The sequence below is a fragment of the Flavobacterium salmonis genome, assembly GCF_903819435.1.
GTDB classification, from domain to species: domain Bacteria; phylum Bacteroidota; class Bacteroidia; order Flavobacteriales; family Flavobacteriaceae; genus Flavobacterium; species Flavobacterium chungangense.
Genome location: NZ_CAIJDP010000079.1, coordinates 1 through 57,671, shown reverse-complemented (window position 1 = coordinate 57,671; position 57,671 = coordinate 1). Strand labels below are relative to the sequence as shown.

The following is a 57,671-nucleotide window of genomic DNA, read 5'->3' as shown; positions in this document are numbered from 1 at the left end:
GCGAAGTATTACTGCAAACCAATAGACTATCACAATTATACGACCAACTTTTGCAACTGGCCCAACTCGAATCAACAACATTGGTAACTAAAAAAGAACATTTTTTTCTGGAACCTGCAATCAAAAAAATTATCAAAAATCATGAGGCTCTTATCAAAAGTAATGCTATCCAAATACAAAAAAGCGTTCCGTCAGATACGTCAGTTTGGGCAGACCCGCTATTATTAGAAATGATTTTAGACAATTTAATTTCCAACTCTATAAAATATAATAAAATGGGCGGCGGGATTTTCCTTAGTTGGGATGCTGCAACCGGTATACTGAGTATAAAAGACGAAGGAGTTGGAATTGATGCTGATCAACTACCACTATTATTCAACCGCTTTTTTAGGGCCGATGAATCAAGAAGCTCTCAGATTCCCGGAAATGGGTTAGGCCTATCTATTGCCAAACGCCTATGCGATGCGCTAAATATTATCCTCACAGTAAGCAGCGTGAAAGGCAAAGGAACCACTTTTCAGTTACAGTTTCCTGCCTAAATACTTTAGCTGATTTTAAGATTGAACTTAGAAAAGGAAAAGACGCCCTGTCTGACCTTTACACTATTATAAATCTTTAATCAGTTATCTTATGAAAACGCAAATCATCACCTTCGGATTACTTTTAGCAACTCTTAGTGTTGCTTCTTGCAAAAACAACGAAACCCCACCAGAACCAGTTCCTGTAACTACAGCAGCTCCTGCTCAGCCCGAGGCTACTACACATGCAGCGCCGGCTGTAGCAAAAGATTCGGTAAAGCCCGAAGAAAAAGGAGAGAATGAAGCCGACGAAAAAAATGAAAAAGAGTAATCAATCCATAAACAAAAAAGAAATCATGAAAAAAAATGTAACCGTATTGGGGGGGATTGTAGCTATCCTATTTTCTTTAAGTTCTTGCAAAGAGGCTGACGAAAATAAATCAGAAATGAAAAATCCAACAGAAGCTATGGCAACCAATAAAAAGACTGTTGCTATGGGTTCAATTACAATGGCAGAAGCAAAAGAAAAAACCATCACCAACTTACAAGAGGCATTTAATGGTGAATCCAACGCAACAGCACGATATGATGCTTTTTCCAAAAAAGCTGCCGAAGAAGGGTATAGAGAAATTGCCTTATTGTTCAAAGCTGCATCCTATGCAGAAAAAATACATGCCGGTAATCACAAAGCAGTGCTGGAAGAAATGGGTGTTACTGTAAAACCAGCAACTATTGATGTTAAAGTACTTTCTACTAAAGAAAATCTTGAGTTTGCCATCAAAGGGGAAACCTATGAAGCAACAACCATGTATCCCAACTTTCTTAAAGATGCAAATACAGCAGCAAATCAATTAGCCTTGATTAGTTTAAACTATGCGTACAAAACAGAGAAAAAGCACAAAGAATTCTACGAACAAGCATTGGCCGCTTTAATAAGTAACAAGGCAAACACTTTACCCTCAACTTATTTTGTGTGTCCGACCTGTGGCAACACTTATGAAACTACAGCTCCTAAACGTTGTGGTATTTCAATGACAAGCGGCGAAAAGTTTGTTAAAATTAATTCACTTTAAACAATAGAAATCATGGACCAGACCCATATACATTTGTTAATTACACACCTACCTATTTTTGGTTCACTTTTGGGAACTTTAGTCCTGGGGTACGGCATGTGGAAAAAAAGTGATACCACTCAATTGGCATCATACTATTTGCTGGTAATTTCAGCTATAGGTGCAGCAATAGCCTATTTAACCGGCGAAGCTGCCGAAGAAACAGTGGAAAACATCCAGGGGATTTCTGAGAGTATAATCGAGCAACATACTGATTTTGCCAGTTATGCATTGGTGGCTTTGATTATAGTAGGTGCCACGGCTTTAATAGGAATCTACCTCAATATTACAAAAAGCACTTTTGCAAGACCGGTGGCAATAGCTGCTCTCGTTTTAGCACTAATCAGCTTTGGATTGGTCGCTCGTACAGGTTACTTGGGCGGACAAATCAGGCATACCGAAATTGCATCAGGCACATCGCAAACCCAAGGAGAACAAGGAGGCGAACAAGAAGGCGATGACGATTAAAGAGTATTGCCTTAACAAAATCACAACTCTATAAAAGCGATTCCCTACCGAATCGCTTTTTTTAAACCAACAATAGTGTTAAATTTAAATTCAAAAACTAAAAATGATAACAATCGATAACTATTTAGACAGCCATTACATCCACAGAAGTAATTGGTTAAGAGCTGCAGTACTCGGCGCAAATGATGGGATTATATCTATTTCCAGTCTGGCTATTGGCGTTGCGGCGGCTAGTTCAACACGAGAGCCCATAATTTTAGCCACCGTTGCTGGCCTGGTGGCAGGAGCCTTATCTATGGCGGCAGGAGAATATGTCTCGGTAAGTTCTCAAACCGACACGGAGAAAGCCGATATCGAACGAGAAATTGAAGAACTGCGGGAAATGCCTGAAGAAGAGTTGCAAATATTGGCGCAGATCTATGAGAAGAGAGGCCTCAAGAAAGAAACCGCTATACAGGTAGCCATCGAATTGACCGAGAAAGATGCATTGGCAGCGCATATCAGGGATGAATTAGGAATAAACGAAATTAGCCAGGCTAATCCAATTCAGGCAGCTGGCGCATCAGGGGCGGCGTTTACCGTGGGAGGTGTTTTACCACTGCTGGTAATTCTTTTTGCACCGATAAAAAATATGGAATACTGGATGTATGCTTTTACCATAGTTTTTCTAATTATTTTAGGTACAATTGCAGCAAAAACAGGAGGTTCAAGCATTAAAAAAGCAATCTTACGTATTACTATTTGGGGTACAATCGCTATGGGGCTCTCTGCAACGGTAGGTTATCTTTTCGGAATTAAAGTATAGTTGCCGCCTCTTTTATAAATTAGGTACTGATACTCTATTAAATAATCATGCAATGTTAGATCGTCGAAGTTAGTTATAAACCGCGAATAAAATTGATATAGAACATTTTGAAATGATAAAAACTGAAAAACAAAGGCTCGTTCAATTGTCGAAAATTGCAATGCCTTTCATTATTATTACAACGATATACACCGTTATTGTACTTGGTCTGGAAGAATACCTTGGTGATCACATTTATAAGATATCAGGTCAAATAGGTTCTGTATTTGGTCTTGCAGTGGCATTCTTCCTTGGGTTTAGAATGAATTCTGCTTATGATAGATGGTGGGAAGCAAGAAAGATTTTTGGCGAATTAACCAATAATACCAGAAGCTTTGTCACAAAGATATATGCGTATTATGGTAATGAAAGTCATTTTAAAGAAACAGAACAAACTGATTTAAGACTCAAAGCAAAAAAAACAATCGATTTAAGCATTTTGTTTATTAGACAATTAAAATATTTGCATATCACATCATCCAAAGACACATTTTCTATTCTTACCCAATTTCCTAAGTAACTGTCTTGGAAAAAGATAATCAAGTAAGATTTTTATCAATTTTGCATAAAATTGCAATTTCCTTTAAAATACTCATTCATTTTTTGATTGGATAACCGAGGAAGGTCCAGACGCAGTAAACTTAGTGTTAGTAATTATACGATAACACTTCCAAAAATAAAATTCTAATTTACAAATAATTTTGTTATAAGCTGCCGTAATTCTAGATGATTTTAGTTGCAAAATAAGTACAATATATGTTGACTTTTTAGAGCTTGTGCAATTGTTTTAAGTAGTTAATTAGATTTTCTGCATCACTGCTTATTTTTTTTTTAACATCAATTTTTAAGAAATCATTTTGTATAATTATGATTATTTTGTGCTGATTTAATTTTAAATTGAAACTGATCAGAGTAAGCACTAATGCAATTAAAACTATAATTAGGGATTGTTCTGATGGCTGAAGAATAGTGAAAAATAGTGCTGCTGTTAGTAAAATAACATAATATAAAGTGAATGTTTTTCTTTTGATAAATCGAATTTTTTTGATATTTTTTATGGAGAAAGTTTTTTTTTGACTATTTACCATAAGGATAATCCGATCAGTGTATATTTCTCCAAAACTATTTTGATAAATATGATGCATGAAATACTTTTAATTTATTTTTTTGAACAGCTTACATGAATTGGGGGAATATTTTACTAAAGATTCCTGTACTTAAACAAATCAGATAAAAGAATGTTGACTTTAAATTCTATATTAATTTGTTTTTATATAATTCAATTACCGGCAAACAGCCAGTAATTGAATTTTTATAGATCTATACAGCTGACTTTGGTAAAATACCCAAGCTTTTAGATATTGATTATATTTAAATCAAGAGAGCTAAATATAATAGTAAACTTCCCCCAAAAAGTTTATCAATATCTTATATAGAATGTTTTGCAACAACTGCAAATTTGATTGTTTTTTTTGGTTATTATTGTTCCGTAAAGAAGTAATATATTCTTAATTATTAAATTATTTCCTTTTGAAGGTTTTTATTAGTGTCGGTTTTTTTTAAAGTGCGCTCTGCTTTGAAATATTTATATTTATCGTGTCCTTATATACTAGTGGTGTCGACTAGTTAAGTGGAGAAATGTAAAAAAATAACAATGAGAAGAGATTTTGTAACTGACTTTCATAATCGGAGTTATTTATTTTTTTGCATCATCATATGTTTTCATTATATAAGTAAAAGTTTTAGCTGCTCTTTGTTTTAATAAGTATTTTTTTTATAATATTAAAATGTTCGTATTATCTTTTAAATAAATCTTCTAATTACTAACTTAAAAAGTAAAAGATTTGGGCTTTTGTTCTAGAGGAGCGTGAAGGATGTAATTCCAACCTTTCTCTTATTGAGACTGCTTCTAATGATGAAAAATATTGTTATATATGATTTTCTATAAGTTCTTTTAGATCACTAAAAACAAACGGCTTTTTTAAAAACTCTTTTACTCCTAAATCGCTACCCATTTTTTTATCTTTAGCTTCTATTTTAGTTGAAAGAAATATAACTGGAATAAACGCATATTCAGATATGATATGCTGTTCCATAAAGCCATAACCATCAAGTTTTGGCATCATAATATCACAAAGAATAATATCAGGTTTAAATTCTTTGACCTTCTCTAATCCCTCTACACCATCTTGTGCTTCAAAGACTTTGTAGCCCACAAAAGAGAGTAACTCGCAAATTGTACTTCTTAATGCTTCTTCATCATCAATAATTAATATTTTAGCCATATTCCTTTTATTTTTCTTTTGTATTTCAATACTATGCAAACTTGAATTAAATACGAGGAACGACATTTTCGGATGTTTATGGAATAAAAAAAACTCCTTTAAATTACGAACACATATTTTTCTCTAGTGTATTAATAAATTTAAATATAGCTTATAAAGCATTGAAGTACAAGGGGAATAGTAACTAAACTGCATTAAACAACAAATTAATGCCTTAAATTAAATATTAAATTTAGTCTTAATTGCTACGTAAACTTAGATTAATAATTTAAAACATAAAAGAAAAAAGTTAAAATATTATTTTTAAATGTAATAATTATATCACATTTTTTGTATTACTGCATTCTAAAATTTTAAAATTCTATTGGGTGTAGTGTTTGAAATTGATCAGATTAGATACGTTTTAGTTCTTTGGAGGTCAAGATTTCTAAGGGATTAAAAATAAAAAATGATAATTTATGATAATAAATATTTTATATAGAATTAAAGAGTTATAAATTTAAGATTAGATCTTATTTAACACCAAATTATTTTTATTATGGTAATTCATATTTTCATAATTAATTCAAGTTGCTAGTTAATTGATTTGTTTAATTGTAGTGCGAATACAAAGAGTGTAAGCTTTATAATAAACCCTTGCAGTGTCACCGCGTGTATTGTTCTTGGGAAAAGTTTTTTGATATCGCTAATTGTTGTTTCTACTCTTTTTCTCATTTTTAATTTTTCCCTTTTTTGTTCTAAAGTATCATTTCTTTTAGAATTCGACTTTCTTTGAATTTTCAATAAAATTGCTTTTCGTTCCAAAGCTTTATCTTCTAAACTATAATCTAAATAAGCACTATCGCCATATATTGAAGCTTCGGCAGGTAATTTATCAATCATTCTTCCTAATGATTTTGCATCAGCTGTTTTTCCTGGTGTAAAATGAAATGCTATTGGAATACCTGATTTTGTTGTTACTAATTGTACTTTGACACCGTAAAAGTAATTGCGCATACTTGCCGTGTAACCTCTCCACTTTTTATCTTTAAGAATTTTGCATTTTGAAATTCTCATATTATGGCATACCACTACTGGAAAAGAATCAATTATATAATGCATTTCGCAACAAAAGTCTTTAAAATAAGAACTTATAATTTCAAATAATTCATAAAGAAGATTGCCTACTTTATGAAGCCGTCTATTGAATCTGCTTTTCTCAAGCATATTAGGGATATACCCATATTGCTTCATAAATTGAATTGCAGAACAATGATTACCATAAAAACTTGTCGAGGAAACTATGGCTGTTATTATTATTTCACTGTCACTTACTTGTCTTCTAATATCGTCTTTGTGCTCAATTCCTTGTAAAATATCATCGATTAAACAAAAAATTGAAATAATTTTGTCTTTTGTAAGCATCATATCTGTGAGTCTTTAGTTGTCGTAAACCAAATTTCTCACTTTTGATGCTTACTTTTTATATTTTATAACTAGCAACTTGAATTAATTATTTAACAATCTTCATTCAGAATAATAAATTGTCAGTATGTTAATTTGAAAAACTTCTTTTGGAATGTAATAAAAAAACACCGTCACAGTTTATGATTTGAGACGGTTGCTTTTAATGTTTTAATCGAAAATGATAAGGTTAATTATTTTCTCTTTCAATAGATTTTATAAAATCACGAGGGGTCATATTAAGATATAATTTAAAACTAGTTGAAAAATACGAGAATGAACCGAATCCAGTTTCGTCAACTATATATTTGATATTTCTTTCCCCGCAATTAATTAATTTAACCGCATAATCTAGTCTAAATTCTCTTATATACTGACTGGCATTTTTGTTGGTTAATTTTCTTATTTTTTTGTCCAGTGTGGATTTACTAACGGCAAGATCTCTTGAGAGTTCATTCATATCAATGTTGGATTTTATTTTTTGTATTAAAATTTCATTTAATGAAGTGATAAAATCTTTTTCTGATAACTTAATAGTAATTTTAGAAAATGGATCCGGGCTAAATTTTTTTTCAATATTATTTTTAAGAGAGATCAGGTTATTAATTTTATAAATTAATTCTTGTACTTTAAATGGCTTTACAATAAAATCATTGACACCATTTTTGAGCTGTTTAAATTTTAAATCGTCATCCACATTGGCAGTGATCATAATAAAAGGAATTGTATTGAAATTATTATTTCTGCGAGTTTTAAAGAACAATTCTTCTCCATTAAGATTGGGCATAACCATATCGCAAATGATTATATCAGGTATGTTTTTGTTTAAATAAATTAGTCCTTCAGTACTGTCCTTGAAATATATTACTTCAAAATTATTTAATTTTAATAATTCAGATATAGTGTTACCAAGTGCTATATCGTCTTCAATTAGTGTGATTTTAGTTGTTTGTTTTATCATTTCATCATTTATTTTAAATCATTACGGTTATTTTTTAGAGCATCAGTATTATTTTGAAAAAAAAGCATAAAATGTAATACTTTTAGTGTCTTATTTGAAAAATTGATAAAAAAGATGAAAAAACTACTGTCGTATGTTTCTAAAATCAATAATCATCTATTGGAATGCTCATCAATAGATCATGCTTTAAATTTGTGTATTACTGATATTGCTTTAGAGCATGATATAGATAGATGTTACATTCTAAAAAATAAAAATAATAACAATCTGTTAAGTTTTGATTACTCTTACGCTTACGAATGGTGTAATGATGATATAATTTCTTTTATCGACCATTTTGATGTAAACAGGAGTCTTAATAATGCTTTTTTATCTATTGATACTGTTTTATCAAGAGATAAATTAAGGTTTGGGGCATGTAAAGATATTGATAATAAATTACTAAAAGAGATATTCAATATTCGTGCAGTCAAATCTTATTTTTTTGCACCAATTTTTTCTGACAATGTATTTTACGGTTGGATGGGACTTGAAGACTGCAAAAAGGAGCGGATTTGGGATGATGAGGAAATTCTTGTATTACAGCATATTATAAAAAGTATAGGGCTGCGACTTAGCCAGACTACTACTATATCAAAACTAGAGAGAACTATTGAAAAGTTCAATTTTTTTATGTCTAGTTCCAATCAGGCAATGTGGGAATTTGATATTGAAACTGGAAAAACAGATTTCAGTTTGAATTGGTTTGGAATATTGGGTTATACGAATGAAGAAATTAACAATACCCCCGATTTTTGGACAAAGATTTTTTCTACTGTTGATGGTAAAAAAATTTTAATTGATTTTAATGATTTTATAACTGGAAAATTAAAGCGTTTTGAAGGTAATACAAGAATTATTCATAAGAAAGGACATTCTATTACTGCAAAATATTCAGGGTTGTTAAAACGAAATAAAAATGGAATACCTACGAAAGTTATTGGGACATACATGGATATTAGTGAACTGGTGGAAAAAGAAAAACAATTAGTGTTGTCTGAAGCAAAATTTAGATTTATTGCTGAAAATACAACTGACTTAATTTGTCAGCATTCAAAAGAAGGGAATTTATTATATGTTTCCAGTTTATCAAATGATATAATAGGGTATAATTTTGAAGAGTTGATTCATAAATGTCCTTGGGATTTTATTCATAAAAGAGACTTAAGTAATATTAAAAAATATTATAATTCTATTTTGAAAAACAAACAAATTGAAACTATTGCATTTCGGCTTAAAAAAAGTGACGGCACCTATATCTGGCTGGAAACATCAACAAAAGTTATGCGTGATTCAGAAAAAAATATTATAGGATTTCAGACTTCGAGCAGGGACATAACTAAACGTATTAGAGCTGATAAAGAAATGGAAGCTGCACTTTTAAAAGAAAGGAAATTTAATGAATTAAAATCTAACTTTGTTTCTATTGCTTCGCATCAATTTAGAACCCCCTTAACGGTTATTTATTCTAATGCTGAACTTTTAGAGATGAAGCTAAATCATCAGGAAAAAGGACTGTGTGATGAATGTAAGGTTGTTATTTCAAGAATAAAAAATGAGGTAGAGAGAATGACTGAACTCATGAATAATATTTTAGTTTTTGGAAAGCAGGAAGCCAAAAAAATCGAGAAAGTAATTCAGCCTATAGATTTTAATGAATTTATTGAGACATTAACCAAGACCTATTTTAATAATGATGACAGAAGTAATATTAGAGTAACCAAGAGAGGAGTAAAAAGAATATTTTTTACTGATGAGTCACTGATCGTCCACATACTTACAAATGTCATTAATAATGCATTTAAATATTCTGTCGGTAAACCTGATCCTGAACTAATTATAACCTATTTAGAAAATAGCATCGAAATACAGGTCATTGATTATGGAATGGGAATACCCAAGAAGGATATCCCAAATTTATTTACTTCATTTTTCCGTGCTTCCAATACCAATTCAATTATAGGTTCTGGATTGGGCTTAGTTATTGTTAAACAATTCACGGAATTTTTAAACGGTACTGTAGAATTAAAAACAAAAGAAAATTTTGGAACAACAATTAAATTGACATTTCCTTATGGACACCAATAAAATTCTATTTGTTGACGATGAACCCAATATAAGAGATACCATAAAGGAACTTCTGGTATTTAAAAATTATGATGTGAGAACTGTAGCTAATGGGCAGGAGGCGTTGGATGTTTTAGATTTTTGGATGCCTGATTTAATTATATGTGACATTGTTATGCCTGTTATGAATGGTGCTGAATTTTATGAAAACGTAAAAAAAAACAAATTGTTAAGTCAGATTCCTTTTATTTTTTTATCAGCAAAAAACGAAATTGATTTGATACGTAAATGTCTGCTGGATGGAGTAGATGATTTTTTAACTAAACCGTTTAAAATAAATGAGTTAATGCTGGTGGTTACGGTCAAGCTTGAACGGTTTGAAAAATATAAAAATATACAAAATAGTTTACATAATGATATAAAAAAAAATACTTTCACAATTAAACCACACCTACTACTTTAATATCAGACAGAATGAAATTTAGTTGTAGACAATTTTGAGTACTGTTAATCAATTAAATATATTATGAAGAATTACATAAAAAAAATATTTTAGCTGACCAGATAATTAAAAAGATAAATTTTAAAGTGATGATTAAAATAGTAGCATTTTTTTCTTAATTTCTTTGTAAAAAAATCATAGATAAAATTCTTGTCTATTATTAATATGTTGCCTGCAGAACCAGTAGTAATGCTATTTTAATTCTATGCTATTTTTTTTTAAACAGTACGTATAATTTTAGGTTTTAAAATCTTGATTTTATTTATTTGTTCCTAAGAATAAATTGTTAAAATTATATTATTATCAAATACATTTAATCAAATTATGAATAAAATTGTTTCTCAAAATATCAGAACCATAAGGGAAATGAAAAATCTAACCAGAGATTTTGTTGCTGGTGAATTGGAAATGACTTACAGCGGGTATGGTAAAATTGAAAGAGGTGAAATTGATATAACTATTTCTAAAATATCCAGACTGGCAGATATTTTTGAAGTTTCGATTTCTGATTTATTATTTTTTGACGTATCGTATTTTTTCAATACCTATGCAGATAAAAAAAATGAAGAACAATCCAGCAGTCACAGTAATTTTTATGTAAATACGATGAAAACACATGACCACAGACTTTTAGATTTTCAGCAGAAAAAATTGAAAAAAAATATTTAATTATTAAGTTAGAAATTCAAAAGGCTAGTCGAAAGAAAGACGTTTTGTTATTTGTATAAATTTTGACAAGCGTATTGGTTTTATTAGAAGGAGAAAGAAATATTTCTATTCTCTAATCTTTTCTTAAGCTATGCTTCAAAGTTCTCAATAAGTATGTGTTTTTGTAGAAATACATAAGGCTTTTGTAGATGTTTAAGCTTTATTGGCGGTAGAAATTATCTATAAAGAAAAAAGAGACTGCAATATTATTAGTTCATTGCAGTCTCTTTTTTAAATGTTTTATGCCGTCATGAAATAAAATCATGGTTTCTTGATTTCATTTTCATATGCACAGTATAATTTCTGTACTGTTTTGATTTTGTAATTTATTATCAATTCTTTTTATTAGGAACCAATACCTTGGTAAACAAACCCGATCTTTTGCAGCTCTATTTTGTTTAGTATATTTCTTCCATCAAAAACAAAAGCAGGTTTCTGCATTGAATCATAGATTTTTTTCCAGTCATAGTCAATAAATTCGTCCCACTCTGTTAGAACTGCTATTGCGTGAGCTCCATGGCAGGCTTCATAAGGATTTTCAAATGATCTGATACTGTTTGTGTTTTCTTTCAATGATCTGGTTTCTAGGCAATTCAAATCAGCTAAGATCTTTTTTTGATTTACTTTAGGGTCGTAAATGCAGATAACCGCTTGTTCATTTATTAAATCATCTGCGGCGTAAATAGCTGCAGATTCTCTAGTATCATTAGTGTCTTTTTTGAAGGCCCAGCCTAAAAATGTGATTTTTTTTCCGGCTACTGTGTTGTACAGTGTTTTTACAATCCTGTCAGCAAATCTTTTTTTCTGATGGTCGTTCATTATGATTACTTGTTCCCAATAATCGGCTGTTTCATTCAGTCCGTATGTTTTAGCAATATAAACTAAGTTTAAAATATCTTTTTTAAAACAGGAACCACCGAAGCCTACAGAAGCTTTAAGAAATTTTGATCCAATTCTGCTGTCCATTCCTATAGCAAGAGCCACTTCACTAATGTCGGCTCCTGTTTTTTCACAGAGTTCCGATAAGGCATTGATAGATGATATCCGCTGTGCTAAAAAAGCATTGGCAGTCAATTTAGACAATTCTGACGACCACACATTTGTAGTTATTATTTTATCATGAGGCACCCAGTTTGCATATATATCGACTAAGGACTGTATGGCTTTTTGTCCTTCAGGTGTCTGATCGCCACCGATTAATATTCGATCTGGATTCAGTAAATCAGAAACGGCAGTTCCTTCAGCTAAGAATTCTGGATTAGATAAAATTTGGAATTGTACTCCATTGCCCGTATTATCAAGTATGCTTTTGATGGCTTCGGCAGTTCGCACAGGAAGGGTTGATTTTTCCACTATAATTTTATTGTCCTTTGAAACTTTTGCGATTTGTCTGGCGCATAGTTCAATATACTTTAAATCTGCTGCCATTCCTTTTCCTTTACCATAGGTTTTGGTTGGTGTGTTTACGGAAATGAAAATGATATCAGCTTCTTCAATTGCCTTTTCGACCTGGTTCGAAAAAAATAAATTTTTACCTCTTGTTTCTGCTATAACCGCGCTCAAACCAGGTTCAAAAATTGGGATATTGTCTGTGTTTTCATCATTCCAGGCATCAATTCGTTCTTGATTTAAATCAACCACCGTGATTGTAAGGTGTGGGCATTTTTGTGCTATAACTGCCATGGTAGGTCCGCCGACATATCCAGCGCCAATACAGCATATTTTTGTGATTTTCATTGTTATTTACTTTATAGTTTTTTCTATCATGATAAAAAGAGGTTCGAAAATATTTAGCTTTTAATATTAGGTAATGGGAGCGGCGAATCTTTAATCAGTTGTTTTATCGAAGAGTTAATTGTTTTGTACTTGTATTTGAACATGTATAATTGTCCATTAGTTTAAAGCTGATAAAATTAATTTTTAGGATATTTTTTTTCATCCTTTAAAGAGTTATATGTTCCAAAATAGGGTTTTATTATCTTTTACAGTTTCGATATTAACCTTTCGTTTATAATAATTTTGCTTGTGTAATTTTAATTTTTGATTCTTTATAGAAATTGAAACGATATGATGAGTATCATGATTTTCTAAGAGCTTTCCGCAAGAGTTAATAGTTATACTTTATTATTTATAATATTTTGGGATAGTTAAAATGTGACTATCCATGGTTAACCCTTTTTCAACTTTGAAATTTTTAATTTTTTCTGCACATTTTATCGATGTTAATACAACAAAAGCTTTTTTATATTTTAATCTAAATCAATTATGAAAACAGGAATTACATTTAGTGCTTTTGACCTGCTGCATGCAGGGCATATTAAAATGCTGGAAGAAGCAAAATTAAATTGTGACTATCTAATAGTTGGACTTCAGACCGATCCAACACTTGACCGTCCTGATAAGAATAAACCAAGTCAATCGGTTGTGGAACGTTACATCCAGCTGAAGGGGTGTAAATTTGTAGATGAAATAGTTCCCTATGCGACAGAACAGGATTTGCAGGACATTTTGCAGTCTTTTCAAATTGATATGCGTTTTTTAGGAGATGAATATAAAGAGAGAGACTTTACAGGAAGAGCTTATTGTGAAGAAAAAGGAATAGAGCTCTACTTTAACACACGAGATCATCGTTTTTCCAGTAGCGGTCTGCGAAGAGAAGTTTTTCAAATGGAACTTTTAAACGAAAATAAATGATTGGCAACAGTAATATTGTTCATGTCGTATTAACCGGCGGTGTTGGGAGCAGATTATGGCCTCTTTCTCGAAAAGCGAAGCCTAAACAATATCTTGACTTCTTTGACGGAATTTCATTGCTTGAAATGACCATTAGCAGAAATAAAAGCATGGCTGACAGATTAGTGATTGTAGGTAACGTTGAAAATTATGCAATGAGCTGTAAAGTAATGGAAAAATTTTCTGTTGCTCACTCACATATTGTTGAGGCGGCACCAAGAAATACTGCTGCAGCTATTGCTTTTGCAGCTTTTCAGTCTAAAGAAGATGATATCTTAATAGTGACACCTTCAGATCATATTATCAGCGGAGAGGAAGAATATCTTTCATCATTAAAACGAGCTTTTGTTATTGCTGAGAATGATTCTCTAGTCACTTTTGGCATTAAGCCTTCTAAACCTGAAACGGGTTATGGATATATTGAGTTCGAAGGAGAAAATGTGCTGGCTTTTCATGAAAAACCAGTCTTGAATAAGGCAGAGGAATTTTTAGAAAAGGGTAATTTTTATTGGAACAGTGGCCTTTTTTGCTTTAAGGCAGGAGTATTTCTGCAGGAACTTCAAAAACTGGAACCAGAAGTTTATAATAACGCAAAATTAGCATGGGACTCTAATGATTCCGGTTTCTTAGATTATGATCTGTCTATGCAGATTCCTTCGATTAGTATTGATTATGCTGTGATGGAACGCAGTTCTAGTATAAAGGTTGTGGCTTCACAATTTGACTGGTCAGATCTGGGATCATTCGAGTCCGTTTATGATTATTTAGTCAAGAAAGGCCATAAGGCTGATGCTAACGGAAATATTTTAATTGGATCAAACGTCCACACTTCTTTTATTGGCGTGGAAAACTGCCTTTTAGTTCATACTCCTGATGCTTTTTTGGTAGTAAAAAAAGAAAAGTCTCAAGAAGTAAAACGAGTTTATCAGGAATTAGAAACGGTTAATTCTCCGTTACTGTAAAGGCAGTATAAAGCACAGTTAAAAACAAAATTATTACAACATCAGAAATATTATGACTAACACACCAAAAACAGCTTTAATAACCGGAGTTACAGGACAGGACGGCGCTTACTTAAGTGAATTTTTACTTAAAAAGGGCTATATAGTACACGGACTTAAAAGACGCTCTTCTTTATTTAATACAGATCGTATCGATCATTTATATCAGGATCCGCACGTAGATAACCAGCGCTTTATACTCCATTACGGCGAGATGACCGACAGTACAAATTTAATTCGTCTCATTCAGGAAATACAGCCCGATGAGATTTACAATCTTGCAGCGATGAGCCATGTTCAGGTGTCTTTTGAAGTACCAGAGTACACAGGTAATGCTGACGGATTGGGGACTTTAAGAATTTTAGATGCAGTTCGTTTATTAGGATTGGAAAAAAAGACGCGCATTTATCAGGCTTCTACATCTGAACTATATGGAAAAGTGCAGGAAGTTCCACAGACAGAAAAAACACCCTTTTACCCGCGTTCCCCTTATGCAGTTGCTAAAATGTATGCCTACTGGATCACAGTAAATTACAGAGAAGCTTATGGCATTTATGCCTGCAACGGAATTCTATTTAACCATGAATCGCCAATCCGCGGGGAAACTTTTGTAACCAGAAAAATTACCCGTGCAGTATCCCGTATTGCTTTAGGATTACAGGAAAAATTTTATTTAGGAAACCTGGATGCTCAGAGAGACTGGGGACATGCCAAGGATTATGTCCGTATGATGTGGATGATTCTTCAGACCGACGAGCCCGAAGACTGGGTAATAGCTACAGGAACAACTACTACAGTTCGTGATTTTGTCAAGATGAGTTTTGCTTATGTAGGGGTAGAAATTGAATTTAAAGGAAACGGAGTTGAAGAAAAGGCTTACATAGCAGCATGTAATAATCCTGATTTTCAAATAGAAATAGGAAAAGAAATCTTAGCGGTAAATCCTCGTTATTTCCGTCCAACAGAAGTGGAATTATTAATTGGAGACGCAACAAAAGCGAATACTAAATTAGGATGGATGCCTGAATATGACTTACAGGATTTAGTAAATGATATGATGCAGTCTGATATTAAGATAATGCAGAAAGATCATCATTTAGAAGAAGCAGGATACCAAACAATGAACTATTACGAGTAAAATGAATATAGATAAAACTTCCAAAATATACATTGCAGGTCATCGCGGTATGGTTGGGTCTGCAGTATGGAGAGCATTGGAGAATGCAGGTTATCAAAATCTAATCGGACAGTCAAGCAGCGAGATGGACCTGCGTGACCAGCAGTCTGTTCAGGCATTTTTTGAAAAGGAGAAACCGACGGCGGTTGTAGATGCGGCAGCAAAAGTAGGAGGGATTCTGGCAAACAATAATTATCCCTATCAGTTTATTATGGAGAATATGCAGATTCAGAATAATTTAATTGATACCGCTTTAAAGTCAGGAATAGAGAAGTTTATTTTCTTAGGAAGTTCCTGTATTTATCCCAAAATGGCACCGCAGCCCATTCAGGAAGATTATTTATTAACAGCTGCATTGGAGCCAACCAATGAATGGTATGCCCTGGCAAAAATTTCAGGAATAAAAGCTTGTCAGGCCGTCCGTAAAGAATTTTCAAAAGACTATGTAAGCCTGATGCCTACTAATTTGTATGGGATTCATGATAATTTTGATTTAAAAAGTTCACATGTTTTACCTGCTATGATCAGAAAGTTTCATCAGGCTAAGCAAAATAATCATGCAACAGTAATACTTTGGGGGACAGGAAAACCCATGCGAGAATTCCTTCATGCAGACGATATGGCGCAGGCCGTTATTTTTGCTTTAGAAAACAGACTGCCGGATTATTTATACAATGTGGGATCAGGTGAAGATTTAAGCATCAAAGAATTGGCATTAATGATTCAAAGCATCGTAGGACATCAGGGTAAAATTATCTGGGATACTTCTATGCCTGACGGAACACCCCGAAAATGGATGGATAGTTCAAAAATGCAGCAATTAGGCTGGAAACAAAAGGTTAGCCTTAAAGACGGGATTGCAAAAACATATGAATGGTTTTTAGCCAATGTTGAAAATATAAAAGAAGTTTCATTCGGCTTGTAATTGAATTACATATTCCGTTAAACTTTTCTATAGACTTTTCGAATATCTTTTTTTTCAATGTTGTCGGTTAGAATACAGATCAAAAATAAAAGTAAAAATCAATTGTTTTTGTTTTCTTATTCGGAAAATGATTTGATAGATCTTTTAAGAATTAATTCATATGGAATTCCAGTTTTGTTCTGGAATCATTGTCCGCAGTTTCTCAATAAATTTAAAAACATACAAAACAGTGAAGTTTTAGAATGTCTGCATATAAATAGGGATTCAGAAATGATATTCGAGTCCATTTTGATAAAAGACCTGCGTTTCATCCAGACCAGACGATTCGAAACAATCTAAAAAAATCAAAAGCCGATTATCCAGAATTTCAAATCACTAAAATTCCACTTAAAAAAAACGTGATGGAAGCCGCCGAGTTTTTTTCTAATGAAATAAAAACTTTAGGAATTCATTTTTAAGTAAATATTGAAAGAGCAGAAAGCCTTTTTGTCAGATAAATTTAGGTTAAATGCGGTATGGGAAATTTGATGGGAAATGTCATAAAATATTATAAAAAAGAATTTACTGACAAAGTGATAGTCATAGAAGGTTATTCAGGCGGCAATGCACTTTGAATTTCTGTCTCAGATAACGGAATTGGAATTGCTGAGATGAGTCAGGACAAAGTATTTGATGAGTTTTTCAGAAAATCTAATAACTCAGTAGTATACGACATTGAACTGCATATCGTAAAACAAACCGTTGAAGTTTTGGAGGGATCTGTTAAAGTTAAGTCTGCTTGGGGAAGAGGCAGTTGTTTTGTTTAGAATTAAAAAACTTTAAGAATCAAAATTAATACTTTAAAAGAAAATGAAACAGTTACTATATATAGCGCCAGTCATAATTGATTTTGAAAAATTAAATGGGGTGTCTAAAAAAATACTAAATCAATATAAAGTTTTTATTAAATCATATAATGTCACGCTTATATCTTATGGTCCAGACTGTCTTTATTATCTGAATAATAATTTTTTTGAAACGATTCCTTTGGGAAATGCCAATCGAAGACTCAAGATGTATTCCTTTATTGATAAAACACTTTCGGTAAACAGCTATAATTTTATTTACACCAGGTATCATCTGTGTGATTTTTTGTTTCTCAATTCTCTGAGAATATTAAGTAAAAAAAAGAGTAAAATTGTTATTGAAATCCCAACGTTTCCTTACAAGCACGAACTGCTTAAGTGGAAGGGAGGAGCAATGCGGTATTTCATGGATGCTTCTTCTAATTTTTTGCTGAGACTTTATGTTGGGCGAATTGTTACTTATTCAAATGATCATAAGATTTTCGGTATAAAGACCATAAATACTATTAACGGTATCATTTATGAAAATGTTACGCCGGTACAAAAGAAACCTTACAATGCCAATGAAATACATTTGATTTCGGTATCTCTTACGATGAGTTGCCATGGCTATGACAGGTTAATAGAAGGACTGAAGGAGTATTATCAGCTTGGAGGCGATATTAATATAATCTACCACTTAGTCGGTGAAGGAGATGAAATCAAAAGGTATAAAGAATTAGTGATAAAATACGGCATTGAAAAACACGTAATATTTTACGGTTTCAAAACGGGCAGTGAATTAGATGCTCTTTATGAGAAAGCAGAACTTGCTGTTAATTCAATTGCAATACACCGAATAGGATTACAGACAGAGAGTACAATAAAATCTAAGGAATATGCCGCAAAAGGACTGCCTATGATATCTTCTTACGCTGTAGATGCCTTTTCAAGCCAGGACAATGAAAAATATGTACATCAGATAAGTCCAGATGAAACTCCTGTTGACATTGACGGACTTATAGAATTTTATAAAAAAATGTACCAGAATTCAGATCGTAATATTTCGGAAGAGATTAGGTCAGCATCTCAGAAAAGATGTGACATGTCTGTTACGCTTCGGGGTGTTGTAGAGTATTTTAACGCAGCTGTTTAAGTTTGAAGAATCATAATTATATTACAATTGGATTAGCGCTGCTGGGCATAATGGAGAGTTATTATATACATAACCAGCCAATTGCCAGAAAGGGTCTGGAATTACTGTTTTTAATTCCTTTATTTTTCACAGTATGCATATCTATTTATGGTAGTACAATAATTCGTTATCATAAGCAGGGAATAGGACTTAAAATTTATTACAGTATTGTTGTTGTTCGATACATTATTCAGCCCTTTCTTATTACGCTTTCGGAAGGAAAATTGAATTTCAGGATGCCTGGAGCCAAAGCTGATTCGTATGATATTGCAGTCCTTATTTATGGAATTGAACTATTTATTGCCTGTGCAGTTATAAAAAAATGGTTTCCTTTTTATATTAAAAAATATCGGAAGAAAGATATTTCGCAAAGACAGCTTCCTCTAAATTCCTACGGAAAACGAGTGCTGATTATTTATTTTTTATTCCTTTTAGTCCGTTTTAATTCCTGGATGCCTGGACTGAATATATTAGCATTAAAAGAATCAGTATCTAAAGTCGCAGTTGTATTTGATGCCACAATTTTTAACAGTATAAAAATCTTCATTTTCATACTATTGCTTGCTGAGGCAAAAAAATATGCGAGAAACAAAGCTGGTTTTCAGTTGTATTTCAGCTTAGGTGTCATTGCCGCCATTTTTAATTTTATATCTTATTTTGGAACTAATCGTTCCCTAATATACGAAACGGCGATTGCTACAATTACCATTTTGATTGTAAGTTATCCGCAGTTAAAAACAAAAATTCTGGCATTTTTACTTCCGTTCGCCATTATAATTATGGTTTTGTCCTATGTAAATAAACAATTTGCAGAAGATAATGCAAAGACTTTGGAAAGCGGCGATTCCAGTGTGGTAGTTTCCAATTTTATAGAAGAGTATGCAAATGGTCTCTGGACTGTTGCACGTTCTTATCAGGCCTCGATCGGTATAAGCGCTGCTAAATCAAATGAGGCTTTGATTAAAGATTTTTCAGATGGACTTTCAGGTTTGTCTGATCTGCCGGGTTTTAAGACCGTATCCAATAGTCTGGAAGATTTGCGTTCTTCCTCTGATGTTTTTAAAGATTCATTAAAACAAAGAGATGACAGGGGACAGATGCTGTCGCTTTCAGGAGGTTTTTTAATTATAGGTGGTAATATGCTGGGCTGGCCGGTTCTGATTTTAGGGAATTATATTATGATTATGCTTTTAGTAAGAATGGAAGCAGCTTCTAAAGTTATTCAGGATTTGTACTATAAATACATGTACATCTGGATGTCCATTCTTATGGGATTAGTCCATTGTTATTGTCTGCAGACGATTATTTTCTGCTGGAGTAAATACATACTTTTTTATTGGTTTGTCTTATGGGTAAACCGTATGGGAGTTTTAAAACAAAACAAATATAGGAGAGCTGAGGCTCGTGTAAAGAATCTAAATTATAGATGGACAGCTGGGTCTATTGTCTAAAAAAATGAAAAATAGTAAAAAAAGAGTACTCATCGTAGTCAATACGCAGTTTCCTTATGGAAAATCGGAAGATTTTTTATCCAATGAATTAGAATACGCCTCTGGTTTTGACGAAATAGTATGTTTTCCGATTTTAGTTTATGGCGCCCTGACGTTTGAGGATATTATTTATAAGAAACCAAAACAGTTGATAACATTTTACAACAGTGCTCTTTCTTATAAAAGTAAATCAAGAATAATAAAACTCCTTTTTTTGACTTGCACTAATTCAAAGTTTTATAAAGAATTATGGCTTTTGATACAGACAAAACGACTGACATTAAGAAATGTTAAACAGCTGTTTGTCTTTTTATTTATTGCACACAACGCGTTAGATGATTTAAAAAATATTATCAAGGAGAAGTATAAGAACTGTGATATCGTATTGTATTCTTACTGGATGCATATTAGTGCTTTTGTAATTATTTCATTAAAAAGGAAACTTAAAAAAGTAATCCGTTTTGAAAAAGAAATAACCCGCTGTCATCGATTTGATCTCTACGAGTATGCTGATGCAGGCCGCTATCTGCCTATGAGAGAATACATCTTATCTGAGATGAATGAAATTCATTCGATTTCAAAAGATGGTGTAGCATATTTGAATAAAAAGTATCCGCAGCACAGCGATAAATTAGAATTGTCAAGACTTGGTTCTTTGGACAAAGGAGTAAAGATTTTTCCTAAAAGCGAAACACTGCATCTTGTTTCCTGTTCCTGGATGCGTCCTGTTAAAAGAGTATCTGCTATTCTTGAAGCAGTTTCAAAGCTTTCGGTAAAGATAGAGTGGGTGCATTATGGTGATGGAGAAGAATTTGAGAAGATAAAAAAAATGGCCGCACAGATCGATAATCCTCAGGTATCGGTAAAATTGATGGGAGCTTACAGCAATGAAAAAGTACTTCAGGAATATGCCAATAAAACCTATGATGTTTTTATCAATGTAAGCGAAAACGAAGGAGTTCCTGTTTCTATTATGGAAGCCATGTCTTTTGGGAAAATTATAATCGCTACAAATGTTGGGGGAACGGCAGAGATTGTAGAAAATGGAGTCAATGGTTTTTTACTGGATAAAGATTTTACTAACGAAGAACTGCTTAATATACTGACCAAAACAGCTTTATTAGAGGCCGAAGAATTCAACGACATGTGCAGACAGTCTAGAAGAATCTGGGAAGAAAGATGTAATGCGGAGGCCAATTACAAAAAATTTTATCAGCAGCTTAAAGTAAATTCTGTACAATGAAAAGAAATACTATAAATATAAATCTACAGCCTGTAAACAATCAAGGTTCCGGTATTGCTCTCTTTGCCAATAAATTAATAGCCGAATTAGAAAAAAGTAAATTATATAAAATTTTCGGCAGTTTTAATTTTGTAAGAGGTGTCAAAAAGAAAGAATTAGGGAGATTTTCCTTTCCTGTAAAATATTCAGCTATTCCGGTTAAAGTTGTTTATTCCAGATTAATAAAAAAAGCACTGCCTTTTTATTATCACAATATGATGGAAGGTGAGTCAGATATTAATTTGTTTCTGACTTATAAAATTCCAAGAGTAAATTATAGTGGTATTGTAATAAGTACGATTCATGATTTAATTCCTTTAAGAGTTGCCACAGAAAACAGCAGCATAAAAACAGATTACAGAAATGATATAGATTATGCGATCAGGTATTCTGATTATCTGATTACCATTTCAGAGGCTTCTAAAAAAGACATTCTGGAAGAGTTTTTATACAACAAAAATAAAATTTTTGTCATTCCTAATGGCGTTGATTTTGAGTTGTATAGCAACGAAATTGAACAAGAACACTTAACAAAAGTCAAAGAAAAATATCAGCTGCCCAATAAGTTTGTGGTGTATCTGGGAGGAATACGCAAACATAAAAATGTAGATAATTTGATTCGGGCTTATGCTTTGCTTTCCGGAGATATAAGAGAAGAAATCAGTCTGGTAATTACCCAGGGAAATGAAGAATTAAAAAAACTGGCAGTAAATCTTAAGATAGAAAAACAGGTTTTCTTTACTTCTTACATTGATGAAGAAGACAAACCAGCGGTTTACAAATTGGCTTTAGCGATGGCATTTATATCGTCTTACGAAGGTTTTGGGCTGCCCATTATAGAAGCCATGGCGGCAGGAACTCCTGTTATTACTTCTAATGTTTCTTCTATGCCAGAGGTAGCCGGCGATGCAGCAGTATTAGTAGATCCATTTAAAATTGAGCAGACAACAGATGCTTTAGAGCGTATTATACTTGATGCTGAATTTCGAAAAAAGCTGATTGAGTCAGGTTATGAAAATGCCAAAAAATACAGTTGGACGCATTCAGGCGAAGAATTAATAAAATTATGTAATACGATATTAAATAAGCACTCATGATTAATTTGTTAAAAAAAATAATACGGTTAAGTCTGAGTCTCCCTAAAACGATCTATTTTAATTTCTGTCTGTTTGAACCTAAAACAGCTTTTAAGCTTCCGATCTTGGTAGATTACAGAACTAAGTTCTGCTCGCTGCACAGGAATACTGTTGTACTAAATGCAGAAGCAGTATTTGGAATGATTAAAATCGGCTGGGGAGAAGGTGCTTTGGGAAATGAATGCAACCGCTTTAGTTATTGGACAATAAAAAAAAACTGTAAAGTTATTTTTGACGGAAGTGCACATTTTGCAAGAGGAGTTTCTTTACGGACAGACAACGAGGGACAGATCATTTTTGGAAAAAACTTTACTGCAAACCAGAATTTCTTCTGCGCCAGTAATACTATTGTAACTTTTGGAGACAATATACTGGCAGGCTGGAATATTCATATCCGTGATGGAGATGGTCATCCTATTTATGATCAGGATAATAGGATTATCAATGCAAACAGACCAATAAAAATTGGCAGTCAGGTCTGGATAGCAAGCTATGCAGCTATTCTCAAAGGAGTAACAATTTCAGATAACAGCATAGTAGCTTTAGGTTCCATTGTAACAAAATCTTTTTCAGAGCCCAACATAATCATTGGCGGTGTACCGGCAGTAATGGTTAAGAAAAATGTTTATTGGGAGAAATAATACTTTAAATAATAATTTTAATGACAACAAACAGGACCCGGAGTTCTATAAAAAATTCTGCAGCAGCTTTAATAGGGCAGCTGATAACGATTATTTTAAATTTTGCAGTACGTACGATATTTATAAAAACTTTAGGAGCAGCTTATTTAGGAATTAATGGGTTATTTACCAATATACTTTCGGTATTGTCCTTTGCTGAAATAGGTTTTGGAACAGCAATTATTTATGCCATGTATGCACCGCTGGCAGTAAAAGACGAAATCAGGGTTTCAAAGCTTATGAATTATTATGCCCGGGTTTATGAAACCATCGGGACATTTATTTTCCTTGCTGGGCTGGTGCTGATTCCATTTTTAGATTTTTTTATTAATGATTTATCTGAACTCCCGGCAGCGCTTCCTCCATTATGTATTATTTATCTGCTTTATCTTTTAAATACCTCGGTGAGTTATTTCTTTAACTATAAAAGATCATTAATCATTGCTAGCCAGAATGGACATATTGATTCATTAAACCAGCTTTATTTTAATATCATAAAAGGCAGTCTGCAGATCGGTGTGTTGTTTGTATTTCACGATTTCCTAAGCTTTCTGATTATTCAAATTGCCTGTACTTTTTTAGGAAATTATTTTATTTCAAAAAAGGCAGATAAACTCTTCCCTTATCTAAGAGCAAATAAGGATGAGAAAATTGATAAAATAGACAAAGATGCTTTGAAAAGAAATGTGTTTGCCATGTCATTCAGCAAGCTTGGTTCTGTGGTTATTACAGGAGTAGACGATTTACTGATTTCAAAGTTTGTGGGAATTATAGTGATGGGAATATATTCTAATTATTTATTGCTTACCAATACAATTAGAATTGTTTTTATGCAGATTATGCTGCCTGTTACCGCAAGTGTCGGCAATTATGTAGCACAAAAATCAAATGATGAATCGCATAATTTTTTTAATAAGCTGTTCTTTATCAATGCTTATTTCGCAATATGCTGTTTTATAGCCTTGAGTACATTGGTAAATCCGTTTATCAATTTAATCTGGGGGAAAGAATATGTCTTTTCTGTATTGATTACTTTTCTAATCACATTTAATTTCTATTTGGACAGAATGAGAATTACCTCTCAGATTTTTATAGATGCCAAAGGCCTTTTCTGGCCCATTAAATGGAAATCTTTATTTGAAGCAGTCATTAATTTATTCTTTTCCTTTTATTTTCTGCTGGTTTTGAAATGGGGTGTGGAATCAGTAATTATCGCAACAATAATCAGCAACCTGACAACCAATATATGGTGGGAGCCGTACGTGGTTTTCAAATATGGTTTTCAAAAAAAGGTGCTGCCTTATTACATAACAATTCTTAAATACACAGGTATCCTGTTTATTTCTTACATAACAGTATGCTCTCTGCAGTCGTTTTTTTCGGATAGTTTCTCCGGTTTTGCCGCAAAGAGTGCAGTTGCTTTATTAGTTCCCAATATCATTATTGTCCTGCTTTATTTCAAAACAAATGAACTGCGCTATTTTGCAGGTTTAGCAAAAAACATAATACATAAAAAATTATGATTAAGAGACTGTTTTTAAAATTAACATTTCATATTCTTAAGACTTTTTTAAAACCGCTTGACGGCAGAATGCCCAGATTTTATATGATGGGTTACAATTTTATTTTGAAAATGGTCGGAGTTAAAATGAATGGCCTTCCAAGGTATATTTCAACGCAGGTAAGGTTTGATGATTTTAATAAAATTTACTTATCAGAGCGTGTAGTCATCTCCGAAAAAGTCATCCTGCTCACGCATGATTATTCCTTAACTACCGGTCTTATTGCGTTGAATAAAAAGCCCGACACAGATCTTGCTTTCAAAAAAGAAATTCATATCGGCAGAAATGTATTTATAGGTATGGGAGCTATTATCATGCCCGGAACTATTATTCATGATAATGTCGTTATCGGAGCTGGAAGCGTTGTGAGAGGAACTATTGATTCTGATGCTGTTGTTATTGGAAATCCGGCGCAGATAATTGGAAAACTAACCGAAAAGGCCCTCCGGTGGGAACAACATATGGAGAGTTCATTAATAAAGAAAGATAGAATATAAAAATATGAAGATACTTATTATCGGTCCGTTTCCCCAGCCTATCAACGGCTGTTCGTTAGCTAATGAAATTCTTTTAAAGCAGTTAAAACTGAAAAAGGAGATTTCCGTGGATGTAATTAATACAAATTCAAAAAATATTTCTTCAGAAAATGTCGGGCATTTCTCCTTTAGTAAAGTCTTTTCATTTTTAAAGGTTTATAAAAAAATAACGGCTGTTTCTAAATCAGATATCGTTTATACAACGCCAGGACAGACCTTTTTTGGGATAGTAAAATACATGCCTTTTTATTTCTATTGTCTCGCAGCTGGAAGACCTTACATTATACATATTCATGGAAATCATCTGGGGAATGAGTATAAATCTTTAAAAGGGTTTAAAAAGAGATGCTTTGCATTCTGCATCCGTAAAGCTGCGGCAGGAATTGTCCTTTCTAATTCTTTAAGGAGCAATTTTGATGGACTGCTTAATCCCAAAAAGGTCTTTATAGTGGAGAATTTTGCTCAGGATGATTTAGTTCAGAATAAAGAAATATCTAAACCAAAAGATAAACTCAGGCTTCTTTATTTGAGTAATCTAATGGAAGAAAAAGGAATCCTTGACTTTTTGGACAGCTTAATTCTGTTGAAAAACGAGGGAATTGTTTTTGAGGCAGACATAGCCGGTAAAATTGAAGATGAATCTGAGATTGTTATAAATCATAAATTCAGGGAACTGCAGGGCTTTATTAAGTACCACGGTGTTGTCTCGGGCCAGAGCAAAATTGACCTGCTGGAGAAATCTAATGTTTTTGTTCTGCCTACCTACTACCGTATGGAAGGACAGCCGATTTCATTGATAGAAGCTATGGCGACTGGGAATATAATTGTTACAACAAAATTTTCTGGAATACCAGATATTATCAGTGCAGAAAATGGCCGTTTTGTTTCCTCGAAAAGCCCGGAATCCATATTTAATACGCTGCTGGAAATCAATGAAAAATTAGAAGAATGTATCGATAAATACAGCAGGATTAATGCAGTGTATGTTCAATCGTATTTTACAGAAGAACAATTTGCAGCTAAAGTTTTTAAAGTCATCAAACATATTTAATTTGAATTATTATGAAAAAAGTTCGTTTAGATTTATTTAATTCCCGTTTAGGTCTCGACAGAGGTGCATCGAAGGCAAAAGAAATGCTGTGGTATGCAGTAAAGGTTGTTTTTTTTCTATCTGCTATTCCTTACCCTTCTAAATTTAAGGTGTTTTTATTGAAAGCCTTTGGGGCCAAAGTTGGTAAAGGATTAGTAATTAAACCCAGAGTGAACATCCATTTTCCATGGAAGCTGGTTGTCGGAGATAATGTTTGGATTGGTGAAGAGGTGTTTCTTTTGAATTTTGAATTACTTACAATAGGTAATAATGTATGTATCAGTCAGAAAGTTTTTGTCTGCGGAGGCAATCATGATTATAAAGATCCTACAATGCCTTATAGAAATGGGGTGATAGTACTGGAAGATGGAAGCTGGGTAGGTGCAGCCTCATTTGTTGGTCCCAACGTTAAGATAGGGATTAATACTATCGTTTCTGCTGGTTCAGTAGTAACAAAATCATTACCTGAAAACGGGGTGTTTAGTGGCAATCCACTTAAAATGGTAAAAGAACGCTGGTAATTTTTTTAGAATCCGGCCGCGGTATTTTAAATTACCATATCCTTTTTTTGATAATCAAAAAAGCTATAATGGACGTTCTCTGTATTCAATTATTATATACAGTTAGCGTAATCTGATCTGTTTTTGATGTTAAAAAAATGCTCTGCTGTCTGTTCCTGTGTTTTTTTACCAGTTGTGCCTGCTTCAATATTAAATTAACTAAAAAAATAATTATGAAAGTTTCTATCATTACGATCTGTTACAATAGAAAAGAAACCATTACAAATTGTATAGAGAGTGTTTTATCCCAGAATTACCCCGATATTGAATATATTGTTATAGACGGAAATTCAACTGACGGCACAAAGGAAATTATTCAATCTTATGGACAAAGAATCAGCACATATCTGTCTGAACCGGATAATGGGATGTATGATGCTATTAATAAAGGCCTGAAAATAGCAGGGGGAGATATTATCGGACTGATGCATTCTGATGATGTGTTTTACGATAATGAGGTTGTCTCAAAAATTGTTACCATGTTTAAAATGTTTCCTTCCCGTGATGGAGTTTATGGTGATGGAATTTATGTAACTAATGACGCGGAAGAAAAAATTGTGCGAGACAGAATAGGAGGAGCTTACAATTACAAAAAAATAAAATCCGGCTGGCTGCCTCTTCATCCTACAGTATATTTAAGAAAAAGTATTATTGAAAAACTAGGCTATTATAATCTTGATTTTAAAATAGCTTCAGATACCGAGTTTTTACTACGCTATTTATTTAAAAGCAGAGTAAAGCTGGCTTACCTTAACACTTATCTAGTAAAAATGAAAATGGGCGGTTTGAGTACGTCCCGTAGCAGAGTATTTGAAGTTCTTTATGAGGATTACCGAATCTACAGATATCATGGTCTTCCAGCCTTCAGTGCAGTATTGAGAAAAAAGCTCAGGGCATTAAAACAGTATTTGAATTTAGAACCTGTGGCTTAGAATTTCGCTGTAATGGATAATAGTAATCACAAAAGCTGCAGCAGAGTCCTGACTGGAGTATTATTTTTAATCTGCACAGCAGCTGTTTTTTATTATTCATGGCTGCCTTCCTCAAATTTAAAAACAGAAACCTATCTGCCCCGGATTATAATAGAATGGACTAGTGAATACCTTAATCTGCGTACAGCAGTTCCTTTTCTGCTGTTAGGATTTTTGTGTGATTTTTGTTGGGAATCAGATACTTATGATAAGGAAAGAAATTCCGTTTTTGCAGGAAGCAGGACCGTTATAATCTGCACAGTAATAGTCTGTCTGGCGGAAGCAGGACAGTTTTTTATATCAGACCGGCATCCAGATTTTATGGATATTTTTTTTGGAATTGCAGGAGGCATCTGCGGCGGGACGGCTGCTTTATCACTCAAAAAGTTAAATCATTATTTTTTTAATAAAAATGCGTAACAGACATAAATTTACTTTTATTTTTTGCAGTATCTTATCTGATATTTTTGCTGTAGTTATTAGCATATCCTTATTTCTTTACTTTGCTGAGGAAACAAGTGTACAGTGGACTTCGTCTTTTGTCAAGAATACTCATTGGATCGCCTTGGGAGAATGGCTGCTGGCTACTTTATATTTTAATTTATACCGTCTGGACACAGTTTTCAGCCTTCCTGTTTTTTACCGTAACAGCTGGCGTGTTTTCTTATTCCAGTTTCTCTTTTGGGAAAGTTATATTGTTTTTTTTGAGGGATTAAAAAGATACCAGTTAAGCATCGGAGCTGGGATTTTACAGTTTTCTTTTCTGCTTTTTTATCTGCTCCTTTCCAGGGTCATTTTCACTTTTGTTTTAAACAATATAAAAAAATGGGTCAGAAAGCCTTTTGTTGTTGCGATATGGGGATTTAATCCAACGAGTATCCAGTTGGCATCTAAATTAGAAAGCAGCTCTCATTTTTTTGATTTCCTGGGGATTATAAACGACGTTGAAGAGTATAATTTAAGAGATAAAAAGTCTTTTAACCGCGAGCTTATAAATGCCATTCACAAAGCATCGGAAAAAGGAATCCAGGAATTATATATTGTAGTGAAAACCGAGTTTATAGATGATTTAAACACCTACTTTGAGCTGGCCGACAGATACTGCATCAGATTAAAATTTGTTCCGGATTTATCTGATATTTCTAAATTTTCTTTCAGCAGCACCAGCTACGAAAACTTTCAGATTATTCGTCCAAGGAATGAACCGCTGCAAAATGCTTACAACAGACTGGTAAAACGCGTTTTTGATATCGTTTTCAGCCTGCTGGTCCTCATTTTTATTTTATCATGGCTGTATCCTGTACTCGCATTGATTATAAAAAAACAAAGTAAGGGGCCTGTTTTATTCAAACAACTGCGTACAGGCAAAAAAAATCAGTCCTTCTATTGCTACAAATTTAGAAGCATGGCTGTAAATACAGAAAGCGACAGCCTGCAGGCTAAAAAAGGGGATATGCGTGTTACTCCTATTGGAAAGTTTATAAGAAGAACCAGCCTTGATGAACTTCCCCAGTTTTTCAATGTTTTAATGGGTGATATGAGTGTAGTAGGACCGCGTCCTCATATGCTCAAACACACAGAAGATTATAATAACCAGATTAATGATTTTATGGTGCGTCATTTTGTAAAACCGGGAATTACCGGTTTAGCACAAATATCGGGACACAGAGGCGAAACTAAAAAAGTTTCTGATATGAAACGGAGGGTTAAAGCGGATATAGATTATCTGCAAAACTGGAGTCTTATAAAAGACTTGAAAATCTGCCTGCTGACAGTTGTATTAACCCTCAAGGGGGATGAAAATGCTTTTTAACGTAAAAACTAAATAATTATGAATGTTACCTATTATGTTGCCGGATTTCTTTCAGGCATTTCTATTGCCGGTTTTTTTATTGGTAAAGAATTGTATCGATTTTATATTAAAGATAAAGTTCAGAAAAAACAGTTACACCGATTGTCTAAATTAAATGATAAAATAAAAGCAAAGAAAACAGCCCAGTACGAATCAGGTGAATTGTCCAATTCGATGTAACTGCTGTTATATCTGACGGCTGTTTTTACAGACAGCACAATCCTAATGCCTTAAATTTTAAAATTTATTCCCAATTATAATGAATCGATTAGTATATATACTTTTTATTAGTATTTTATTTTCATCCTGTTCTTCTAGAAAAGATATTATTTATTTTCAGGATGCAGGTAATTATGCATCAGCCGCAGCAAATTTAAAACCTGTTTCTATTGAACCAAATGATATTCTAAGTATTAGAATCGGGGCCTTAGTGCCTGAAACTGCTCTGCCATACAACATTCAGGGCGCGAACACAGCTGGTGTAAGCAGTACAATAGATATTTTGAAAGTTCAGGGTTATCTGGTCTCTCCCGATAAAACAATTGTACTGCCAGTTTTAGGAGAAATAAACACTTCGGGCCTGTCTGTAAAAGACCTGGAAACAAAGATTAAATCTGAACTTGAAAAAGGAGGACATTTAGTTAATCCTTCCGTATCAGTGCGTATTTTGAATGCAAAAGTAACGGTTTTAGGAGAAGTAAAATCGCCGGGAACTTATTCCTTTTTAGAACAGTCGATTTCGATACCTCAAGCTCTCGGCTATGCTGGAGATTTAACAATAAACGGAAAACGTAATGACATGCTGCTGATTAGAGAATCTGAAGGAAAAAGAACCATCACGCATGTAGATTTAACAACAGCCGGCTGGATGAATGAGGAGCAATATCAGGTTCATCAGAATGATATACTGGTCGTTAATCCAAATGATGCTAAAGTAAAAACTGCAGGTTATATAGGAAATGCAAGTACAATACTAACCATAGCATCCTTACTTCTAAGCTCTATAATATTAATTGCAAGATAAATCAACTCATGAATAGTGATAAAAATGAATATTTCGATTTTATTGAAGAAAATAATTCAGCAGATTTAAAACAAATTATCAATAAATATTTAAAGTACTGGTCGGCCTTTTTATTGTCGATAATTATTTCTTTATTCAGCGCTTTTGTTTATTTAAGATATGCGAATGTGGTATACAAATCGGAGGCTAAAGTTAAACTGTTGAATGATAAGGAAAACTCAAATTTTACTTTAGATGTTTCTAAATTATTTAATAAATCTACCATAAACTTAGAGAATGAGATCGCACTGCTCAAATCAGTCCACTTGTCCGAACAGGTGGTTAAAAATTTGAAGTTAAATGTAGAATATTATTATAATTCCAGAGTGACATCCAAACAGATTTATAACCCGCCTTTTATTGTGGGTTATCGTGATGGCGCATCCAATCTGAAAAGCGCATTGAACTATACCATAACAGTAACGGCATCAGGATATACTATTTTAGATATTATATCTGGAGAAAGTTTTGAGGTAAAAGGATATGTATTAGACAAAAACATTCCCAATTTACCCATAACTATAAAGCCGGCTTTTGGGGCAGTAATGACGAAAAACACTAATAAGAGTTTCAATGTGGTTTTAAAAACGCTTCATAAAACTGCTTTGGAACTAAGTGATGCCTTTGAAGTGGATGCTGAGGGGAAAGACAGCGACATATTATCAATTTCATTAAAAGGTACAAACGGACCTCAGTCAGAAGCCGTTATCAATAATTTGATTGATGTTTATGAAGCCGACGGAATTACGGATAAAAAAGAAGTCTCCAGAAGAACCATTAATTTTGTTGATGACCGGTTTGTATACTTGAGAAGAGAACTTGATTCTATAGAAAGTTCCAAAAAGAATTATAAAAAGAATAATAAACTCAGCTTTATTCAAGAAGATGCAGGTTCAAGTATTCTTCAGAGAGCAGCTAAAGAGCAGTCTTCATTTGATATAGAATCACAATTATTACTGGCAGATCTGCTTAAGAACAGTATCGAATCTCAAAAAGCATTCGAACTTCTGCCGGCGGATATTGGGATACAAAATTTAGTAATCAATCAATTAGTTGCCGATTACAATACAGCGGTTTTATCCTATCAAAAATTTCAAACCAGTGCAGGAAGCGGCAACCCCTCCGTACAGCTGTTAGTGAGCACACTCACGAATTTAAGAAATAATATCATAAATTCTGTAAAAGGCTATAAACAGCAGCTCAGAACAACTCTTGTTAAGAGTGAATCTGCCCAGAAAGAGGCTGAAGGAAGTTTTGCTTCTCTTCCTGAAAAAGAAAAAGTGCTGAGAAGTATAGAACGCCAGCAGAATTTGAAAGAAAGTTTGTATTTACTGCTGCTTCAAAAAAGGGAAGAAGCTTCGATAAATCTGGCCGTAACAATACCTAATACTAAAATTATAGATTATGCGATAACAGATATTCATCCAGTATCTCCTCAAAAAAATAAGATTATATTGATAGCGTTTCTTATCGGTTTTTGTATTCCGTTTAGTATTTTATTTATACTTTTTAAATTAGATAATAAAATATATACAGCTGCTGATGTGGAAAATACAAACACAGTAATTCCTATCTTAGCAGAACTACCTTCATTAAAGGATGATAAAGACTCCAAGATGCAAAATTTGGAAGCTTTTAGAACTTTGGCCAATAATACCAATTTTATTACTCCTTTTACTGAAGATGAACTGGGGAAAGTAATATTTGTCACGTCATCTATAAAAGGAGAAGGAAAGACTTTTGTTTCCTATAATTTAGCGGCTGCTTATGCACATCTGGATAAAAAAGTAATCATAATAGGATCTGATTTTAGAAATCCGCAATTGCATAAACATTTAAACAATACCACAAAAGAAACCCGCGGATTCAGCAATTATCTGCATGATGGAACTATTCAATGGGAAAATTTATTATGCAGTAGTGGAGACGAAGATTTTCCATTTGATATTTTACTCTCTGGAATTATGCCGCCTAATCCAACATTATTACTGTCTAATCCCCGTTTTGAATGCTTAGTAAATGAAGTAAAAAAAGTATATGATATCATTATTTTTGATACGCCTCCAACCTTATTGGTAAGTGATACTCTTATGATTTCTAAGTATGCAGATACAACTTTGTTTTTGTTCCGTTCGGGAGTAGCGCAAAAGAATTTAATATCTTATTCAAATAAGCTGTATAAGGATCAAAAACTTATAAATATGGGTTACGTAGTCAATGATATTGATTTTAGTTCAAGTTACGGTTATAGTTATAACTATGGATATGGATATGGATATGGAAAAGAAATTGAAAAAGAAACAAGACTTGAGAAACTAAAGAAAAAACTTTTCAAAATTTAGCAGTTATAAAATAAAATCGCAAATACACAATGCAATCAATGGATGCAACAATGAATATTTTAAAAGAAGCGGAAGAGTGGTTAAATCCACCTTTTGATAAAGAAACGCAGGATAAAGTATATGAAATGATTGCTTCGTTTCCTGACCAATTAAAAGAAAGTTTTTATAAAAATTTGGAATTTGGTACAGGAGGAATGAGAGGAGTAATGGGAATAGGCAGCAATCGTATTAACAAATATACCTTAGGAAAAAGCACACAGGGACTTTCGGATTATTTATGGGAGGTATTTCCTGATCAAAAAATTAAGGCAGTTATTGCTTATGACTGCCGCCATAATAGTGATACATTGGCAAAAATCGTTGCAGATGTTTTCTCTGCTAATGGTATTGAAGTATACCTGTTTTCCGGTTTAAGACCTACTCCTGAATTGTCTTTTGCTCTTAAGTACCTTAACTGCCAATGCGGAATTGTACTTACAGCTTCTCACAACCCACCTGAGTATAATGGCTATAAGGTTTATTGGGAAGATGGAGGGCAGATTGTACCTCCTCAGGACCGAGAAATTATTTCCGTTATAGAGAATTTGAAATACAGCCAGATTAAATTTCAAGCCAATGAAGATTTAATTCGATATATTGATTCAGATATCGATGAGGCTTTTATAAAATCAACTATTGAAAATGCTAGTTTTAGTACACCCTTTGCGGCAAAAGACGATCTTAATATCGTTTTTACTCCCTTACATGGTACTTCAATAACGGTTTTGCCTGATACTTTAGCAGCGGCAGGATATAAAAACATACATATTGTTGAGGAGCAAAGAATGCCGAACGGAAATTTCCCAACTGTAAAATCTCCAAATCCAGAAGAACCTGAGGCATTGTCAATGGCATTGGCATTAGCTGAAAAAACAAATGCTGATATCGCAATAGGCACCGATCCTGACTCCGATCGTTTAGGAGTAGCTGTACGTGATGAAGAAGGGAAAATGATTTTATTGAATGGAAATCAAACCATGATTATTATGACTGTTTTTTTACTGGAACAATGGGAAAAAGCCGGGAAATTAAATGGGAAACAGTTCATAGCATCAACAATTGTTTCAACTCCAATGATCACTCAAGTGGCAGCGCGATATAGTGTTGGTTATAAAAGCGGACTGACAGGTTTTAAATGGATTGCCAAAATGATAAAAGATTTTCCTGACCTTGAGTTTATTGGTGGTGGAGAAGAAAGCTTTGGATACATGGTCGGCGATACTGTTCGTGACAAAGATGCTGTATCAGCTTCATTGTTAATTTGTGAAGCTGCCGCCCAGGCTAAAGCCTGCGGAAGTTCTCTTCATAAAGAATTATTAAAGCATTATGCAGAATTTGGTTTTTATAAAGAACATTTAGTTTCTATCACTAAAAAAGGACAGGAAGGATTGGCTGAAATTAATAATATGATGGCTGATCTGCGAGATAAACCTTTGAAAAAAATTAGCAATAAAAGAGTAATCAGGATTGAAGATTTCAAATCATCAACTGCTATAAATCTGCTGACCCAAGAAAAAGAAATTATAGACATGCCTAAAGCGGATGTATTGATTTATTACACCGAAGACGGGTCTAAGATTTGTGCAAGACCAAGCGGAACAGAACCTAAGATTAAATTCTATATTAGTGTAAAAGAAGAACTGCAGAATATAGAAAACTTTAAAGTTGTTGAGAATGTTCTAAGTAAAAAAATAGAAAACATTCTAATCTCGATGCAGTTGAATTAAAGAAAATAATAATTAACCAGAATTAAATCATAACCGTAAAATTTATATTGCTTAAATTTTAAAAGCTGTTCAATTGAACAGCTTTTTTTATATACAACAGTTATTCATTAAGAGTTTTTTATTTGCTAAATATAGTATTATTAAGCAGTAAACATTCAAATTTTTTTCTATTAGGAATTTCAAGTTTTACGTTTTTAAATTGATTGATTTCAGTTTCACTGTGTATATCAGATCCCGTAAAATCATACAAATCATTTTCAAGTAATTGTATTGCTTTTTTTTGAATTATTTTACCGTAATAACCAGTTAGAGAAAGTAAGTTTAGTTGAAAATAGACTCCATAATTTTTTAATTTTTCATATTTAATCATCGAATTATGAAAATATAAATTACGTTCCGGATGCGCCAGAATAATTTTATAGTTATTAATTTTGAGTTCAAACAGCATTTCATATAAATTTATGGATTTCATAAACAAAGGAAATTCGATTAATATATAATTATCGCTCAGGCACAGAAGCGGTTCTTTTTTTAATTTATCAATTAAAGAGGTATCCAGCATATATTCACTTGCATAGCCTTTCAAAAAATTTCTATTTATTTCTTTCGCGTAGACGGTATTAAATGCATTTTTTATAGTTTCAGGAGTATTTTCCCATTTTGAATTAAATGTATGAGGTGTTGCAATAGCACAGTGTATGTTTAATTCTTTCATCTGTGTGACAAGTTCCGTAGTTTCCTGAATTGTTTTTGAACCGTCATCTATGCCGGGGAGTAAATGGTTATGAATATCAATGTAATTTTTAGGAAGTAAATCTTTTAAATAATTCTTTGTTTTAAGGAAGGGTAACATAATTAAAATTTAATGCTAAATTTAACTCTTGTGCTTTTAGTTTCATAATACTACAAGTCCTCTTTCGAAACGATAAAGGAACTTATATCCTAAATAGTTTTCTTTTTTTTCGCATTTGAGAATAACTTTATCTTTATAATTTTAAACCAATCTAAAAATGAATCCGACAGATCATTATTATTCAGTCCAGTTCAGTGCTAGGTTTATTGGTGTTGTTGCTGCAGTCGCGTACAGTTCTAAGGTAAAACTCGAAGTCCTTTACAAACTCAAGATTCAAATCCGCAAATTCAAGATCTTGCTTTTTAAGCTTGAATTTTATAAACGCAGTCAAATGGTTTTTAGTAATGGTAAACCGGTCAAGGGTGCCTTTTGAATAGCCTTTTCCAAGAAGCGCCTCCATTTCATTATTATGCTTTTGAAATTCTTCTAGCACCTTAATCTTTGGCGCTGTCCTTCCTAGAACCTCGTCTATAATTTTCTCAGCGGTTATGGTTTTGCCGCTGTACATCATTTCGGTTTTGATTTCATTGATTTTTAAAGTCAGCGAATCCAAAAAGAAGTTCAATGACTTTGCATCTTCCTTTGAGCCGACCGCTCTTTCGAACCTTTGATCCCATCGTGTATTATCCCATTTTCTCTTAATTGAGCTTTCCTTACGGATACCGTCAACAGTTATTCTGAAATACACAATCCATTCTCTACTTTCTATTTTGGGTCTTTTTAAAAAGAATCTCAAACCAAAACTGCTTTCCAACATAATCCTACTTTTTAAATTAATAAATGTAGAATAATATTACTGCCAAATCAAGTCGTTAATCTCGTTAACCCCTGTAATATAAGGGATTTTTGCTGTTTCTGGTGCACTTTTCAGCGCGCCGGAAAGTGCACCGATTCTGCACCTTTAATTTTGTGAGGATTTGTAAATATTGAAAACAGGCCTAAAATAAAAAAAACCTGCAAATCGTTGAATTTGCAGGTCTTCAGACATTTTTTGTGGCTTTTTGAAAAGATTGAAAACTTTAAGTTTTCCGCCTTTTTGGCCTTTCCGTGGGGAGAGCAGGATTCGAACCTGCGAAGTTTTCACAGCAGATTTACAGTCTGCCCTCGTTGGCCGCTTGAGTATCTCCCCGAATCTCAGCGTTGTGCTTTGTTGTTCTAAGCGGATGCAAATATAGCAACGTTTTTCATGTTTGCAAACAAAAAATGAACTTAATTTTAAGTTATTATTTAATTCACTGGTAGTGAATTAAATAATAATAAAGATTTTTATCAATTATAAGGCTTTTTTAAAATTAAAGCTTGAGTTTTATAAATCGTAGTATTTTTTTTAGTTAAATATTTATAAATTTTAGTCCTATCAGAGTTATCAAATCCTGATTATTGAGTTCCTTAACGATTAATTTAATTAACCGGTAAATAATCTACAGATTAATAAAAATTCAAAAAAATGCAATGGCTTTGATTGGATTTGAAAAAATATACTGATTAAATATTTCAAAATAATTTATTTCAACGATTATTAATGTCATTTATCGAGTAAATTTCATTCGAAATAGGTTTAAATATATTTTAGTGATAGAAACCCCAATCCAATTATGAAAAAAATCCTACTCCCATTTATAATTATTATTTCTTCAGAAGTGGGTGCTCAAATACCCATTCATAAATTTAATTTCAACGGAACATTACAAAATACTGAAAATTCCATTTCTTTTATGGGGACAGAAAATTATGTAGCCGATAGGACGGGAAAAGATAAAAGTGCACAAAGATTAACAAACAAAGCATTAGAAGCTGTAATTGACAATCTCCCTCAGAAGGATAAACCAAGAACCATAACGATCTGGATCAAAATGAATGATATTTCTTCAGCAAATTATATCTGGGGGTATGGTGAAGCTTCTACCGCCAAGTATTTTGGACTCTTGCAACAAGGAACGACAACTTCTAATTCTGACTTAAATCTGGCAGCATGGGGAGCTTTAAACGATATAATAGTTAATATCCCTTTGACTAAGGATACCTGGTATCAATATAGCGCTACGTTTGATGGCAGCATTTCAAAAATATATCGCAATGGAGAATTGTTAAAATATGAAAAGGCTGCCACAATTAATACTGAAGGAAATATTTTCAGATTAGGAGAAATTAATACTAAAATTGGAATTAATGCTGATTTGGATGATTTAAAAATTTACAATACTGCTTTATCAGACAAGGAAATTCTTGCATTATACAACATTGAAAAATACACACAACCAGTCAAGGATGTAAAGACTGAAACAGTTTTAAAAAAAGAAATAGTACAAAGCAATACCAATACAACCACTATTATAAAAACAAATTCTTTGAACGCAAAGAAGATAGAGGTATTTTCTCAGGGGCAGAGAATATCAAGTAATACTACAAAAGAAATTGATTTAAATGAACTTCCAGAAGGCATATACTTATTAAAGATTACTGACCCACCGGCTAAAAAAACGACATCTAAATAACAAGAAAGGCTATCCATTACGAATAGCCTTTCCCTTTTTATTCTAGTTTTAAAAAATTGTAATTAAAAAAAAACAGAAATAAAATAATTCTAAATGTATTTTAAAAGTAAATCCTTTACGTATTTTATGATTCACTTTTTTTAACGATGTCTTTAAATAATCAATTCATTTATTTCAAAAACAACAAATCAATTTCACGGCTTACCCTTTGGTTTTTATCAATAATTTATAGAAAGCTTCAATTTTTAATTCTCAATTATCGTATTCTTTTTTTGAAAAATTGAAATGCAATTCCAGTAATTAACCGTCGGTGTTACTGTCTTTTTATTGAAGTTGAAACATATGAATAAATCATTTGCCCATTTTTTTTTGTTTTATAATTAAAAACCGTTAAAAAATGAGCGACAAATTTTTTAATTTTTCTCAAAAAAAGTCATTTTTTAGGTTAATAAATCAGTGAAAGAAAATCAATCTTTAAATCAATAAATAAAAACGTATCTTATTGATTTATAGATCGTAAAATTACTTATTATTTTTAAATACAAGTGTTAAAAAATGTTATTTTTTATTTTTAGGTTGTTATTTTTTTCAGAATATGATTTAGAAAAAAGACTTCACTTGAATTGAGTAGGTAAAAATGTAAAAATGGCTTATTTTTACACTATAATTATTTAAAACAAATAAAATAGAAAATGGATTGGATAACTGCCAGAGAATTCGAAGATATAACGTATAAAAAATGTAATGGAGTTGCAAGAATAGCTTTTAACAGACCAAATGTTAGAAACGCTTTTCGGCCAAAAACAACCTCAGAATTATACCAGGCATTTTATGATGCACAGGAAGATACTTCAATAGGAGTAGTTTTACTTTCTGCTGAAGGTCCATCAACAAAAGATGGAGTATACTCATTTTGCAGTGGAGGAGATCAAAATGCACGTGGACACCAAGGCTATGTTGGAGATGACGGACAACACCGTTTAAATATTTTGGAAGTGCAGCGATTAATTCGTTTTATGCCAAAAGTAGTAATTGCCGTTGTCCCGGGCTGGGCAGTTGGAGGCGGACATAGCTTACATGTCGTTTGCGATATGACATTAGCGAGTAAAGAACATGCTATTTTTAAGCAGACAGATGCTGATGTAACCAGTTTTGATGGCGGATACGGATCTGCTTATCTGGCTAAAATGGTTGGTCAGAAAAAAGCCCGTGAGATTTTCTTTTTAGGAAGAAACTATTCAGCTCAGGAAGCTTTCGAAATGGGAATGGTAAATGCTGTTATTCCACACGATGAACTAGAAGCTACAGCATACGAATGGGCGCAGGAAATTCTTCAAAAATCACCAACTTCTATAAAAATGCTAAAATTTGCCATGAACTTAACAGATGACGGAATGGTCGGTCAGCAGGTTTTTGCAGGCGAAGCTACACGTCTGGCATACATGACCGAAGAAGCAAAAGAAGGAAGAAATGCCTTTTTAGAAAAAAGAAAGCCTAATTTTGGCGAAAATAAATGGCTTCCATAAAAAGAAAAAATAGTTTCAGGCTTTAAGTTGCAAACGTAAAACCTGAAACTGAAACAAAAAAACAACTAAACAAAACATAATGAAACATTGGATTGAAGCCGCCAGATTGCGCACATTACCTTTATCAGTTTCGGGAATTATAGTAGGAAGTATTTACGCCTTATCTAATCCAACAGAAACCATCAACACACCAACGGAAGTATTCAGCTGGAAGATTTTTGGTTTTGCACTTTTAACAACGCTTGGCTTACAGGTTCTTTCCAATTTTGCAAATGATTATGGAGATGGTGTTAAAGGAACAGATAATGCTGATAGGGTAGGGCCTCAAAGAGCTATTCAGAGTGGTGTGATTACACCGCAGGCTATGAAAAAAGCCATTATAATCACGTCATTATTGACGCTTTTGTCTGCGATTACCCTGATATTTTTTGCTTTTGGAGAAAGTAATTTTGTCTATTCTATCTTCTTCTTATTACTTGGAATTGCTGCAATTGCTTCAGCTATTCGTTATACAGTTGGAAATTCTGCTTATGGATACAGAGGTTTTGGAGATGTATTTGTTTTCGTATTCTTCGGACTGGTAAGTACCTTGGGCGTTAATTTTTTATATTCTAAAGAAGTTGATCCTCTTTTAATTTTGCCCGCAATTTCAATAGGTTTATTAAGTGTAGGGGTTTTAAACCTGAACAATATGCGTGATGAAGAATCCGACAGAAAATCAGGAAAGAACACAATTGTAGTTCAGATTGGCGGGAAAAAAGCTAAAATTTATCATTTTTCAATAATTATTACAGCAATGCTTTTGGTCATTATTTTTGCCATTTTAAGCGATTATAATTTTGATCAGTATTTGTTTTTATTAGCCTTCATACCTTTAACAAAACATTTAATTACCGTTTATAAAAATCAAAATCCCAAGTTGTTAGATCCTGAATTAAAAAAGCTGGCAATCAGCACTTTTTTGCTTTCTATATTACTGACAATTTGTATGATATCCTTAATTTCGGATATCATTGTTAATCTTTTTCTAGGAGGAAGATAATTGTTTCACTTTAAATTTTTATCAAATGAAAATTACATTTTACGGTCACGCATCTTTAGGAATTGAAGTTGGAGGAAAACATATTATTGTCGATCCTTTCATTACTGGAAATCCGTTAGCTTCAGCAATTGATATAAACACATTAAAAGCCGATTACATTTTGCTTACCCATGCACATGGCGACCATGTTCTGGATGTAGAGGCAATTGCCAATCGTACAGAAGCTACTATTGTTTCAAATGCCGAAATTGCCAGTTATTATGCAAAATTAGGTTTAAAGGCACATCCAATGAACCATGGCGGAAGCTGGAATTTTGACTTCGGAAAAGTTAAATACGTAAACGCAGTTCATTCCAGTTCATTCCCTGACGGAAGTTACGGAGGAAATCCTGGTGGTTTTGTTATCGAAGGTGAACATAAAAACATATACATTGCCGGCGACACAGCCTTAACAACGGATATGAAACTGATTCCGTTGCGCACCAAATTGGATTTAGCCATTTTACCAATCGGAAGTAATTTTACAATGGATGTCGAAGATGCCATTATCGCTTCTGATTTTATAGAATGCGATAAAATACTTGGCTACCATTTTGATACTTTCGGATACATCGAAATCAATCATGAAGAATCTATCCGTAAATTTTTCGATAAAGGAAAAGATTTGATGCTTCTCGAAATCGGGGAATCAATAGAACTTTAAAATTATATTTCATTTATAAGAAGCTCTTTCCTGCTGTACACTATATCTTTTATGCCGAACGCCGGCATAAAAGGATGCCGTTTCCATCAGGGCTAGGGCTTTAGTTTTTATAAGACGTTAATTTCTTTAAAAAAAAACTATTTAAATCCACATAATAAGTGGTGAATTCAAAATTTAAAAATCTAAAATAAAAACAATGTCTAAGCAATTTGCATCACTAGGAATTTCAGCACCAATTTTAAAAGCACTAAGCGAACTGAACATTGTTGAACCAACCGAAATTCAACAAAAAACAATTCCATTACTTTTATCTGAAATACATGATCTGGTTGGCTTAGCCAAAACCGGAACAGGAAAAACAGCTGCTTTTGGATTGCCATTATTACAGCTAGTCGATACAAAATCTACTGTTGTCCAAGCTGTTATATTAGCCCCAACAAGAGAACTTGGACAGCAGATTTTTAATAATCTGGAAGATTTTTCTAAGCATATTCCAAATATTTCTATTGCATCTGTTTGCGGTGGAATCCCAATAAAACCCCAAATTGAACGACTTACAAATACAACACATATTGTAGTGGCAACTCCGGGACGTTTAATAGATTTGATTCAGCGAAAAGCCGTCGATTTAAGCCAAACCCAATATTTAGTTTTAGACGAAGCAGACGAAATGGTTGCTATTCTTAAAGGAAGTTTAGACGAAATCATTGCAGAACTTCCCAAAAAACACCGTACAATATTGTTTTCTGCAACTTTACCGGGAACCATCAAACAGTTAATTCAGAATTACTTAAATAAAAATGTAGTTCAGATTAGTGCCAACATGGACACAGTTGGCAACCAGGGAATAGATCACGAATATATTGTAGTTGATCCTATTGAAAAATTAGATATTTTAATGCATTTTTTAAACTCAAAAGACGGAGAACGCGGCATAATTTTCTGCAAAACAAAAGCTGCAGTTAATAAATTAGCCAAAAATCTGGCTATCAATCGTTTTTCATCAGGAGCACTTCACGGTAGTTTGTCACAGGGAATCCGTGACAGAATTATGGAACAATTTCGTGAAGGACATATCAATATTTTGATAGCAACTGATTTGGCCGCCAGAGGAATAGATGTAAAAGAAATCTCCTATGTCGTAAATTACCATTTGCCTGACACTTACGAGAATTACGTTCACAGAAGCGGAAGAACAGCAAGGGCTGGAGCAAAAGGACTTTCTTTGACAGTTTTACAACAGGAAGAAGTTGCTGAAATTTCAGATTTTGAAAGAGAGCTGGGTTTAAAATTTACTGAATTCAAAAAGCCTTCAACCATAAGCCTTGAAGAAAACAATACACTTTTATGGGCAAAACAAATCTTTAAAACAAAACCAAATCACGATATTTCAACCGATTTAAAAACAAAAGTAAAAACTGTTTTTCATCATCTGACAAAAGAGGAACTAATTGAAAAATTGTTAGCTAACTATGTTCTACAAAATAAGGTTGAGATAACTGAAAAACCGGTTAAAAAGTTTAAAAAGTAGTTTTAAAATTAGCTTTATAGTGCTTAAAAAACATCCAGAATGAATACTATTGAAATAAAGAGAATTTCGGTTAAGGAAATTACTCAATTACAGGAAATTGGCAGACAAACTTTCCAGGAAACTTTTTCAGAATCAAACTCTGAAGAAAATATGAAAAGCTATCTCGAAGAAGGATTTTCTAACGAAAAATTAACTGCTGAACTTAAAGATGAAAATTCTGAATTCTATTTTGCAATGTTGGATAATAAAGTGATTGGTTATTTAAAAATAAACTTTGGAGCATCACAAACCGAATTAAAAGACAATAAAGCGCTTGAAATAGAACGCATCTATGTGACAAAAGAGTTTCATGGAAAAAGCGTAGGGCAATTACTTTATGATAAAGCGATAGAAATAGCAAATCAAAAAACATCAGAATATGTATGGTTAGGAGTTTGGGAAGAAAATCAAAGAGCAATAAATTTTTATAAGAAAAATGGTTTCATCGAATTTGACAAGCATATTTTTAAATTAGGAAATGACGAACAGACAGATATTATGATGAAGCTCAAATTATCCAATTAATACTGAATTCATAAAAGAAATCAATAAGATTAGTTTGTGTAATTTTAAAAAATAAATTTTAAAGATGAGTTTGTACTTGAAATTATTAGTGTTAAATTTATAAAGTAATGCAAACAGAATAGTTTTTGTACAATAGTCTTAAAAACAATATATTATGAATATAGTCATCATTGGAGGTGGTTTTGCAGGATTAAATCTGGCAAAAGAACTTCTAAATCATCCTCAAATACAAGTAACGCTTGTAGATAAAAACAATTACAATTTTTTTCCACCCCTTATATATCAGGTTGCTACCGCTTTTTTAGAACCTTCAAGTATCAGTTATCCCTTTAGAAAGTTTTTTGCAGGTAAAAAAAATCTTCAGTTTCGTTTAGGCGAATTATTATCAGTTGTGCCTGCAGAAAATAAGGTGATTTTAAGCAACGGTGAGTTGTCATACGATCATTTGGTCTTTGCTACAGGTGCTGAAACCAGTTATTTTGGAATGGAAAACGTGATGAAAAATGCCATTCCGATGAAAACCTTGAATGATGCCATCGTAATGCGAAACACATTGCTTAAGAATTTAGAAAAAGCAGCGATTTGCAAAGAAATCCGTAAGCGTCGTAAATTATTAACAATTGTTGTTGCCGGTGGAGGTCCAACAGGAGTAGAGGTTTCAGGTATGTTTGCTGAAATGCGAAAAAATATTTTACTAAAAGAGTATCCCGAATTAGACACTACTGCAAGTAACGTTTACTTAGTTGACGGTGGAGATGCACTGCTCGCACCAATGAGCGAGGCTTCTCAAAAAGATACTTTAGAGGCACTTACAAAATTAGGCGTTGTTGTTAAATTGAACAGCAAAGTAACTGATTATATTGATGATACCGTATATTTTGAAAACGGAGAAACAATTAAAACCAAAAATTTGATATGGGCAGCTGGTGTTACTGCTAAAATTTTTGAAGGAATGCCAGCGGAAAGTTATGGTCGCGGAAGAAGAATGGCTACTGATGCATTTAATAAAGTGAATGCTACAGAAAACATATATGCTATTGGTGATACCGCTATTTTAACTGCTGATAAAAACTTTCCTAATGGCCATCCCCAGGTAGCACAGGTTGCCATACAACAAGGAATAAATCTTGCTAAAAACTTTAAAGCTTCACTTCAAAAAAAATCACTTAAACCTTTTGTTTACAATGACAAAGGATCGATGGCAATTATTGGAAAAAATAAAGCTGTGGTTGATTTACCCAATCCTAAATGGCACTTTAAAGGATTTTTTGCCTGGTTCATTTGGTTATTTGTTCATTTAATTTCGCTAATCACTTACAGAAACAGATTGAAAACTTTCTATAATTGGATGATAGCCTATTTCGCCAGAGACCAATCTCTTAGAATGATAATCAGGCCTGATAAAAAACAGGTATAAAAAAATCCGGAATTCAAAATTCCGGATTTTTTTATAATAAATTTCAATGCCCAATCGTAATTTCATCTTCAGAGGATATTTCTACTTTTTGTATGATAAAGCGTTTTCCAATATTTAGAATAATAAATGCCAAAATAGTAGTAGCCGTCATGATGACTACCATTGGTACAACCGAGTCTTTAACAAAAGCTCCAATAGCAAAAGAAGCTAAAGCTCCTAAACCAAGCTGAATTGCTCCCATTAATGCTGAAGCACTTCCTGCATTTTTAGCAAAAGGAGCCATTGTAAGTCCTGCAGTATTAGGATTTGAAATTCCTAAACAGCCTAAAAATAGAAACAACATTCCAATCGTTCCATATAAACCTAAAAGATCATTCAAAGAAAGAACCAAAAAAACAATACTTATCACGGATTGAGTGATTAAAGCACTGAATATCATTTGTTCGCTGGAAAATTTCTTCAATAGAACCGAATTTAATTGACTTGAACCAATGAAACTCACTGACATAAAGGCAAATATCCATCCATATGTCTTGGCATCAACATGGTAAATATCCATAAAAATGATGGGAGAGGCCGCTACGTATGAAAATAATCCGGAAAAAGCTATTGAACCTGTAAATCCATAAGTGAAAAATTGAGGTTCTTTAAGCACTTTAAAAAAGTTAGAAATGATTGGTTTTGGTTTTAATGAAATCGAGGTATCAGGTTTATAAGTATTTGGTAAACCTATTTGTGATGCAGCCAGAATAGCTATTCCCATGCACATTAATATTAAAAACACTACATGCCAGCCATAATCTTCGGTTACATAACCACCAATTGTTGGTGCCAGCATTGGTGAAAGTCCAAGAACAAGCATTAACAAAGAAAAAACTTTAGGAATATCTTTTACTGGAAATAAGTCCCTGACCATCGCGACAGAAGCTACCGTTGCGGCACAACTGCCAATTGCCTGAATAAATCTCAAAAATATAAAAGTATTAATATCAGCAACATACACACATCCTAAAGAAGCTAAAATATAAACCATTAAACCTATAAACAACGGTTTTTTTCGTCCAAGCCGATCTAATAAAGGACCATAAAGCAATTGTCCCGCTGAAATCCCGATAAAATAACTTGATAAACTCATGGAAACTTTTGCGACAGTAGTATTTAAATCTGTTGCAATTCCTGAAAAACCCGGTAAATACATATCAATTGAGAAAGGACCAAGTGCAGTTAAAGAACCTAAAATAAGGATTAGCTTAATATATTTTTTTGTTGTCATTTTTCTTAAATGATTGCTTTTAATTTTTTGCAAAGGTAAAGATTTCATACCTTGTTAGATAATTAAACTTATTTAAAATAATGGTTTGATTTTATTACGCAGAAATTTGTTATAAAAACATTTCAAAATATTAATCTTAAATTTAAGAATTATGAAAAAGTACATTTTAATTTTAGCTTTAATTTTCTCAACAATTTCGTTTGCCCAAACCATTACATCCAAACAAGAAGATGCAAATGAGGCACAGTATGAACTCCTTAAAAAAGTAAATGAATTTTACCCAGACATTACTTTAAACAAAACGATTACAAATTTTTACGCTGATGGAAAAATCATTGATTCACGACAAGAGTTTAATTTAAAAGGAACAAAGTTTTCCAGTTATAAATTAAGTATAGAACCAGATAATAAAAAATTATTATTTGAATATGAATCTGTTGAATCAGGAAAAGTCTATGGAGATGTTACAATTTTCAAAGGAAACGCTTTACGAACAACTTTTAATGAACAAAAAAGCGATTTTGAAGTTTCCTTAAATGGTAAAGCGGTGTATTCTAAAAAGCTTTAAAAGTCAAATTTATTTAAAAAGCATCAAATTTGATGCTTTTTAAATAAATATAATCTGAACTATAATTTATAGTATGATTTACAGAATGTCCAACAAGATGTTAACAAATTTATTAACAACGTATTTAAGCCTATTTTTTTAAAGTTTTAGTGAAAGTAAGCAAAATAGGAACATAAAAAAAGCCCCGTTTTATTGGGGCTTATTTATTGAATTTATCTACGTCTGACCTTAGAAAAATAAGGGTCATTTGTTCCATCTGGAAGGGGAGTAGTAATATTATATAAAAAATTAAGCTTATCACTATATATATCTAAAATATCCAAACTAACTTTTTTACCCCTTGAAGAATTGGGAGCATCCTTTTGAACTTCTGAATTTGCAGGAACATTATTAAAAACTATAGACTCAATTTTATAACAGCTTCCATCATCTATAACATAACAAACATCAACATATAACTCATCAATTACATAAGGAGTATCATTTTTACAGACAATTTTTAAATTCTCAATACCTCCAATACCGTAATAACTATATTGATTAGTAGAAACATTTATATAATTACTCCAATTGTTTCTAATATTTCTGTTTTTTATTGTTAAATCATGTAAATACTTTTGCTCTGCCTCATGATCTGATGATAAACCATATTCTTTTTCGGATTGATTATGAATATAGTTTGAATTAATTAAAGACAAAGAAAAAAGAAGAATAAGAACGGAAACCAGTCCAATCAATATTTTTAGTAAAGTAGTTTTTTTCATGTAGTTTAGTTTGTGAGTTTATAATTACTAAAGATTTTCAAATATAGTGCCAATAATTTTAATTTCACTTTGTCAATTGCTATAAAAGAATAAATAATTATACCTTAAAAAAATCTATTTCGTTAAATTCATAAGCCTTTGTAAATTAATACAAAGGCTTATCTATTATGTAATCATTAAAGTATTGCCGAGAAATATATTTACCTGTTTTTCGATTGTAAATATTAATGTAGTGATAATCAAATCCGACATGTTTACACCAATTATGGAGGTAAAATATAGACTTACAAAACTCAATTTTTATGGGTTTTATTGATTTATCTTTATTAAAGACAGTACAGCTATATGGAGTAAGTGTAGTATTAGCCATTTTATTAACCTCCTAAAGAAGGTAGTTTTTTCCAGTCAATAGCAACAGTAAAAGAAAAATCTGCATCATTTGAATTAATAAGCAATTTATCTATTAAAAACTCCCATTGAGTTTTACCATTAGCATTAGGCTGAACTTTAGTAACTCTATATTGATCACTAACAGACAATTTTATAATATTTTGATCTATTAAGGTTTCAATATCAAATTCAAAAAACTTATCCTGATTACCCATAAAACCAACTTGAATATAAGTATCGTCAATACTAAAATGAGAAGAACCGACAGGATAAAACTGAAAACCATCATCAGGATCAGAATTTAAACCTACAAACTGATTTACAAACTGAGCACCGATATTTACGCCATAAGGAAAAATAGTAGCCTCTGTAAGACCATTTTCAGAGCCTCTGTGAGAAACAACCAAAGTCCTCTGATTTCTTGAATGTGGAGTATGTTGTTTTACAATATAAGTAGGACAAACAAGACCATAAAATGACAAACTTTTAACAGACAATGGAGGAGAAAGAGAAACATCAACAAAAGAAGGAAGATTAACAGACCTATTAACCTGAAACATAACTTTTTTGTAAGCAGGCAAAAAATGATTTAAAGGAATAAGATTTAAATCAGTCATACCAAAATCATTAATAATTGATTTCATAAACAAGTTGTCGGTATGATAAGAAAGATCAATAGATGTATTATCAAATTGAAAACCGTCGACTCTTTTATTATCAATAAAAACAGCAAGAATAAAGAAATCTGTATCTATACCCTCTAAAACATATTTACGAGTATCAAAATGATTATTCATTTCACCATCAAAACCCTTTGCTTTCACCGAATAACTACTATCCATGTAAAGAATATAATTATCTATATAATCCATAAATTAATCAAATAATGGGATTTTCTTTAAATCCGAATTGGACAAATATTTTTTTAAATCTGCTTTTAAATCACGTCTTGTAATTACATAATAAGCCTTTACAACAAGTAAAGCCGTAGTAGATTGCTTAACTTTTAAAAGTTCACGAATAACGGCATCTTCATCTTCAAAATTTGAATAAGGCTCTGTAATCCAAGTGTACCAAGGCGCATCCTTAGTTTGCTTATCTGTACCTAACCAAACAGATACAGCTTCAGCGATAGCGTGTACATCCTGATTTGTAGTTACTTTATTAAGTTCTAACTCACGAGTTATAGGACTTTGTGAAGCAATTTTCAAATCATTTTCCTGTTTTTGAAATTCCCTATCATCAGCAGATAACTGAAACTTATCATAAAGCCCCTTTAAAATAGGATAACCAATAACAATAGCAATTATTACAAACCAGTACTGCTTAATGAAGTCAAAAAGCCAAACTGTATTGGCTTGGCTTTTTGTTCTATTATTGAGAGCCATTTTTTTACTTCTTTTTAAAAAGGTAATAGGCAAGAAAAGCACCAAGACCAATTAAAACGATATTCACAACTTTTTTATGCTCTGAGTAAAATGTTTTTATTTTTTCTAACATGATATTTATTTTTTAATAGTTAATTATCTTTTTTGGCGTTTGTTTAAACTGTAACGCTTAAAACAGTATAAAAAAAAAGCAGTACAGGAATCAATAAATAATTGAATTTGAATTTTTTCTTAGACACAATAGTAACGTTATCCAAATTATAATCCCCAATAATGTCTATTGCATCCTGAATATCTGAATCATAAATTAAATCATGATTCGGAGCGCATTCGCGCTTAATGATAGCACGCGCAATAACTAAGTAAAACTTAGAATCTACAATTTGAATTTTTTGATCAGGTGTTAAACCAACAGATTTAGAAATAACATCAATATATTTTTGAGTGTCATTTTCAGAAGGTGGCGCATATTCAGTAATAAGCTTTCTAATAGTGTTTTTACCTTTAGAAATATCATTTGTTAAATCACGCAACATGGCGCGGATACCGTATTTAACTTCTGTAAATTGTTCAAAATGACCATCAGTATTTTGACTATTAGGAATTTTACCCTGCCAAGTTATATTAGTCAAAACTAAATTACCCGGGTTGTTGTTTCTGATACCTCTGGTTAAATCTTTGCGACCTAAAAAACTACTCATTTGTATTACTTTTTAAAGATTCAGTAGGTTTTTTTTGTTCGTCAGCTCCAAAATCAATTTTACTTAATTCGTCGGCTACAACCTGAACACCTTTAATAATTGCGGTTACTACAGCACCGTACTTTACAACAATTCCAATAATTGAAATGACTCCTTTTAAATTTTTCATAATTTAAAGTTTTAAGTTTTTTATTATTTTTTATTTAGACAAATATGTACCTGTATAACCACCGTTACGCGCCTTTGGGTTCATAACAAGAGCCATTTTATCAATTACTACTTTACCTGTACTTTTCTCCATTGTACCCCAATGAAAAAAAGTAGCACCAGTTTTTGTATTAGTTGTAGTGACAGCAACAGAACCAAACCAACCTTTTTCAGAAAGCTTAGATTTTGAAGTCGTTACAGCTCTAAAAGAAATTAGCTCACGGTTAGAAAGTCGCCAACCAGTAGTTAAATACTGTTCCTGTCCTTTATTAGGCCCTGATTCTGGAAAATATTTAGTGTGTTTTGCCCCTGAGTGCTTAACTTGTTTCTTTGAAGGATTACTTTGATAACGGTTAGTTGGATAACCATTATTTTGATAACCGCCATTATAATTACCATTACCTTGATAATTATTATTGTTATTATATCGTCCCATTAATGAAAGATGTTTTTAATTATTAATATGATTTCAGCAAACTTTTTTAAGAAAATTACAACCGAATCGACCAAGAAAATAAAAAAGTAAATCCGATTGTAATTTTTAGATTTATCTTCTTCTTGCACGAGAAGAGTTATTTGAACCACGTCTCATAAACCAGATAAGAGCTAAAAGAGCAACTAAACCGCCAGTTAGATACATCCAATTCTTTTTAAACCATTGTTTCAAAGTTGAATCAACAACCTGTGAACCAAGATTACCCAAACCATTTACAGCAGATTGCGATACGCCTTGTAAAGCACCATCAACGACAGCACCAGATAACATCTGAGCAGTAGAAGCAGAAGCGGTCTGGACAGCATTTACACCCAACTGTTTAGCTTGTTGTTCAAGAGCATCAGCAATTAATTTTGCATCGTGTGCAGCCTGATAATCTTTTTGCTTTTCAGCTTCTTTCTGTTTTGCCCTTGCATTTACTGCCTTTGTCGCAATATCAATACCCTTTTGAACTAATTTACCACCAATAGGAACAACCGAAGCAACAGCACCGACAGTTTTAACCAAGGTTTTGAGATTAACGACTTTTTTCAATGATTTACCTATACTTTTAAAGAATCCCATAATTAAACAGTTTTTAAGGTTCTTACTAAGAAATTAATTATCTGACCCTGAGATTTATTAATCTCAATAGCATGAACAGCTACAAGAGGCAAACACAAACGGTCTGACAAACTTTGTATAACCGTACCAGTAGGAGAGATAGCCTGTATAGGGTCAATGTCCCTACTTAAAGTTTGTAATTCGAAAGGAAGATATTTAACAACCTGCCCATTTACAAAATGGTATGAGACATCATCGATAGTGCTATCTTTTGTCATGATAGCTAAATCATTTCCCGCTACATCAACTTTTTTGTTAAACTCTTCTGAACCGACTGTTTTTTGCTCAAAAAAATACAATTCGTTTGTATTTTCTGGTTCTTCAACGCCGTACAAATCATAAGTTTCTGCAGATACTAAATCTTCTAAAGTAATTTTAATACTTTCTTTTTCTTGTAGAAAAATAGAACCTTCGTTTGCGATTTCACAAAGAGCAATGAAATTATAGTCAGAATCAGACTGAACAGCCTCGGAACCGTAAGTACTAGCTAAAACAAAATCTTTTAAAAGTATTTTATTAGCTAAAATTACGTTTGAACCGTTAGCACGCTCAATGTAAATGCTTATTTTTTCAGTTGTTAACTCTGAAACCTCTAAAGAAGATGCAAGAATAAGAGAACCGATCGACTTTGTAACATTTAATTCTGGAGACTTTGAAACTCCTGTAATACTTGTAATTTTCATGATTTATAAATTTTTATTAGTAAAATTTCAGATACAAAGGTTATTACAAGTATTATTTTGGTGTTTCTATTTTTTTCTATTTCTTTCTATTTTTTTCTATTTTTTTCTATTCTAAGACAGTATTTTATAGGCTATTAGGTCTGAAATCATTAAATATTTTCTTTTTAATCCCAAGCTATCTAAAATAATTTGATATTCTTTTCTGGCAGTAGGATAACTAACATCCAACAAATGCATGAGTTCTGTTTTAGTAACTTTTTGGCTGGTATTTTGTGTTTTCATGGCTTATAAAAATAAAAGTTGATGCTCTGTAAATAGTTTAAAATCAAAGTCATTAATTATTTTTTCCTTTGTTCTAAACTCATGGAGGTAAAAATGAAATTTGTTTCTGAACCAAAGAAGTAGTGATTTTTCTGTAATCATATCAATGTCTTCAAGTAATAAATTAAGCGCAACGATATAACTAACACATTGGTTATTTGCGTAATATTCTCTAAAAAGCGATTTTGCTAAACGTTTTTTAATTGTGGTACTGGAAAGAGTAGGTTTTTTTAAGCGCTTAATTATAGGATTGAATTTTGTTATTTGTGATTGTAAATAATGAAAGTCGAAAAGCTGTATTAAATTTTCTTTATTTATTTGGCTTTTACCTGTATTCTCACGTAGTTCAAAAAAACCTTTGGTTGCAATCTTTAATAATTCGCAAAGGTTAGCTTTATCGAAAATACCCCAAGTCATTGACTGATATATTTTTGAATCGCCCTTTGAATGTTCATTTAAACCTCTAAAAAAAGCAGAATTTAACTGATACTCAAAACGCCACACATTATCGTTTTTCAGACCATTATCAGTATAATACTGATTTATATACGGTTTTTCAGTTAATTGTAAAGAAAGAGTTTTATTATAACATCTTATAATTTTGTCGGATGTTCGTTTTCCGATTTGGAAACCATTAAGGATTGATTTTCCTTTGTACGTTTCGAAATACGATTGTAAATTTTTCGGGCGACCACTAATAAGAAAATTACCATCAACAATATTAGAATATAAATTACGATAGGAGTTAAGCACATCACATTTATCCAAACAAATATCGAGACGATTAACAGATTTAAAATTATATAAAGTTTCATCGCAAAATTTTTCAAGTACATTTTTAAGTTCAGTATTAGAGAGTGTATAAAATAAATTGTTTTCAATTTGTAATTGGGCAAGTTGTTCTGAAATAATTGCGCTACGTGGCTTTGATGTATAAATCCCAATTTTTAAATCATTATAATACAGGTCAGCACGTATTTCAAAAATCTTAGTACCATAATCATAGGGTTTTAAATGAAATTCTGAGTTTTCGGGGAACTCTCCAAAAGGTTGACCTTCTAAATTCAATATTAAATAGTCAATATTTATGAGAGTAGTTTTTAATTGGTTCTTTTTTAATTTGGTTTTGGTTTGGTGTCGCTTTTTATATGGAATCATATTTTTACGTTGGTTTTGGGTGAGTTGGTTGCCGTTATACCCAACGGCAACGATTGAAAATTTTTGTACGTAATTTAATTACGCTTAATAGTAGTTAATAGGGTTGTTTAAATTGATGTATTAAAGAATTTAAATAGAAAGGTTCTAAACGAGATTTTAAATTTATCCTTTCATGAATAGAAGAACTAAGATAAAATCGATGTTTTCGTTTTAAATAACGATAAATCAAAGAAGAGCGGTTTTGATTAAATTTTTTTATTAGTTTTTGCATTGCTATTCATTTATAGGGTTCAAATCTTCGAACATTGTCCAATGATGTTTTGGTAAATCTTTTACAGTAAAAAGAATTTCGGATGTAGCTTTATCAGTAAGCTTTTTTAATTGAAAATTCTGTGATTCAAAGAACAAAGTTTGTTTATTGAATAGTTCATAAAGTTTTCTATCAATTTGACGGATTTCTTTAATTATTAAATCGTACTGATAATGTAATTGATTTACAGAAACAGTTTCTACAGGATAACTGCAATATTCTCTTAAATCATTTACTATACAAGCTATCTGAATTAAAAGACCATCTTTTTTTGAAAGTAATTTTTGAATTGCACACATATGTTTAAGGAATTAAAAGATTATGTTTAAGAAGTTTTGAAATCAGAGTTTTTTGAGAATTGCAGTAAAAAATAAATTCATGTACACAAAATGATTGAGTTATTATAAAGCAATCCGTACAAACTTTAATTGTAATTCCTATCTTTGAACCACGGATTCTTAGAAATAATGTTTGAAAATTTAAGTGTGAGGTTTTGCAAAACGGACGCATCTTTTTTAGAAATGTTTTTGCATTAAAATTTGTGTGACGCATCTTGTTTAATTCTACAAGTAATAGCGTGTAATTCTCTAAGGAAGTACGTTTTAAAGCCATGTGGTAATTGTTAATTAGTTATACCACAAATGAACTATAATTTATATTATGTAAAATAGAAATCATTAGAATTACTCATTAGAATTACTCATTAGAATTACTCATTAGAATTACTCATTAGAATTACTCATTAGAATTACTCATTAGAATTACTCATTAGAATTAATCATTAGAATTAATCATTAGAATTACTCATTAGAATTAATCATTAGAATTAATCATTAGAATTAATCTAATAGTGATTCTTTATTTTATTATTTTTACATTTGATATATTAAATAAACTATGAATACAATTGCTGAACATATTGCGGATTTTTTAAAAGAATATCCGCCATTTGATAATTTGACATTTCAGGAACTCTTTAATATTGCAACTAATATCCGAGTAATAAATTTAGAAAAACATGCTGTATTGTTTCAAAACAACGATATACTTCATGATAGTTTCTACGTGGTATCATCCGGAATTATCAACTTGACTACAATTGCTGATGCTGAGGAAACTATCATAAACAAATGTCATGAAGGTGATATTTTTGGTTTGCGTCCTTTTTTTTCAAAAAACAATTACATGATGACTGCCAAAGCACGTGAAGAAAGTATTGTTTATGCTATCCCTATTGCTGTTTTTAGACCATTTGTGGCAAATAATTCTGATGTTTTAAACTTTTTATTAGAAAGTTTTGCTATTAATTCGCGCCACACAAAAGACAATGTAAATTCTGGAGACAAACTAATTTCTGATAACGGATTTTATTCGGATACACAATCAGAAATTCAATATATTCAATCTCTTAATTATAATAATTCACCACTAACCACTACAGCTGATAAAATTGTAAAAGACATTGCTATTTTGATGACTGACTCAATGGTTGACAACATCGTTGTTTGCGAAAACAATAATCCTATAGGTATATTGACAGATGCTGATTTATCATCAAAAATAGCCACAGGCCGTTATCCTATTACTGAGACAATAGACAAGATCATGTCATCTCCTGTTGTTACTGTAATTGAAAATGTTTCTTTGGCAGAAGCTCAGTTATTAATGTTAAAGCATAATGTAACGCATTTATGTGTTACTAAAGATGGTACAAATAAATCGGTTGTTAAAGGCATTATATCTGAACATGATTTAATTGTAGCTCAAGCAAGTAATCCTGGTGTATTAATTAAAGAAATTAAGCGTTCACAATTGCCAAAGGACTTAAAACAAATTCGGGATCGATTGTCTGATTTAATTCAGAATTCAATCCAAAAGGATATTACCATTTCCCATATATGCAATATTGCCAACGAAATAAACCTGGCACTCATAAAACGTGCAGTTGAATTAACAATTTTGGATTTAGGCTCCCCGCCTGCTCGTTTTGCATGGCTAAGTATTGGTAGCCAAGGAAGAAAAGAACAACTTTTACTTACTGATCAGGACAGTATATTAATTTTTGAAGATGTGACACCTGAAAAATACAGAGAAGTAAAAGATTATTTTTTAAGACTTGCTAAAAGAACCACATCTCTGTTAGAAAAAGTAGGTTATGAATTTTGCCCAAACGGTCATATGGGAAGTAACATGTTATGGTGTAAATCACTGACTGACTGGATAAAGCAATACAATAGCTGGATGAATACTCCAGGTGAAAACAGTAATGACTTAAGCAGTATATTCTTTGATTATGAAATTGTTTTCGGTGAACCAAAAATTGAAGAGGCTGTAGAAAATATTATTTTTAAAAATGCGATCAACAACCCATTGTTTTTTGACTTTCTAGGAAATGATGCCTTAAAAAAGAATGCGCCTTTAAGTTTTTTTAAGAAATTTATTTTAGAAGAAGAAGGTCCTCACAAAATGAAATTCGATATCAAAACTAAAGCATTGATGCCTCTTATTGATGGTGCAAGGTTACTAATATTAAGCTCAAATATTAAAGGAATTAAAAATACCTATTTGAGATTTAAACAACTTGCTATTTCAGATTCTAAAAATGCTGAAATATATCTAAGTTGTGCAGAAGCATTTTTAACCTTATTAAAATTCCGAACAATTGAAGGATTAAAAAATGATGATTCAGGGCAATATATAAATATAAAAGAATTATCTAAAACAGACAAAGAGAAATTAAAAAATGCATTAGCTCCTATGCGAGATCTTGAGGAGTTAATTAAAAGTAAATTTCAACTTACACAATTTTCATAATATGTTGGACTGGCTGAAAAATATTAATAAAGAATATCCTGATTTTTGGAAAAATTACCTTAGTAAATTTGAAACTAAGCCAAATAGATTTGTAGCTATATCTACCGAAACTTCAGGACTAAACCCTATAAAAGATGTAATTTTATCTATGGGATCTTTTGCAATTGTTGATGATGGTATCATAATTCAGGATAATTTCGAAACAGTTCTATTACAATATAAATACCTACATGATAATGGTTTATCAAACGAGTTTATAATTGAAAGCAAAATGAAAAAGCTTCAGGAAAATGATGCTCTTCAGACTTTTATAGATTATTTAGGAAATGCAGTCTTGGTAGGTCATCATGTTAACTTCGATATTGAAATGATAAATGCTGCACTAGAGAGATTAGATTGTGGCAGATTAAAAAATGAAGCTTTAGACATAGATGTAATGTATAGAAAATTACACGATATAAATGAAAAGCAATTTTCACTGGATGACCTATGTGAAATATATAAAATTCCTAAAAGTGACAGAAATTCATCAGCCGAAGATGCTTATAAAATTGCTTTATTATTTTTAAAACTAAAATCCAGATTAGGAATTAAATAAATGTAGAATTTTTTCTTTTTAGGATTTCCGTTTAGGAACTAAAACATTAGAAGTTATTATTACGAAAACGGATCTACAAATGATCCGCTTTTTTTTGCATAATAGCATCCAAATATATATTTTATATTTTTTTT

The 57,671-nt window shown here is 32.2% G+C and carries 58 protein-coding genes and 1 tRNA gene (1 of these 59 running past the window's edge); 40 read left to right on the top strand and 19 right to left on the bottom strand.

The features are described 5' to 3' along the window. The 6 genes from FLACHUCJ7_RS16785 to FLACHUCJ7_RS16760 form a co-directional block, all read left to right on the top strand. On the top strand, positions 1 to 539 hold the 3' portion of the coding sequence (locus FLACHUCJ7_RS16785) for a sensor histidine kinase (protein ID WP_180909710.1). Its footprint begins 838 nt before the window's first position; 539 of the gene's 1,377 nt are visible here — the last part of the coding sequence; its start codon lies beyond the left edge, outside the window; it ends in the stop codon at positions 537 to 539. 91 nt (positions 540 to 630) lie between these two features. Next, a complete protein-coding gene (locus FLACHUCJ7_RS16780; protein WP_180909709.1) occupies positions 631 to 849 on the top strand; it encodes a hypothetical protein in 219 nt (72 codons plus the stop codon). Next, positions 836 to 1,591, top strand: coding sequence for a rubrerythrin family protein (locus tag FLACHUCJ7_RS16775; RefSeq protein WP_180909708.1), 756 nt, complete (start codon positions 836 to 838; stop codon positions 1,589 to 1,591). Before FLACHUCJ7_RS16780 ends, FLACHUCJ7_RS16775 begins: the two co-directional genes overlap by 14 nt. A 12-nt stretch (positions 1,592 to 1,603) precedes the next feature. Further along, positions 1,604 to 2,098, top strand: a complete 495-nt coding sequence (locus FLACHUCJ7_RS16770) for a DUF2231 domain-containing protein (protein ID WP_180909707.1) — start codon at positions 1,604 to 1,606, stop codon at positions 2,096 to 2,098. A gap of 103 nt (positions 2,099 to 2,201) precedes the next feature. After that, complete coding sequence (locus FLACHUCJ7_RS16765; protein WP_180909706.1) at positions 2,202 to 2,903, top strand: VIT1/CCC1 transporter family protein; 702 nt, start codon at positions 2,202 to 2,204, stop codon at positions 2,901 to 2,903. 112 nt (positions 2,904 to 3,015) lie between these two features. Next, positions 3,016 to 3,462 carry a bestrophin family protein gene (locus tag FLACHUCJ7_RS16760; RefSeq protein WP_230408851.1) on the top strand — a complete coding sequence of 149 codons (447 nt, stop codon included), beginning with the start codon at positions 3,016 to 3,018 and terminating at the stop codon, positions 3,460 to 3,462. Between the two features lie 1,408 nt (positions 3,463 to 4,870). On the opposite strand, the gene FLACHUCJ7_RS16755 is transcribed toward FLACHUCJ7_RS16760, so the two are convergent. From FLACHUCJ7_RS16755 to FLACHUCJ7_RS16745, 3 genes are all read right to left on the bottom strand, one after another. Next, positions 4,871 to 5,227: a response regulator transcription factor gene (locus FLACHUCJ7_RS16755; protein WP_180909705.1), complete on the bottom strand. Its 357-nt coding sequence runs from the start codon at positions 5,225 to 5,227 to the stop codon at positions 4,871 to 4,873. Positions 5,228 to 5,800: 573 nt separating this feature from the next. Then, a complete protein-coding gene (locus FLACHUCJ7_RS16750; protein ID WP_180909881.1) occupies positions 5,801 to 6,631 on the bottom strand; it encodes an IS982 family transposase in 831 nt (276 codons plus the stop codon). Between the two features lie 229 nt (positions 6,632 to 6,860). Continuing rightward, positions 6,861 to 7,631 carry a response regulator transcription factor gene (locus FLACHUCJ7_RS16745; protein WP_180909704.1) on the bottom strand — a complete coding sequence of 257 codons (771 nt, stop codon included), beginning with the start codon at positions 7,629 to 7,631 and terminating at the stop codon, positions 6,861 to 6,863. A 114-nt stretch (positions 7,632 to 7,745) separates the two neighbouring features. Between FLACHUCJ7_RS16745 and FLACHUCJ7_RS16740 the strand changes: the two genes are divergently transcribed. The 3 genes from FLACHUCJ7_RS16740 (at position 7,746) to FLACHUCJ7_RS16730 (ending at position 10,908) form a co-directional block, all read left to right on the top strand. Continuing rightward, positions 7,746 to 9,758 carry a sensor histidine kinase gene (locus FLACHUCJ7_RS16740; RefSeq protein WP_180909703.1) on the top strand — a complete coding sequence of 671 codons (2,013 nt, stop codon included), beginning with the start codon at positions 7,746 to 7,748 and terminating at the stop codon, positions 9,756 to 9,758. Further along, entirely contained in the window at positions 9,745 to 10,200 is a 456-nt protein-coding gene (locus FLACHUCJ7_RS16735; protein ID WP_180909702.1) for a response regulator, read from the top strand. The genes FLACHUCJ7_RS16740 and FLACHUCJ7_RS16735 overlap by 14 nt, the downstream gene beginning before the upstream one ends. 363 nt (positions 10,201 to 10,563) lie before the next feature. Then, positions 10,564 to 10,908: a helix-turn-helix domain-containing protein gene (locus tag FLACHUCJ7_RS16730; protein WP_180909701.1), complete on the top strand. Its 345-nt coding sequence runs from the start codon at positions 10,564 to 10,566 to the stop codon at positions 10,906 to 10,908. 384 nt (positions 10,909 to 11,292) lie between these two features. On the opposite strand, the gene FLACHUCJ7_RS16725 is transcribed toward FLACHUCJ7_RS16730, so the two are convergent. Continuing rightward, positions 11,293 to 12,684, bottom strand: a complete 1,392-nt coding sequence (locus FLACHUCJ7_RS16725) for a UDP-glucose 6-dehydrogenase (protein ID WP_180909700.1) — start codon at positions 12,682 to 12,684, stop codon at positions 11,293 to 11,295. A gap of 528 nt (positions 12,685 to 13,212) precedes the next feature. Here FLACHUCJ7_RS16725 and FLACHUCJ7_RS16720 point away from each other — a divergent pair. The 21 genes from FLACHUCJ7_RS16720 (at position 13,213) to FLACHUCJ7_RS16620 (ending at position 35,132) form a co-directional block, all read left to right on the top strand. Continuing rightward, positions 13,213 to 13,641 carry an adenylyltransferase/cytidyltransferase family protein gene (locus FLACHUCJ7_RS16720; protein WP_180909699.1) on the top strand — a complete coding sequence of 143 codons (429 nt, stop codon included), beginning with the start codon at positions 13,213 to 13,215 and terminating at the stop codon, positions 13,639 to 13,641. Beyond that, complete coding sequence (locus tag FLACHUCJ7_RS16715; protein ID WP_180909698.1) at positions 13,638 to 14,642, top strand: mannose-1-phosphate guanylyltransferase; 1,005 nt, start codon at positions 13,638 to 13,640, stop codon at positions 14,640 to 14,642. Before FLACHUCJ7_RS16720 ends, FLACHUCJ7_RS16715 begins: the two co-directional genes overlap by 4 nt. 52 nt (positions 14,643 to 14,694) lie before the next feature. Then, positions 14,695 to 15,819 (top strand): GDP-mannose 4,6-dehydratase, encoded by a 1,125-nt coding sequence (gmd, locus tag FLACHUCJ7_RS16710; RefSeq protein WP_180909697.1) that lies wholly within the window; start codon positions 14,695 to 14,697, stop codon positions 15,817 to 15,819. A gap of 7 nt (positions 15,820 to 15,826) precedes the next feature. Next, positions 15,827 to 16,783, top strand: a complete 957-nt coding sequence (locus tag FLACHUCJ7_RS16705; protein WP_317170925.1) for a GDP-L-fucose synthase family protein — start codon at positions 15,827 to 15,829, stop codon at positions 16,781 to 16,783. Between the two features lie 614 nt (positions 16,784 to 17,397). Beyond that, entirely contained in the window at positions 17,398 to 17,589 is a 192-nt protein-coding gene (locus FLACHUCJ7_RS25635; RefSeq protein WP_379782526.1) for a sensor histidine kinase, read from the top strand. Between the two features lie 43 nt (positions 17,590 to 17,632). Further along, on the top strand, positions 17,633 to 18,763 hold the full coding sequence (locus FLACHUCJ7_RS16695; protein WP_180909694.1) for a glycosyltransferase: 1,131 nt from the start codon (positions 17,633 to 17,635) through the stop codon (positions 18,761 to 18,763). A 2-nt stretch (positions 18,764 to 18,765) separates the two neighbouring features. Further along, complete coding sequence (locus FLACHUCJ7_RS16690) at positions 18,766 to 20,253, top strand: hypothetical protein (RefSeq protein ID WP_180909693.1); 1,488 nt, start codon at positions 18,766 to 18,768, stop codon at positions 20,251 to 20,253. Between the two features lie 4 nt (positions 20,254 to 20,257). Continuing rightward, the gene (locus FLACHUCJ7_RS16685) at positions 20,258 to 21,535 is read left to right on the top strand and encodes a glycosyltransferase (protein WP_180909692.1); all 1,278 of its coding nucleotides are present in this window, start codon (positions 20,258 to 20,260) and stop codon (positions 21,533 to 21,535) included. Beyond that, a complete protein-coding gene (locus FLACHUCJ7_RS16680) occupies positions 21,532 to 22,671 on the top strand; it encodes a glycosyltransferase family 4 protein (RefSeq protein WP_180909691.1) in 1,140 nt (379 codons plus the stop codon). The genes FLACHUCJ7_RS16685 and FLACHUCJ7_RS16680 overlap by 4 nt, the downstream gene beginning before the upstream one ends. Then, entirely contained in the window at positions 22,668 to 23,351 is a 684-nt protein-coding gene (locus FLACHUCJ7_RS16675) for an acyltransferase (protein ID WP_180909690.1), read from the top strand. Before FLACHUCJ7_RS16680 ends, FLACHUCJ7_RS16675 begins: the two co-directional genes overlap by 4 nt. A gap of 20 nt (positions 23,352 to 23,371) precedes the next feature. Continuing rightward, on the top strand, positions 23,372 to 24,913 hold the full coding sequence (locus FLACHUCJ7_RS16670) for a lipopolysaccharide biosynthesis protein (RefSeq protein WP_180909689.1): 1,542 nt from the start codon (positions 23,372 to 23,374) through the stop codon (positions 24,911 to 24,913). Beyond that, positions 24,910 to 25,449 (top strand): acyltransferase, encoded by a 540-nt coding sequence (locus FLACHUCJ7_RS16665; RefSeq protein WP_180909688.1) that lies wholly within the window; start codon positions 24,910 to 24,912, stop codon positions 25,447 to 25,449. Before FLACHUCJ7_RS16670 ends, FLACHUCJ7_RS16665 begins: the two co-directional genes overlap by 4 nt. A gap of 4 nt (positions 25,450 to 25,453) precedes the next feature. Then, positions 25,454 to 26,539 (top strand): glycosyltransferase family 4 protein, encoded by a 1,086-nt coding sequence (locus FLACHUCJ7_RS16660; RefSeq protein WP_180909687.1) that lies wholly within the window; start codon positions 25,454 to 25,456, stop codon positions 26,537 to 26,539. Positions 26,540 to 26,550: 11 nt separating this feature from the next. Continuing rightward, positions 26,551 to 27,099: a WcaF family extracellular polysaccharide biosynthesis acetyltransferase gene (locus FLACHUCJ7_RS16655; protein ID WP_180909686.1), complete on the top strand. Its 549-nt coding sequence runs from the start codon at positions 26,551 to 26,553 to the stop codon at positions 27,097 to 27,099. 212 nt (positions 27,100 to 27,311) lie between these two features. After that, a complete protein-coding gene (locus FLACHUCJ7_RS16650) occupies positions 27,312 to 28,070 on the top strand; it encodes a glycosyltransferase family 2 protein (RefSeq protein WP_180909685.1) in 759 nt (252 codons plus the stop codon). 12 nt (positions 28,071 to 28,082) lie between these two features. Beyond that, positions 28,083 to 28,529, top strand: coding sequence for a VanZ family protein (locus tag FLACHUCJ7_RS16645; protein WP_180909684.1), 447 nt, complete (start codon positions 28,083 to 28,085; stop codon positions 28,527 to 28,529). Then, the gene (locus FLACHUCJ7_RS16640) at positions 28,522 to 29,922 is read left to right on the top strand and encodes an exopolysaccharide biosynthesis polyprenyl glycosylphosphotransferase (protein WP_180909683.1); all 1,401 of its coding nucleotides are present in this window, start codon (positions 28,522 to 28,524) and stop codon (positions 29,920 to 29,922) included. Before FLACHUCJ7_RS16645 ends, FLACHUCJ7_RS16640 begins: the two co-directional genes overlap by 8 nt. Before the next feature lie 18 nt (positions 29,923 to 29,940). Continuing rightward, positions 29,941 to 30,141, top strand: coding sequence for a hypothetical protein (locus tag FLACHUCJ7_RS16635; protein WP_180909682.1), 201 nt, complete (start codon positions 29,941 to 29,943; stop codon positions 30,139 to 30,141). A gap of 79 nt (positions 30,142 to 30,220) precedes the next feature. Next, positions 30,221 to 30,985 carry a polysaccharide biosynthesis/export family protein gene (locus tag FLACHUCJ7_RS16630; protein WP_180909681.1) on the top strand — a complete coding sequence of 255 codons (765 nt, stop codon included), beginning with the start codon at positions 30,221 to 30,223 and terminating at the stop codon, positions 30,983 to 30,985. An 8-nt stretch (positions 30,986 to 30,993) separates the two neighbouring features. After that, entirely contained in the window at positions 30,994 to 33,366 is a 2,373-nt protein-coding gene (locus FLACHUCJ7_RS16625) for a GumC family protein (RefSeq protein WP_180909680.1), read from the top strand. 38 nt (positions 33,367 to 33,404) lie between these two features. Next, on the top strand, positions 33,405 to 35,132 hold the full coding sequence (locus FLACHUCJ7_RS16620; protein ID WP_180909880.1) for a phospho-sugar mutase: 1,728 nt from the start codon (positions 33,405 to 33,407) through the stop codon (positions 35,130 to 35,132). Between the two features lie 118 nt (positions 35,133 to 35,250). On the opposite strand, the gene FLACHUCJ7_RS16615 is transcribed toward FLACHUCJ7_RS16620, so the two are convergent. The 3 genes from FLACHUCJ7_RS16615 to FLACHUCJ7_RS16605 form a co-directional block, all read right to left on the bottom strand. Further along, positions 35,251 to 35,985 carry a tyrosine-protein phosphatase gene (locus tag FLACHUCJ7_RS16615; protein ID WP_180909679.1) on the bottom strand — a complete coding sequence of 245 codons (735 nt, stop codon included), beginning with the start codon at positions 35,983 to 35,985 and terminating at the stop codon, positions 35,251 to 35,253. A 181-nt stretch (positions 35,986 to 36,166) separates the two neighbouring features. Then, the gene (locus FLACHUCJ7_RS16610) at positions 36,167 to 36,742 is read right to left on the bottom strand and encodes a phage integrase SAM-like domain-containing protein (RefSeq protein ID WP_230408849.1); all 576 of its coding nucleotides are present in this window, start codon (positions 36,740 to 36,742) and stop codon (positions 36,167 to 36,169) included. A gap of 291 nt (positions 36,743 to 37,033) precedes the next feature. Next, positions 37,034 to 37,114 (bottom strand) — tRNA-Tyr (locus FLACHUCJ7_RS16605). A 466-nt stretch (positions 37,115 to 37,580) separates the two neighbouring features. Here FLACHUCJ7_RS16605 and FLACHUCJ7_RS16600 point away from each other — a divergent pair. The 7 genes from FLACHUCJ7_RS16600 to FLACHUCJ7_RS16570 all read left to right on the top strand — a co-directional run bounded on the left by FLACHUCJ7_RS16600 (position 37,581) and on the right by FLACHUCJ7_RS16570 (position 45,263). Then, positions 37,581 to 38,480 (top strand): LamG domain-containing protein, encoded by a 900-nt coding sequence (locus FLACHUCJ7_RS16600; protein WP_180909678.1) that lies wholly within the window; start codon positions 37,581 to 37,583, stop codon positions 38,478 to 38,480. Between the two features lie 692 nt (positions 38,481 to 39,172). Next, the gene (locus FLACHUCJ7_RS16595) at positions 39,173 to 40,006 is read left to right on the top strand and encodes a 1,4-dihydroxy-2-naphthoyl-CoA synthase (protein WP_012024845.1); all 834 of its coding nucleotides are present in this window, start codon (positions 39,173 to 39,175) and stop codon (positions 40,004 to 40,006) included. A 79-nt stretch (positions 40,007 to 40,085) separates the two neighbouring features. Continuing rightward, a complete protein-coding gene (menA, locus tag FLACHUCJ7_RS16590) occupies positions 40,086 to 41,048 on the top strand; it encodes a 1,4-dihydroxy-2-naphthoate octaprenyltransferase (protein ID WP_078228012.1) in 963 nt (320 codons plus the stop codon). Positions 41,049 to 41,073: 25 nt separating this feature from the next. Continuing rightward, the gene (locus FLACHUCJ7_RS16585) at positions 41,074 to 41,751 is read left to right on the top strand and encodes a metal-dependent hydrolase (protein ID WP_180909677.1); all 678 of its coding nucleotides are present in this window, start codon (positions 41,074 to 41,076) and stop codon (positions 41,749 to 41,751) included. A gap of 196 nt (positions 41,752 to 41,947) precedes the next feature. Next, on the top strand, positions 41,948 to 43,282 hold the full coding sequence (locus tag FLACHUCJ7_RS16580) for a DEAD/DEAH box helicase (RefSeq protein ID WP_180909676.1): 1,335 nt from the start codon (positions 41,948 to 41,950) through the stop codon (positions 43,280 to 43,282). A 39-nt stretch (positions 43,283 to 43,321) separates the two neighbouring features. Continuing rightward, the gene (locus tag FLACHUCJ7_RS16575; RefSeq protein ID WP_180909675.1) at positions 43,322 to 43,846 is read left to right on the top strand and encodes a GNAT family N-acetyltransferase; all 525 of its coding nucleotides are present in this window, start codon (positions 43,322 to 43,324) and stop codon (positions 43,844 to 43,846) included. Positions 43,847 to 44,000: 154 nt separating this feature from the next. After that, a complete protein-coding gene (locus FLACHUCJ7_RS16570; protein ID WP_078228008.1) occupies positions 44,001 to 45,263 on the top strand; it encodes an NAD(P)/FAD-dependent oxidoreductase in 1,263 nt (420 codons plus the stop codon). A 43-nt stretch (positions 45,264 to 45,306) separates the two neighbouring features. Here FLACHUCJ7_RS16570 and FLACHUCJ7_RS16565 read toward each other — a convergent pair whose 3' ends face one another. After that, the gene (locus FLACHUCJ7_RS16565) at positions 45,307 to 46,536 is read right to left on the bottom strand and encodes a multidrug effflux MFS transporter (RefSeq protein ID WP_078228835.1); all 1,230 of its coding nucleotides are present in this window, start codon (positions 46,534 to 46,536) and stop codon (positions 45,307 to 45,309) included. A gap of 151 nt (positions 46,537 to 46,687) precedes the next feature. Here FLACHUCJ7_RS16565 and FLACHUCJ7_RS16560 point away from each other — a divergent pair, with 151 nt between their 5' ends. Continuing rightward, a complete protein-coding gene (locus tag FLACHUCJ7_RS16560; protein WP_078228007.1) occupies positions 46,688 to 47,104 on the top strand; it encodes a hypothetical protein in 417 nt (138 codons plus the stop codon). Between the two features lie 212 nt (positions 47,105 to 47,316). Here FLACHUCJ7_RS16560 and FLACHUCJ7_RS16555 read toward each other — a convergent pair whose 3' ends face one another. The 11 genes from FLACHUCJ7_RS16555 to FLACHUCJ7_RS16505 form a co-directional block, all read right to left on the bottom strand. Beyond that, complete coding sequence (locus FLACHUCJ7_RS16555; RefSeq protein ID WP_180909674.1) at positions 47,317 to 47,868, bottom strand: hypothetical protein; 552 nt, start codon at positions 47,866 to 47,868, stop codon at positions 47,317 to 47,319. A 374-nt stretch (positions 47,869 to 48,242) separates the two neighbouring features. Continuing rightward, positions 48,243 to 49,130 (bottom strand): hypothetical protein, encoded by an 888-nt coding sequence (locus FLACHUCJ7_RS16550; protein WP_180909673.1) that lies wholly within the window; start codon positions 49,128 to 49,130, stop codon positions 48,243 to 48,245. Between the two features lie 3 nt (positions 49,131 to 49,133). Further along, positions 49,134 to 49,646, bottom strand: coding sequence for a hypothetical protein (locus tag FLACHUCJ7_RS16545; protein WP_180909672.1), 513 nt, complete (start codon positions 49,644 to 49,646; stop codon positions 49,134 to 49,136). Positions 49,647 to 49,801: 155 nt separating this feature from the next. Beyond that, positions 49,802 to 50,347, bottom strand: a complete 546-nt coding sequence (locus FLACHUCJ7_RS16540) for a hypothetical protein (protein WP_180909671.1) — start codon at positions 50,345 to 50,347, stop codon at positions 49,802 to 49,804. Further along, positions 50,340 to 50,516, bottom strand: coding sequence for a hypothetical protein (locus tag FLACHUCJ7_RS16535; protein WP_180909670.1), 177 nt, complete (start codon positions 50,514 to 50,516; stop codon positions 50,340 to 50,342). The genes FLACHUCJ7_RS16540 and FLACHUCJ7_RS16535 overlap by 8 nt, the downstream gene beginning before the upstream one ends. 30 nt (positions 50,517 to 50,546) lie before the next feature. Further along, positions 50,547 to 50,990, bottom strand: a complete 444-nt coding sequence (locus FLACHUCJ7_RS16530; RefSeq protein ID WP_180909669.1) for a hypothetical protein — start codon at positions 50,988 to 50,990, stop codon at positions 50,547 to 50,549. 111 nt (positions 50,991 to 51,101) lie between these two features. Then, entirely contained in the window at positions 51,102 to 51,614 is a 513-nt protein-coding gene (locus tag FLACHUCJ7_RS16525) for a hypothetical protein (protein WP_180909668.1), read from the bottom strand. A gap of 2 nt (positions 51,615 to 51,616) precedes the next feature. After that, on the bottom strand, positions 51,617 to 52,336 hold the full coding sequence (locus FLACHUCJ7_RS16520) for a hypothetical protein (RefSeq protein WP_180909667.1): 720 nt from the start codon (positions 52,334 to 52,336) through the stop codon (positions 51,617 to 51,619). 111 nt (positions 52,337 to 52,447) lie between these two features. Next, on the bottom strand, positions 52,448 to 52,618 hold the full coding sequence (locus FLACHUCJ7_RS16515) for a hypothetical protein (RefSeq protein WP_180909666.1): 171 nt from the start codon (positions 52,616 to 52,618) through the stop codon (positions 52,448 to 52,450). 3 nt (positions 52,619 to 52,621) lie between these two features. Continuing rightward, positions 52,622 to 53,815, bottom strand: coding sequence for a hypothetical protein (locus FLACHUCJ7_RS16510; RefSeq protein WP_180909665.1), 1,194 nt, complete (start codon positions 53,813 to 53,815; stop codon positions 52,622 to 52,624). A 273-nt stretch (positions 53,816 to 54,088) separates the two neighbouring features. Beyond that, positions 54,089 to 54,424 (bottom strand): hypothetical protein, encoded by a 336-nt coding sequence (locus tag FLACHUCJ7_RS16505; RefSeq protein WP_180909664.1) that lies wholly within the window; start codon positions 54,422 to 54,424, stop codon positions 54,089 to 54,091. Between the two features lie 598 nt (positions 54,425 to 55,022). Here FLACHUCJ7_RS16505 and FLACHUCJ7_RS16500 point away from each other — a divergent pair. Next, positions 55,023 to 56,939 carry a DUF294 nucleotidyltransferase-like domain-containing protein gene (locus FLACHUCJ7_RS16500; RefSeq protein WP_078228006.1) on the top strand — a complete coding sequence of 639 codons (1,917 nt, stop codon included), beginning with the start codon at positions 55,023 to 55,025 and terminating at the stop codon, positions 56,937 to 56,939. 1 nt (position 56,940) lies between these two features. Continuing rightward, positions 56,941 to 57,537: a 3'-5' exonuclease gene (locus tag FLACHUCJ7_RS16495; RefSeq protein WP_180909663.1), complete on the top strand. Its 597-nt coding sequence runs from the start codon at positions 56,941 to 56,943 to the stop codon at positions 57,535 to 57,537. Positions 57,538 to 57,671: the final 134 nt, after the last annotated feature.

Excerpts from the sequence above, each read along its gene's own strand:
- FLACHUCJ7_RS16635 (WP_180909682.1), top strand. The coding sequence starts at position 29,941 with ATGAATGTTACCTATTATGTTGCCGGATTTCTTTCAGGCATTTCTATT.
- gmd (WP_180909697.1), top strand. The coding sequence starts at position 14,695 with ATGACTAACACACCAAAAACAGCTTTAATAACCGGAGTTACAGGACAG.
- FLACHUCJ7_RS16595 (WP_012024845.1), top strand. The coding sequence starts at position 39,173 with ATGGATTGGATAACTGCCAGAGAATTCGAAGATATAACGTATAAAAAA.
- FLACHUCJ7_RS16780 (WP_180909709.1), top strand. The coding sequence starts at position 631 with ATGAAAACGCAAATCATCACCTTCGGATTACTTTTAGCAACTCTTAGT.
- FLACHUCJ7_RS16555 (WP_180909674.1), bottom strand. The coding sequence starts at position 47,868 with ATGAAAAAAACTACTTTACTAAAAATATTGATTGGACTGGTTTCCGTT.
- FLACHUCJ7_RS16770 (WP_180909707.1), top strand. The coding sequence starts at position 1,604 with ATGGACCAGACCCATATACATTTGTTAATTACACACCTACCTATTTTT.
- FLACHUCJ7_RS16580 (WP_180909676.1), top strand. The coding sequence starts at position 41,948 with ATGTCTAAGCAATTTGCATCACTAGGAATTTCAGCACCAATTTTAAAA.
- FLACHUCJ7_RS16610 (WP_230408849.1), bottom strand. The coding sequence starts at position 36,742 with ATGTTGGAAAGCAGTTTTGGTTTGAGATTCTTTTTAAAAAGACCCAAA.
- FLACHUCJ7_RS16620 (WP_180909880.1), top strand. The coding sequence starts at position 33,405 with ATGGATGCAACAATGAATATTTTAAAAGAAGCGGAAGAGTGGTTAAAT.
- FLACHUCJ7_RS16765 (WP_180909706.1), top strand. The coding sequence starts at position 2,202 with ATGATAACAATCGATAACTATTTAGACAGCCATTACATCCACAGAAGT.
- FLACHUCJ7_RS16760 (WP_230408851.1), top strand. The coding sequence starts at position 3,016 with ATGATAAAAACTGAAAAACAAAGGCTCGTTCAATTGTCGAAAATTGCA.
- FLACHUCJ7_RS16750 (WP_180909881.1), bottom strand. The coding sequence starts at position 6,631 with ATGCTTACAAAAGACAAAATTATTTCAATTTTTTGTTTAATCGATGAT.
- FLACHUCJ7_RS16640 (WP_180909683.1), top strand. The coding sequence starts at position 28,522 with ATGCGTAACAGACATAAATTTACTTTTATTTTTTGCAGTATCTTATCT.
- FLACHUCJ7_RS16565 (WP_078228835.1), bottom strand. The coding sequence starts at position 46,536 with ATGACAACAAAAAAATATATTAAGCTAATCCTTATTTTAGGTTCTTTA.
- FLACHUCJ7_RS16515 (WP_180909666.1), bottom strand. The coding sequence starts at position 52,618 with ATGAAAACACAAAATACCAGCCAAAAAGTTACTAAAACAGAACTCATG.
- FLACHUCJ7_RS16755 (WP_180909705.1), bottom strand. The coding sequence starts at position 5,227 with ATGGCTAAAATATTAATTATTGATGATGAAGAAGCATTAAGAAGTACA.
- FLACHUCJ7_RS16685 (WP_180909692.1), top strand. The coding sequence starts at position 20,258 with ATGAAAAATAGTAAAAAAAGAGTACTCATCGTAGTCAATACGCAGTTT.
- FLACHUCJ7_RS16510 (WP_180909665.1), bottom strand. The coding sequence starts at position 53,815 with ATGATTCCATATAAAAAGCGACACCAAACCAAAACCAAATTAAAAAAG.
- FLACHUCJ7_RS16650 (WP_180909685.1), top strand. The coding sequence starts at position 27,312 with ATGAAAGTTTCTATCATTACGATCTGTTACAATAGAAAAGAAACCATT.
- FLACHUCJ7_RS16645 (WP_180909684.1), top strand. The coding sequence starts at position 28,083 with ATGGATAATAGTAATCACAAAAGCTGCAGCAGAGTCCTGACTGGAGTA.
- FLACHUCJ7_RS16575 (WP_180909675.1), top strand. The coding sequence starts at position 43,322 with ATGAATACTATTGAAATAAAGAGAATTTCGGTTAAGGAAATTACTCAA.
- FLACHUCJ7_RS16560 (WP_078228007.1), top strand. The coding sequence starts at position 46,688 with ATGAAAAAGTACATTTTAATTTTAGCTTTAATTTTCTCAACAATTTCG.
- FLACHUCJ7_RS16545 (WP_180909672.1), bottom strand. The coding sequence starts at position 49,646 with ATGGCTCTCAATAATAGAACAAAAAGCCAAGCCAATACAGTTTGGCTT.
- FLACHUCJ7_RS16625 (WP_180909680.1), top strand. The coding sequence starts at position 30,994 with ATGAATAGTGATAAAAATGAATATTTCGATTTTATTGAAGAAAATAAT.
- menA (WP_078228012.1), top strand. The coding sequence starts at position 40,086 with ATGAAACATTGGATTGAAGCCGCCAGATTGCGCACATTACCTTTATCA.
- FLACHUCJ7_RS16505 (WP_180909664.1), bottom strand. The coding sequence starts at position 54,424 with ATGTGTGCAATTCAAAAATTACTTTCAAAAAAAGATGGTCTTTTAATT.
- FLACHUCJ7_RS16550 (WP_180909673.1), bottom strand. The coding sequence starts at position 49,130 with ATGGATTATATAGATAATTATATTCTTTACATGGATAGTAGTTATTCG.
- FLACHUCJ7_RS16600 (WP_180909678.1), top strand. The coding sequence starts at position 37,581 with ATGAAAAAAATCCTACTCCCATTTATAATTATTATTTCTTCAGAAGTG.
- FLACHUCJ7_RS16715 (WP_180909698.1), top strand. The coding sequence starts at position 13,638 with ATGATTGGCAACAGTAATATTGTTCATGTCGTATTAACCGGCGGTGTT.
- FLACHUCJ7_RS16630 (WP_180909681.1), top strand. The coding sequence starts at position 30,221 with ATGAATCGATTAGTATATATACTTTTTATTAGTATTTTATTTTCATCC.
- FLACHUCJ7_RS16735 (WP_180909702.1), top strand. The coding sequence starts at position 9,745 with ATGGACACCAATAAAATTCTATTTGTTGACGATGAACCCAATATAAGA.
- FLACHUCJ7_RS16730 (WP_180909701.1), top strand. The coding sequence starts at position 10,564 with ATGAATAAAATTGTTTCTCAAAATATCAGAACCATAAGGGAAATGAAA.
- FLACHUCJ7_RS16675 (WP_180909690.1), top strand. The coding sequence starts at position 22,668 with ATGATTAATTTGTTAAAAAAAATAATACGGTTAAGTCTGAGTCTCCCT.
- FLACHUCJ7_RS16655 (WP_180909686.1), top strand. The coding sequence starts at position 26,551 with ATGAAAAAAGTTCGTTTAGATTTATTTAATTCCCGTTTAGGTCTCGAC.
- FLACHUCJ7_RS16720 (WP_180909699.1), top strand. The coding sequence starts at position 13,213 with ATGAAAACAGGAATTACATTTAGTGCTTTTGACCTGCTGCATGCAGGG.
- FLACHUCJ7_RS16740 (WP_180909703.1), top strand. The coding sequence starts at position 7,746 with ATGAAAAAACTACTGTCGTATGTTTCTAAAATCAATAATCATCTATTG.
- FLACHUCJ7_RS16670 (WP_180909689.1), top strand. The coding sequence starts at position 23,372 with ATGACAACAAACAGGACCCGGAGTTCTATAAAAAATTCTGCAGCAGCT.
- FLACHUCJ7_RS16540 (WP_180909671.1), bottom strand. The coding sequence starts at position 50,347 with ATGAGTAGTTTTTTAGGTCGCAAAGATTTAACCAGAGGTATCAGAAAC.
- FLACHUCJ7_RS16530 (WP_180909669.1), bottom strand. The coding sequence starts at position 50,990 with ATGGGACGATATAATAACAATAATAATTATCAAGGTAATGGTAATTAT.
- FLACHUCJ7_RS16745 (WP_180909704.1), bottom strand. The coding sequence starts at position 7,631 with ATGATAAAACAAACAACTAAAATCACACTAATTGAAGACGATATAGCA.
- FLACHUCJ7_RS16615 (WP_180909679.1), bottom strand. The coding sequence starts at position 35,985 with ATGTTACCCTTCCTTAAAACAAAGAATTATTTAAAAGATTTACTTCCT.
- FLACHUCJ7_RS16775 (WP_180909708.1), top strand. The coding sequence starts at position 836 with ATGAAAAAGAGTAATCAATCCATAAACAAAAAAGAAATCATGAAAAAA.
- FLACHUCJ7_RS16520 (WP_180909667.1), bottom strand. The coding sequence starts at position 52,336 with ATGAAAATTACAAGTATTACAGGAGTTTCAAAGTCTCCAGAATTAAAT.
- FLACHUCJ7_RS16570 (WP_078228008.1), top strand. The coding sequence starts at position 44,001 with ATGAATATAGTCATCATTGGAGGTGGTTTTGCAGGATTAAATCTGGCA.
- FLACHUCJ7_RS16695 (WP_180909694.1), top strand. The coding sequence starts at position 17,633 with ATGAAACAGTTACTATATATAGCGCCAGTCATAATTGATTTTGAAAAA.
- FLACHUCJ7_RS16660 (WP_180909687.1), top strand. The coding sequence starts at position 25,454 with ATGAAGATACTTATTATCGGTCCGTTTCCCCAGCCTATCAACGGCTGT.
- FLACHUCJ7_RS16535 (WP_180909670.1), bottom strand. The coding sequence starts at position 50,516 with ATGAAAAATTTAAAAGGAGTCATTTCAATTATTGGAATTGTTGTAAAG.
- FLACHUCJ7_RS16500 (WP_078228006.1), top strand. The coding sequence starts at position 55,023 with ATGAATACAATTGCTGAACATATTGCGGATTTTTTAAAAGAATATCCG.
- FLACHUCJ7_RS16665 (WP_180909688.1), top strand. The coding sequence starts at position 24,910 with ATGATTAAGAGACTGTTTTTAAAATTAACATTTCATATTCTTAAGACT.
- FLACHUCJ7_RS16680 (WP_180909691.1), top strand. The coding sequence starts at position 21,532 with ATGAAAAGAAATACTATAAATATAAATCTACAGCCTGTAAACAATCAA.
- FLACHUCJ7_RS16495 (WP_180909663.1), top strand. The coding sequence starts at position 56,941 with ATGTTGGACTGGCTGAAAAATATTAATAAAGAATATCCTGATTTTTGG.
- FLACHUCJ7_RS16585 (WP_180909677.1), top strand. The coding sequence starts at position 41,074 with ATGAAAATTACATTTTACGGTCACGCATCTTTAGGAATTGAAGTTGGA.
- FLACHUCJ7_RS16725 (WP_180909700.1), bottom strand. The coding sequence starts at position 12,684 with ATGAAAATCACAAAAATATGCTGTATTGGCGCTGGATATGTCGGCGGA.
- FLACHUCJ7_RS16525 (WP_180909668.1), bottom strand. The coding sequence starts at position 51,614 with ATGGGATTCTTTAAAAGTATAGGTAAATCATTGAAAAAAGTCGTTAAT.